Here is a 54262-nt window from a genome sequence, read left to right as displayed (position 1 = left end):
GAGACCGTCCGGGCGTTCGCCGAGGAGTACCGGCAGCTGCGCAAGACCCCCCGGCAGCCGGCGCGTACCGCCGAGCTGGACCAGTTGTTCGGCAGGATGGTGACTGTGCTGCCGCGCGTGCCGGGCTTCGACCCGGTGCAGGCCTTCGGCGACGACGAGGGCGGGATCCGCCTCGCCGGGCACGCCGCCCTCTACGGGGCTCCTCGACGCGCGCCGCTACGGCTGATCCCGTGCCGCCTTCGAACACGTCCTGCTGCCGCTGACCTTCGGCATGCGGCAGCCGGCCGCGCGGGAGCTCGCGCGGCTCACCCCCAGCTGGCAAGCCGTCTGCGCCGCGGCCGAGGTGGACGGGGCGCGGTACCGGTTGTGGGTCGGCCGGTCGCGTGAGCCGGAGCTGATCACGCTGTTCCGCGAGTGGAGCCGGGCGGGCGGCGGCGGGCGGATGTGGGCGCGGCTGCCGGCCGGGCACCCGGCCCACGTCGACCGGATCAAGCGGCTGCAGGATCGCGGCTTCCGGGCGGGAGAATTTTTCTGCGAAGGTGTGTCCAAGGGACCGGCCGCCGTTCGTAGTCGTGGCGTACGGCAACCGAGCCACGGAGGAACCATGAAGTACCTGATGCTGATCAACGCCGGCCTCGACGCCGAGGGCGAGGCCGCCGGCGGCTGCACGCCCGAGGACTGGCAGCTGTTCTACAAGGAGATCCAGGAGGCGGGCGTCTACTGCTCCGGGAGCCCGCTCGCCGACCTGACCACGGCCACCACGGTCCGGGTCGACGACCGCGGCGAGCGGATCGTCACCGACGGCCCGTTCGCCGAAACCCGCGAGGTGCTCGGCGGGTACTTCGTCGTCGACGTGCCGGACCTCGACGTCGCGCTCGGCTGGGCGGCGCGCTGCCCGGGTTCGCGGGACGGCGGGTCGATCGTGGTGCGGCCGCTCGCCGACGTCGAAGGCTGACCGCGGTGGCGGGGCGGGCGGCGGCCGGGCTGACCCTCGAGGCGGTGTTCCGGGAGGAGCGCGGGCTGCTGCTCGCCGCGCTCGTCCGCCGGTTCGGCGACCTCGACCTGGCCGAAGAGGTGACGTCGGAGGCGATCGAAGCCGCGCTGGTGCGCTGGCCCGCCGAGGGGGTGCCACCGAAGCCGGGTGCCTGGCTGATGACGACGGCCCGGCGCAAGGCCGTCGACCGGCTGCGCCGCGACCAGGCCTACGCGGCCCGGCTCGCGGTGCTGCAGGTCGAGGCCGAGCGCGCGGCGCCCGCCCCGGCCGCCGGCGGCGGCCTGCCGGACGAGCGGCTCCAGTTGTTCTTCACCTGCGCCCACCCGGCGCTGCCGGCGGAGGACCGCACGGCACTGACGTTGCGCTGCCTCGCCGGCCTGACGACGCCGGAAGTGGCGCGCGCGTTCCTGGTGCCGAGCGCGACGATGGGCAAGCGGATCGTCCGCGCGAAGAACCGGATCCGCACGCTGCGCATCCCGTTCCGGGTCCCGGACCCCGGCGAGCTGCCCGGGCGGCTGCCGGGCGTGCTCCAGGTCGTGTACTCGATCTTCACCGAGGGCTACGCGGCCAGTTCGGGCCCGGCCCTGCAGCGGCTCGACCTGGCGGAGGAGGCGATCCGGCTGGCCCGGATCCTGCGCCGGCTGCTGCCGGGCGAGCGTGAGGTGGCGGGCCTGCTGGCGCTGCTGTTGCTGATCCACGCCCGCCGGGAGGCCCGCACGGACCCCGGCGGCGGCCTGGTCCTGCTCGACGACCAGGACCGCACCCGCTGGGACCGCGCGATGATCGGAGAAGGTGCGGCCCTGGTGGTCGTGGCCCTGTCGGGCGGCCCACCGGGGCTGTACGGCGTCCAGGCGGCGATCGCGGCCCTGCACGACGAGGCCCCGGACGTGGCGGCCACGGACTGGCCCCAGATCGTGGCGCTGTACGACGTGCTCCGCGACCTGGCGCCCTCACCGGTGGTGGAGCTGAACCACGCGGTGGCGGTGGCCATGCGCGACGGCCCGGCGGCCGGGCTGTCCCTGTTGGACACCCTGGCGGACGAGCCGCGGTTGCGGGAGTACGGCCCGTTTTCGGCGGCCCGGGGCGACCTGCTCAGCCGGTTGGGCCGGCGCGCGGAAGCGGCGGCGGCTTACCGGGAGGCGCTGGGACTGGCGGGCACCGAGCCGGAACGGGCGCACCTGCGCGGCCGGCTGGCCGAGGTGAGCGAAGAACGGTGACGGCTCGCCGCTCGTCTGCGCCGCCGCTCCCGGGGTAGGCCGGCCGTTCGGCTGCGCCGCCACCTCGCCGAGTGCGGGACCGGCGCCGCCGCTCATCGGGCAGCCCGGCCGTCGCCTGCACCTCGCGGCGGCAGCACCCGGAACTGTCGGTGGCCCCCGGTAAGCTGGATACCGGGGGCCGGAGGCCTACCCCGCCCGCAGCGCCGCCACCGCGGGCGCGAACATCGTCGCCTTGATCGCCCCCAGCGTCCCGCGGTCCTTGCCCGCCAACGCCCGCACCCGTTCGCTGGCCACCTTCACCACGTCCCCCTCGGCCGCGGTCTCGTCCACCAGCCCGATCTCCAGCGCCTCGGACCCGCCGAACCGCCGTCCGGTCGTCATCGACGCCACCGCCGCCGACGGCGTCAGCTTCCCCTGGATCAACGCCGCCATCCCCGGCGTGAACGGGATGTTGATGTCCGCCTCCGGGAAGCAGAAGTACCCGCGATCCGCCCGCATCACGCGGAAGTCGTGCGCCATCGCGAGCATCGCGCCCGCGCCGAACGCGTGGCCGTTGACCGCCGCGACCGTCGGGACCGGCAACGTCAGCACCCGCGCCAGCAGCTCCTGCACCTCGGCGACGTAGGTCGAAGCCTGGTCGCCGTGGGCGGTCAGCCATTCGAGGTCGAGGCCGTTCGAATAGAACTTGCCGCCGCCGGTGGTCACCAGCGCGCCTTCGACACCGTCCAAAAAGGAATGGACGCGCTGCAGCCAGTCCGGCGAGAACCGGTTCTCGTCGTCGCCGAGGTCAAGCACGGAAACGGTCACGGTCGGTCCTTTTCTCGAGGGGGCACGGTCAGCACGGCCCGCACGGCGGCGGCCAGCCTCTTCCGCACCAGGGGATCGGTGATGTCACGCCGGAAGAACGCGGTCGGCAGGTCGACGACGCACGTCGTGATCACCTCGACGGCCAGGCCGTCACCGCGGTCCCACAACTGCCGGGCGAGCCGGACGAGCAGCGCGACCAAGCGTTTGTCCACCGCGTGCAGGGCGTCGGCCAGCTCGTCGGGCAGGTCCGGCCCGAACAGCCGGTCGCCCCGCACCTTCAGCAGCATCCGTGCCCCGTCGGGCCGGACGGCGGCGAACGCGGCGGGCGCGTCGGCCGCCGCGACGACCGCCTCCACCGGCGACCCGGCCTGGTCCACGAGGGACGTCTGCAGGTCGAGGAACGCCGTCGCGGCGCGCAGCCAGACGCGAGCCAGCACTGCGTTCAACGACCCGAAAGCGTGGTAGATCGTCCCGTTCGGGACGCCGGCTGCGGCCGCCAGGCCACGCACGGTGACGTCCGTCGAGGAGGCGACGAGCCGCTCGGCGACATCGAGCAGCGCGTCGAGGTCGTGGATGCGGGGTCGGGGCATGCTGCGACCGTAACAGAACACGTGCTCCAAAACCAGGGCGGTAAGCTGCCGCCGTGGAGATCTGGATCAACCCGGCGTGCTCGAAGTGCCGGTCCGCGGTGTCGATGCTGGACGAAGCGGGCGCGGAGTACACCGTCCGCCGCTACCTCGAGGACCCGCCGACGGCGGCGGAGCTCGAAGCCGTGCTGAAGCGCCTCGGCCTCGAGCCGTGGGACATCGCGCGCACCGCCGAGCCGGTCGCGAAGGACCTCGGCCTCAAGACGTGGGGCCGCACGCCGGACGACCGGTCCCGCTGGATCGACGCGCTGGCCGAGCACCCGAAGTTGATCCAGCGCCCGATCATCACGGCCGACGACGGCACGGCGGTCGTCGCCCGCGATCCCGAAACCGTGCGGTCGGTCCTCTAGGGAATCGCGTCGGTCTTCGCGAGCAGCGGGACGTCGAGGGGCACTGTCTCCGGGTACTTGATGTCGGCGCCGGTGTTGAGCACGACGACGTCTTCGTCGCCCTCGAGCCACCCGGACTCGCGAAGGTGCCTCCGCGCTCGGTCAGTTCCCTTTGCGCCGCAAGCAGTTCCTCGTCGGTGACGGCGACCGCGGTGCCGCCGGTCGCGTACACGGCGTCGAGCACGAGGAAATCGCCCAGCGCCTTGGGCACGGTGATGCCGAAGGCGACCGTCCGCGCGTCCGGGAACGGCTCGCTTTCCCGCGCCCCGCGCACGAACGCCGTAACGATCGGCGCGCAGCCGCCGGCCGCCTGCACCGCCACCAGCTGCGGCAGGGGCCCGGAAACCCAGCCCAGTTCGCGCATTTCGAGCAGTGCCTTGTAGATCCCGATGATGCCGGCACCGCCACCGGTCGGGTAGAGGATGACGTCCGGCAGCCGCCAGCCGAACTGCTCGGCGATCTCGTACCCCATCGTCTTGTTGCCCTCGATGCGGTACGGCTCCTTCAGCGTCGAGACGTCCTGGACGCCTTCACGCCGCTTCACCGCCGAAGCTACGAGCTTGCCCGGCCGCGCCCGCGTTGCCGTTCGTCGGCATCGCGATCCCGCGGACGCCGCGGCCGTAGCGCGGCAGGCGCAGCAACGGCGTCATGCCTTCGCCGAGGTTGACGACGTGCTCGGGCGAGCGCACCGGGAGCACCTCGTGGTACCGCCACAGCGTCGGCTCCCGGCCGGCGATCTCCTTCGGCGTCACGGCTTCGCGGACGCCGCCGAGGTCGTACCGCGCGAGCAGCGGCGCGCCCGCCGGGGACAACCCCTGGACGGCGTCGGCGGCCACGCGTTCGCCGGTTCGCGAGCACTCGAGGTGACTGAGGAAGGAATGCGGCACAGCACCGATCCTAGGTCCTAGAGTGAGGGCATGGACGCGCTGCGGGTCTGCCTGTACGTCTTCGCCGGGGTGACTCTCGGCACCTGGCTGGTGTCCGTGCTGACCAGGGAGTACTCCTGGGTGGACCGGATCTGGTCGATCGTCCCCGTGGCCTACGTGGGGATCTTCGCCGGGTTCGCCGGGTTCGCCGACGCGCGGCTCGACGTGCTGTTCGCGCTGGTCGCGTTGTGGGGCGTCCGGCTGACCTTCAACTTCGCCCGGAAGGGTGGTTACGCGCCCGGCGGCGAGGACTACCGGTGGGCCGTGCTGCGCGCGCGGATGGCGCCGTGGCAGTTCCAGCTGTTCAACTTCTTCTTCATCTCGCTGTACCAGAACGTGATCCTGCTGCTGATCACGCTCCCGGCGCTGACCGCGCTGGAGCACCCCGGCGGCTTCGGGGTCGCGGACGTCGTCGTCGCGCTGATCTTCGCGGCCTTCCTCGCCGGCGAGACGGTCGCCGACCAGCAGCAGTGGGCGTTCCACCGCGAGAAGCACGCGGGCCGGGCGGCGTCGCGGTTCCTGCAGACCGGGCTGTTCCGCTATTCGCGGCACCCGAACTTCTTCTTCGAGCAGGCGCAGTGGTGGGCGGTCGCCGCGTTCGGCGTGGTGGCCGGCGGTCTGCAGTGGACGGTCGTGGGCGCGGTCCTGCTCACGCTCCTGTTCGTCGGCTCGACGCGGTTCACCGAGAGCATCACGAAGTCCCGGTACCCGGAGTACGCGGACTACCAGCGGCGGACGTCGGCGGTGGTCCCGTGGCCGGTCCGCGGATGACCGCCGTCGCCGCGCTGCAGCTCGCGACGGGTGTGCCGCTCGAGCGGATCCTGGCGTTCGAGGACGAGATCCGGGGCAGCGCCGTGGTGGTGCTGCCGGAGGCGGTGCTCGGCGGCTACCCGGGCCGGACGCCGTTCGTCGAGTACTTCCACGCGGCCGTGCCGGTGCCGGGCCCGGAGACGGCGGCGCTGGCCGCCCTGGCGTCCCGGACCGGCGCGACACTGGTGGTGGGCGTGATCGAGCGCGACGGCTCGACGCTGTACAGCACGGTGGTGTTCCTCGACCCGGACCTCGGCCTGGTGGGCAAGCACCGCAAGCTGGTCCCGACGGCGCGCGAGCGCGTGTTCTGGGGCCGCGGCGACGGTTCGACGCTGCCGGCGATCCCGACGGCGGCGGGCCTGGCGGGCGCGGCGATCTGCTGGGAGAACCACATGCCCCTGCTGCGCGCGGCGATGTACGCGAAGGGCGTGCAGCTCTGGTGCGCCCCGACGGCGGACGACCGCGAGGTCTGGCAGGCATCGATGCGCCACATCGCGGACGAAGGCCGCTGTTTCGTGATCTCGGCGTGCCCGTACGAGGCCGGAGGCGACGACCGGTTCCGCGGCGGCAGCATGATCGTGGGCCCGACGGGCGACGTGGTGGCCGGCCCTCTCCTCGACGGCGAAGGGCTGATCACGGCGGAGATCGACCTGGACGAGATCGTGGCGGCGCGGAAGAGCCTGGACGTGTCGGGACATTACGCACGGCCGGACGTGTTTTCGTTGACGGTGGACGAGCGGCCGCGGGACGGCGTCACCTTCTTGAGGTGACGCCGTTCCGCGCGACGCTCACACCGCCGCGCGGCCGCCGTCCACCGGGAGGACCGCTCCCTGGACGAAGCTGGCTGCGTCCGTTACCAGGAACGTGATCGCCGCCGCGATTTCCTCCGGGGCGGCCACGCGGCCGGCCGGGCCTGCGGCCGCCAGGTCGTCCAGGCCGTCGCCGAAGGCTGCCGTTCCCTCTGTGCGGGTCGGGCCCGGGCTGACCGCGTTGACGCGGACTCCCGCGGGGCCGAACTCCGCCGCCCACGCCTTCGTCATCAGCTCCACCGCCGCCTTCGACGAGCCGTAGACCGCCATGCCCGTCATGCCGCGCAGGGCGACCATCGTCGACACGTTGACGATCGCGCCGTGGCCGCGGGCCGCCATCTCCGGTCCGAGGGCGGCGACGAGGTAGAAGGGGACCTTCACGTTCGTCGCGAACACCGCGTCGAAGTCCGCCTCCGGGAAGTCCGCGGTGGGGCCGGTCGGGAAGATGCCCGCGTTGTTGACCAGCACGTCGATCGGGCCGCCCACCTCACGCGCGCGGTCCGCGAGGGCGCGCGCCGACGCCGCGTCGGTCAGGTCCGCCGCCACGAAGTCGGCCTTGCCGCCCGCCGCGCGGATCATCTCGACGACCTCGGTGCCGCGCGCGGCGTCCCGGCCGGACAGCACCACGTGGGCGCCCCGCCCGGCCAGCGCCACCGCCGTCGCGCGGCCGATGCCGCTCGTCCCGCCGGTGACCAGCGCCGTCGACCCGGACAGTTCTGCACTCATCGCTCGAACTCCTTCGCACCCGGGTGTTTCCCGGTCGTAGGGTTCAAGCGCGCGCACCGGAACGGGCTTCCGGAACCGGGTTCGGCCTTCCTTATACCCCCGATCCGTTCCGCCGATGGTCTTCCAGGGCCGCGACGAACTCCGCGAGGTCACGCCGGTGGGACGCGGCGAGCCAGACCGCCCACGTCCGCCGGATGATCGGGTTCCCGGCCAGCGGCACCCACCGCACGGTGTCCGGCAGCGGGTACGGCCACTCCGGCGGGGCGAACGCGTACGCCCCGCCGGCGTTGACCGCCGGGATCTTGAGCTCGACGATCAGCCGCTGCTCCTCCGGGACCTCCGGGCCGACGTCGAGGCCGTGGCTGCGCAGGATCGCCGCCAGCTCGTCGTACCACGCCGGGCTGCCCGCGCGGGGGAAGGCGAACCACTCCAGCCCGGCCAGGTCCTCCAGCCGGACCGGCGAGCCGAGCTTCTCCGCCAGGTCCGCGGCCAGCAGGACACCCACGTCCTCGGTCACCACGAGCGCCGCGTCGAGGTCCGGGCCGGGCGGGCGTTCCCGGACCAGCCCGACGTCCAGCTCGTCCGCCCGCAGCGCGGCCACCTGGGCCACCGACGACAGGTGCCGCGCCTGCACCCGCGTGTCCGGGAACGCCGCCGAAAGCCGCGCGAGCGCCGACGGCAGCAGGTCCGGCGGCAGCTCCAGGGGCACGCCGACGCGCAGCACGCCGCCGCCGGTCGTCGTGTGCCGGGCCATGGCCGCGAGCGCCTGGTCGTGGCGGGCCAGCACGGCGCGGGCCTCGCCGAGCAGGGTCGTCCCGGCGTCGGTGACCCGGACGCCGGTGCTCGTGCGGACCAGCAGCGGGACGCCGAGCCGCCGTTCCAGCGCGGTGATCGTCTGCGACAGCGCCGGCTGGCTGACGTGCAGCTGCCGCGCCGCCTTCGACATCGCGCCGGCTTCGACGACCGCGACGAAGGCCCGCAGCTCGCGCAGTTCCATCAGCCGGCCCACCGGATCGGCAGCGACTTCAGGCCGTTCTGGAAGTTCGACCGCAGCCGCACCGGCTCGCCGGCGAGTTCCACGACGCCGAGCTGGTCGAGCACCGCGTCGAACATCGCCCGCAGCTGTACGCGGGCCAGGTGCGCGCCGAGGCAGAAGTGCGGGCCGTGGCCGAAGGTCAGGTGGTCGTTCGGCGTGCGGCCGATGTCGAAGGTGTCCGGCTCGCGGAACACCGACGGATCCCGGTTGGCCGAGGAGAACCAGACCACCACCTTGTCCCCGGCGGCGATGTCCACATCGGACAGCCGGACGTCGGATGTCGCGGTGCGCCGGAAGTGCATGACCGGCGTCCACCACCGCAACATCTCCTCGACCGCCGAGGGCAGCAGCGACCGGTCGGCCGGCAGCCGGCGGTGTTCCGCGGGGTGGGAGAGCAGCGCGAGCAGCCCGCCCGGCAGGCCGTTGCGCAGGGTTTCGTTGCCCGCCACGGAGAACAGCCAGAACAGGTTCTCGAACTCGGCCAGCGAGACGCGCCCGCCGTCGTCGCCGACGTGCTGCATGAGGTTGCTCATCACGTCGTCGCCCGGATGCTCTCGTTTGTACTCGCCCAAAGCGTTCGCGTACGCGTAGAGGTCCGGCATGCCCGCACGCGTGCGCGGGTCCGGCATCGACCCGTCCGGCCCCGGCGACGGGCGCACGGCGAGCGCGGCCCGCGCCAGCTCGCTCACCTCGGCAACGGCCACCGTCGAGCTCACCGCGTATTCGGGATCCTGGTACCCGATCACGCGGTTGCTCCAGTCGTACATCAGCCGCCGGTCCTGTTCCGGCACGCCGAACACCCCGGCCAGGGTGCGCAGCGGCAGGTCGGCGGCCACCTGCGCGAAGTCGCACTCCCCGCGCTCGGCGACGGCGAGAACGAGCTCCCGCGCCCAGCTCTCGATCTGCGATGTCAGCTTCGCGATCGCGCGCGGGGTGAACGCCTTTGTGAGCAGCCCGCGCAGCCGCCCGTGCTCCGGCGGGTCCATGTTCAGCATCATCCGGCGCACGTAGGCGAGGTCCGCCGCGTCGCGGATCTGCGTCCCGCCGAGCTGCGAGGAGAACACGCCCGGGTCGCGCAGCACCCGCCGCACCTCGGCGTGCCCGAGCACGGCCCAGAAGTCGTCGACGCGCACCACCGGGCCGGCGCGCCGCAGCCGCGCCAGCTCCTCGTACGGGACGCCTCGCACGTAGGTGTCCGGATCGGTGATCGTCACGGGCCCGACACTAGCCGCGCCCACCGACAGTTTGGGAGGCTGCGCGGATGGACACGCTCAACATGCGCACCGGCGGCAAGGGCGAACCGGCCGTCCTCCTCCTGCACGGACTCGGCGCGACCGGCGCCGTCTGGAACCATTTCGCCGTCCTGCTCGACCGGCGCGTCCTGGTGCCCGACCTGCCCGGTCACGGCCCGTCCGCCCCGCTGCCGCACTACAGCTTCGCGACGCTCGCCGAGGCGGTCGCCCGCGCGCTGCCGGACGGCGGGCCGCTGATCGTCGCCGGGCACTCACTCGGCGGGGTACTCGCCCTGGAACTGGCGTCCGGCCGCTACGGCGTCGAGGTCGCCGGCGTGCTGGCCGTCGGGGTGAAGGTCGAGTGGAGCCAGGACGACCTGAACCGCGCGGCGTCGTTCGCGGCCCGGCCACCGCGGGTGTTCGCGACGCAGGAAGACGCCGATCAGGCCTACCTGAAGGTGTCCGGGCTGCTCGGGATCGCGCCGACCGACCCGGCCGGGCTCCGCGAGACCGAGGGAGGTTGGCGCCTCGCGATGGATCCGGCCGCGTTCGGCCTCGGCGCGCCGGACATGCCGGCGCTGCTCGCCGGGGCGCACTGCCCGGTCGTGCTCGCCGCGGGCGAGAACGACCCGATGAGCCGTCCGGAGCAGCTGCGGGCGCTCGACCCCGACGCCGTCACGCTCGCCGGCCTCGGGCACAACGCCCACGTCGAAGACCCGCCCGCGGTGCGCGCGCTGCTGAAGCGCTTCGGCGTCTGAAGGTCCGGGTGCAGCCGTCGTACCCCACGCGACGGCTGCTCCTCGAACCCCTCGCCACCACCGGACACGGCACAGCCTAGGAAGGCGTGGTGGACGAGCGCCTGTACCGCGGACTCGCGCCGTCGTCACCCTCGGTACCTGCGGAAACGGTTATCTTCGCCGATCGGTGGTACATCCCGGGCGGCACGATCGTGATGCTGGAGAGGTACGTTCCGCTGGGGGGACGCCGGAGAGGACGCCTGTGGACGAAGGCCCGTCGTTCGCCGGATGGCTGCGCGACCGGCGTGTGCTCGCCGGCCTCACCCAGGCCCAGCTCGCCGAGCGCGCGGGACTGAGCCTGCGCGCGGTCCGCAACGCCGAGCTCGGCAGCGTCCGGCGGCCCCGGCCGGAGACCGAACGGCGGCTGCGGGAGGCGCTGGCCGAAGCCCCGCCGGAGCCGGTCCGGATCGGCGTCCTGGGTCCGTTGACGGTGACGCGCGGCACCGAGCCGGTCGAGATCGGCGCCGAGAAGCAGCGCCTGCTGCTGGCCCTGCTGGCTCTGCAGCCGAACCGGACCGTCCGGCGCGAGGACCTCGTCGACGTCGTCTGGGACGAGCCGCCGTCGTCGTGCCTGGAGCTGCTCCACACCTACGTCGCCCGGCTGCGGCGGGCGCTGCGGCCGGCCGACCTCATCGCCACGGACAAGGGCGGCTACCGGCTCGCCGCCGGGGAAACCGAGCTCGATCTGCTGGAGTTCGAAGCGCTCCTCGCCCGGGACGCCCACCGCGAGGCCCTCGGGCTCTGGCGCGGCCCGGCCCTTGCCGACGTCGGACGGCTCCGCCAGCACCCCGCCCGGCTGGCGATCGCGATGCGGCGGGCCAAGGCCGTGATGGCCTACGCCGGGACCGCCGACCCCGAGGACGCGGCGGTCCAGCTGCGGGTGCTGACCGCCGAGGAGCCGTTGAACGAGTCGGCGCACGCCAGGCTGATGGTGGTGCTCGCCGCGTCCGGGCGCCAGGCCGCCGCGCTCGACGTGTACGACGAGGTCCGCCGCCGGCTCGCCGGTGAGCTGGGCATCGAACCCGGCCCCGAGCTGCGCGCGGCCCACCGCCAGGTGCTGCGGCAGGACTTCGCGGCGCCGGAGCCGCCGGCCCGGGTGCCCGCCCAGCTGCCCGCGGACGTCCCCGGCTTCCGCGGCCGCGCGGCCCAGCTGGCCGAGCTGGACACGCTGCTGCGTCGCGACGAAGGCGACACCGGCGCGCGCATCGCCGTCCTGTCCGGCACCGGCGGGGTCGGCAAGACCGCGCTCGCGGTGCACTGGGCGCAGCGGTCGCCCGCGGAGTTCCCGGACGGGCAGCTCTACCTCGACCTGCACGGCTTCGGCACGGTCCGGCCGGTCGACCCCGGCGACGCGCTGTCCGGCTTCCTGCGTGCCCTCGGCGTCGACGGCGCGGACATCCCCGCCGAACCGGAGGAGCGCGCCGCGAAGTTCCGCACCGCGCTCACCGGCCGCCGCATGCTGCTGGTACTGGACAACGCGGGTTCGGTCGGCCAGGTGCGGCCGCTGCTGCCCGGCTCGCCGTCCTGCCTGGTGCTGGTGACCAGCCGGGACGCGCTGCCCGGCCTGGTCGCCCGGCACGGCGCCCGCCGGGTGCTCGTCGACCTGCTCACCGACGCCGAAGCCCACGACCTGCTCCGGGCCCTGCTCGGCCGGCGCGTCGACGCCGAACCCGACGCCGCGGCGGCGCTGATCGGGTACTCGGCCCGGCTGCCGCTCGCCCTGCGGCTCGTCGCGGAGCTGGCGCTGAGCCGGCCGGGGGAGCGGCTGGCGGCCCTGGCGGACGAACTGGCCGACGAACGGCGGCGCCTCGACCTGCTCGACGGCGGCGGCGACCCGCTGACCGCGGTCCGCGCGGTGTTCTCGTGGTCGTACCGCCACCTCGCCCCGGACGCGGCCCGCGTGTTCCGGCTCTGCGGCCTGCACCCGGGCCGCGACCTGACCCCGCCGGCGATCGCCGCGCTCGCCGGCGTCCCGCTGCCGGAGGCGGAACGGCTGACCGGCACCCTGGTGCGCGCCCACCTCGCGCAGCAGACCGGCGAAGACCGCGTCCAGCTGCACGACCTGCTGCGCGTCTACGCCGCCGAGCTCGCGGACGGCGACCCCGCCGAAAGCCGCGAGGCGCAGGAGCGGCTGTTCGACTTCTACGTCTCCTCGGCCGCGCAGGCCATGGACGTCGTCCTGCCGCAGGAACGCCACCTGCGGCCGCGGGTGCCGGAGCCCGACGTCAAGGTGCTCGACGCGCCGGCGTGGCTGGAGGCCGAGCGCCGCAACCTGCTGGCGGTGGCCGCGCACGCGACGCGGCACGGGTGGCCGGACCACCTGCGGCTGCTGTCCGGGATCCTGTGGCACTACCTCGACGTCGGCGGCTACCACGAGGAAGCCCTGGTGCTGCACACGCACGCGTCGGCGCTGGCCCACCACGCCGGTGACCGGGCGGCCGAAGCCGAGCCGCTCATCCTGATCGCGCTGGGACATTGGCGCGTCGGCCGGTCGCGGGATGCGTTGCGGTACCTGGAAGAGGCGCTCGTCCTCGCCCGCGAGACCGGCGACCGGCGCACCGAGATCCACGCGGTGAACACGCTCGGCCTGGTCTGCCGCGCGCTGGGCCGGTTCGCCGAGGGGATCCGGTATTCGACGGAAGCCTTGGCGCTGGCCCGGGAATCCGGCGACCGCACCAGTGAGGGCCTGGTCCTGGTGGTGCTCGGCTGCACCTGCCGCGGCATCGGCCGGTACGGCGAGGCGATCGGCCACCTGGAAGAGGCGCTCGCACTGGCCCGCGACATCGCCGACCGCACCGGCGAGGGGTACGCCCTGGTCAACCTGGCCGACTCGCTGTCGGCGCTGGGCCGTCACGACGAAGCGGCCCGCGTCCTGGAGGAAGGGCTGGAGCACCTTCGCGCGATGGGCGTCCGGGTCAGCGAGGGGTACGCCCTCGGCATCCTCGGCGACATCGAGCACGCCCGCGGCCGGTACGCGGAAGCCGCCGCGCACCTCGGACGGGCGCTGGAAATCGCGCAGGAGACCGGCAGCCCGACCAACCGCAGCGTGGCGTTGAAGCACCTGGGTGACGTCCGGCTGGCGCAGGGCCGCCACGCGGACGCGGCCCAGCACCTCGAAGAGGCGTTGAGCCTGGCGCGCGAATGCGGTGACCGGGGTGTCGAATCCCGCGTGCTCAACAGTCTCGGCCACCTCGCCGCCGCGCGCGGCGCCTCCGCGGACGCGCTCCGGTACCACCGCGAAGCCTTGGCCGTGGCCAAGGCAACGGGCTGTGGTCCGGAACAGGGCCGGGCCCACTGCGGGCTCGGTGAAGTCCACTGTGGACTCGGTGACCCGGAGGCCGCGCGCGAGCACTGGGAACGCGCGCTGGCCTGTTACGCCGAGGAAGGCGTGCCCGGCGCCATCCGGGTCCGGAACCACCTGACGGCCTTGGAACGCGTCGCCGGGTAGCGGGGTTCGAGGGCGGCGAGGTCGTTTCGGACCCGTTGGAGGTCCCGGTCGACGAAGTTGGTGCTGCCCGCCGGCCGCCGCCGGATGATCACGTGGTGCTCCCCGTGGCCTTGAAGAACGCGTAGTGGAAGGTCCCGCCCGGACCGGCGGTGCGGTGCAGGTCCGCGACTCCGCGCGCCCAGCCGTCCACGGTGGCGAGGCCGCGGGCGACGGCGGTTTCGCCGACGCCTTCGACCATCGCGGTGAAGGTGTCGCGGGTGAACCCGGTGACCAGCCCCGGCTGGGAGCTGTCGGCGTAGACGGTCCGCGGTTCGACGGTGACGTCGCCGAACCCGGCGCCGGTCAGCAGCGGGTGCAGGCGACGCCCGATGAGCGCGTCGCCGCCGGCCTCGGCCTGCAGGTGGACCAGGCAGTCGATCGCCGCTTGGGCGTGCTCGCTGCGCGGGTGGAAGAACGCCGACCCGTGGTCGCCCTCGATGACCGTGATCGTGCCGCCCGGCCGCAGCAGCGTCTTCAGGTGCGCGAGCGCTTTCTCCGGCTCCGGCAGGTGTTCCAGGACGAAGCAGACGAAGACGTGGTCGTACTCGCCGTCCAGGTCGAACAGGTCGGCTCGCCGGAACTCGACGCCCCCGACCCGGGCTTTCGCCTGCCGCAGCGACGCTTCGGAGACGTCGACCGCGGTCAGGTGCGCGCCGGGACTGCGGGCGACGAGGTGGACGGTCTGGGCGCCGACGCCGCAGCCGGCCTCCAGCACGCGGCTCCCGGCGGGGTAGGCCGTCCCGGCGTGCAGGAGTCCGGCGAGGGTGTCGGCCTGGTCGCCGAGGCGGCGGGTCTCGGGTTCGGCGTACCCGTGCACGTAACTGGTGTCCATGGGACCAGCGTGCTGCGACAATGGCCCGATGGACAGAGCCAAAACTCCGCTCGCGGAGGGGTCCATAGGTTCGGACTTCCTCCAGCTCGACGTCCGTGACGCCCCGCCGGGCGGCCTCGCGGACTGGCTCGCCGGGCAGCTGCGCGCCGCGGTCGCCGACGGCCGGCTGCCGGTCGGTGGCCGGCTGCCCGCGTCCCGGGTGCTGGCCGCGGAGCTGCGCGTGTCGCGCGGCGTGGTCACCGAGGCCTACCAGCGGCTGATCGACGACGGCCACGCGGCGGGCCGCGGCCGGGCGGGCACGGTCGTCGTCGCCGCGCCCGTGCTGCCGCCGGACCCTTCGCCGGACCGGCCGGCCGCCGAGGTGATCACCGCGTGGCCCGGGGTGGAGGTCTTCGACGCGGTCCGCGCGGCCCCGGCCCGGGTCGACCTGACGCCGGGCGTCCCCGATCTGACGGCCTTCCCGCGCGGGGCCTGGCTGCGTGCCGAGCGGGCGGTGCTGGACGAGCTGGAGCCGGCCCACTTCGGCTACGGCGACCCGCGCGGCGCGCCCTCGATGCGGCTGGCGGTGTCGCGCTGGCTGGCGCGCAACCGCGGGATCCGCGTCGACCCGGGCGAGATCATCGTGGTCGCGGGGGTCGCGCAGGGGTTGACCCTGCTGGGGGAGGTGCTGCGGGCGCACGGCGTGCCGGCGGTGGCCGTCGAGGACCCGGGTTCGCTGGGGGCCCGGCAGCACCTGCACCACTGCGGCCTGGAAACCCCGCCGATCCCGGTGGACGACGACGGGGTGCGCGTCTCCGCGTTGCGGGCGCCGGCGGTGCTGCTGACGCCGGCCCACCAGTTCCCGATGGGCGTGGTCCTGGGCGGTGAGCGCCGCCGGGAGCTGATGCGCTGGGCGGCCGGCGGCGGCATCGTCGTGGAGGACGACTACGACGCGGAGCACCGGTACGACCGGGCGCCGGTGCCCGCGGTCCGGTCGATGCTGCCGGAGGTCTGCTACCTCGGTAGCGTCTCGAAACTGCTGGCCCCGGCGTTGCGCGTGGGCTGGCTGCTGGCCCCGCCGCGGTTCTTCGCCGATCTGGTGGCGGCCAAGCGGTTCGCGGACCTGGGCAACGCGGTGCTGGCGCAGCTGGTGCTGGCCCGGTTGATGGAGACGGGCGAGCTGGAGCGGCAGCTGCGCGTGGTCCGGGCCCGGCACCGCCGCCGCAGGGACGCGATGATCCGCTCCCTGTCCGAGTCGTTGCCGTCGGCGGTGGTCCACGGCGCGGCGGCCGGGCTCCACCTGACGGTGACGTTCGACGAAGACGTGGACGACGTCGCGGTGGCGGCGGCCGCGCTGGCGGAGGGGGTGAAGGTCCAGCCGCTGTCGTGGCACCGGCAGCAGCCGGGGCGGCCGGGGCTGGTGCTGGGGTATGCGGCCCGGACGGCGACGGAGATCGCCGAGGGTATCGCGGTGCTGGGGCGGCTGGTTACTTCTTGAGGCCGCCGGTTGGGCCACTTCCCGCTCGACTCGTTCGAAGATCTCCGTGTCCGTCTGCTGCTGCCAATGCGCCGTCCGTTGCCTGGATGAAGGCTGCTACCTGGTCGTAAACGGCGGCGGCCCTTCGGCGTGCCCAGTCGGGCGTCTCATCCCACGGCGCGATGTAGCCGGGCTTGGGCTCGCCGGGATAGTGCTTCGTGACGGCCGCGATCCAAGCTTCGCGAAAGATGGGGGGACGCCGGAGCGGAGGTCCTCGCCCAGTGGCCCGGCTGGTAAAGACTCCACAAAGGACAGTCAAGCGACTGTGATCATGCTCTCCCATGCGTTCCGCCGGGTTGGTTGCCATACGCAAGCAAGTTGCTTAGCCTAGCTAAGGGACTTTGCGAGCAGAGAGGTTGCACAGTGGCGCAACGCCGGACGTATTCGATCGCGGAACTGGGGCCGCGGTACAAGTGGATCGCGCTGTCCAACACGACGCTGGGCATGCTGATCGCCACGATCAACTCCTCGATCGTGCTGATCGCGCTGCCCGACATCTTCAAGGGCATCGGCATCAACCCCCTGGAACCGGCCAACACGAGCTACCTGCTGTGGATGATCATGGGGTTCCTGGTGGTCACCGCGGTGCTGGTGGTGAGCTTCGGCAGGCTCGGCGACATGTACGGCCGCGCGAGGATGTACAACCTCGGCTTCGCCGTCTTCACCGTTTCTTCCATCATGCTGGCCGTCACCTGGTTCGACGGGGACGCCGCCGCGTTGTGGCTGATCGGCTGGCGGATCGTGCAGGGCGTCGGCGGGGCCTTCCTGATGGCGAACTCCTCGGCGATCCTCACCGACGCGTTCCCGGCCAACCAGCGCGGCCTCGCGCTCGGCATGAACGGCGTCGCGGCCATCGCCGGCTCGTTCCTCGGCCTGGTCGTCGGCGGCGTGCTGGCGCCGATCGACTGGAACCTGATCTTCCTGGTCTCGGTGCCGTTCGGCGTGATCGGCACGGTCTGGGCGTACCTCAAGCTGCACGACACCGGCGTCCGCAAGCACGCGCGGATGGACTGGTGGGGCAACATCACCTTCGCGGTCGGCCTGATCGCGGTGCTGGTCGGGATCACCTACGGCATCCAGCCCTACGGCTCGTCGCCGACCGGCTGGGGCAGCCCGTTCGTGCTGAGCTGCCTGATCGGCGGCGCCGCGGTGCTGGTCGCCTTCGTGATCATCGAAACGAAGGTCGACAACCCGCTGTTCCGCCTGTCGCTGTTCCGGATCCGGTCGTTCACCTGGGGCAACGTCGCGAACCTGACGGCGTCGCTCGGCCGCGGCGGGCTGCAGTTCATCCTGATCATCTGGCTGCAGGGCATCTGGCTGCCGCAGCACGGCTACACGTTCGAGCAGACGCCGCTGTGGGCGGGCATCTACATGCTGCCGATGACCGTCGGCTTCCTGCTGGCCGCGCCGACGTCGGGCATCCTCGCCGACCGGATCGGCAGCCGCCTGCTCGCTTCGAGCGGCCTGTTCATCACGGCCGTCACGTTCCTGCTGCTGATCATCCTGCCGGTGAACTTCGACTACTGGGCGTTCGCGGCGATCCTGCTGGTCAACGGCATCGGCATGGGCATGTTCTCCTCGCCCAACCGCGCCGAGGTGATGAACAGCCTGCCGGCGGACGCACGCGGCTCCGGCGCGGGCATGATGACGACGTTCCAGAACGCGGCGATGGTCCTGTCGATCGGTTTCTTCTTCAGCCTGATCATCTCCGGCCTGTCGAGCAGCCTCCCGTCGACGATGCACGACGGCCTGGTCGCGCACGGCGTCCCCGAGGCGGCGGCGGGCCAGGTGGCGAACCTGCCGGCGGTGGCGGTGCTGTTCGCGGCGTTCCTGGGCTACAACCCGATCCAGCAGCTGCTGGGCGGCCAGCTGTCGGCCCTGCCGCCGGACCAGGCGTCGTTCCTGACCGGCCGCAGCTTCTTCCCGAACCTGATTTCGGGCCCGTTCCAGTCGGGCCTGGCGGTGGCGTTCGGCTTCGCGATCGCCGTCTGCCTGGTCGGCGCGGTGGCGTCGCTGCTGACGAAGGACTCCCGCCCGGAGCGGACCGAGTCGGCCGGTGCGGAGCTGGCCGCGGTGGCCGGGGAGGCGGGCAGCGGGCCCAGCGAACTGGTGTCGCCGTCGAGCGAACGCTGAGGGGTAGCTTCGGAAGCCGGGTGCCGTCGGGGCACCCGGCTTTTCCGTGTGGGGGAACGGGTGGAGCGGAATCGGCTGGCCGAGCTGCTGGCGGGACGCGACGGTGTGTTCGCGCTCGCCCGCGCGGCGCTGGGCTCCGGGGCCGCGCTCATCGGCGGTGACCGGCCGGGGTCCGCCGAATCGTTCCGGCGGACCTTCCGCCGCCGCGAGCGGCACACGCACCGGACGGGCCAGGCGTCGGCGGGGTTCGCCGACGCCGTCGCCGACCTCGAAGCCTGCCCGGAACGCGAGCTGTGCCTGGTCTTCGTCGACGACCGCCCGGCCGGCGGCTACTGGTTCTCGGTGTTCCTGACCCCGGACCTGAGCCGCGTGGTCGCCTGCTTCGGCGTCGGTAAACCCTAGACCGTGGCGAGCGCGGGCTCGGTCACCTCGGGCGACGGCGTGATCTTCTTCGCCCGGCGGCGGGCGATGATCCGGCGGCCGACGTCGATCATCGGGACCTCGACCCAGCGGTACAGCAGGTCCGCCGCCAGCAGGCCGGCGATCGTCACCGCGACCGCGGTCAGCGTCCGGTGCGGCGCGAACTGCGGGATCGCCCCCGCCAGCGCCAGCGCGACGACGCCCTGCATGAGGTAGAGCGAGTACGACCGCTCGCCGACGAACCGCATCGGCCGCCGCGAGAGGATCCAGGCCAGCGGCCCGCGGCCGGCGACCAGCGACGGCACGAGCAGGGCCGCCAGGAGGATGTACCCGGTGCCGGTGATCGAGCCGCCGTCGTCGTGCAGGAAGGCGGCGATCTCGCCGAACTGGGTCTGCACCGCGATCAGCGCGGCGGCGACCACGAGCCCGGTGCCGGGGTGGGTGAACGCCCGCAGCGCGGCGAAGCCCTTGCGGTGGTGCAGCACGATCGCCAGCGTGCAGCCGATGAGGATCGGCGAGTACGCGCCCGCGTAGGGCATGAAGGGAATCAGGGCGAGCATGATCGCGACGAGGCCGACGGCCAGGCTCAGGCGCTTGACGAAGCCGAGCGCGCCGAAGCCGAACGCGAGCAGCGGCCACACGAGGTAGAACTTCTGCTCGACGCCGAGCGTCCACGCCTGGCCGAACAGCGCCATCTGGTGGTACTCGCCGACGAAGGCGACGTTCCACGGCAGCGCGGACACGATGCCGCTGTGCCGCAGGCCCAGGCCGCGGAAGTAGGCGAAGACGACGACCACGCCGATGACGACGTAGTAGACAGGCAGGATGCGGAACGCCCGGCGGATGTAGAACTCCGCCAGGGAGACGCGACCGGAGCGGTCCTCTTCGCGCAACGCGAGCGTCGTGATGAGGTAGCCGGAGAGCACGAAGAACAGGTGCACGCCGATCCAGCCGTTGGCTCGCTCCCAGTTGGGCCCGCCGTAGTGGAAGACCACCACCAGCACGGCGGCGACGGCGCGGACGCCGTCGAGGGCCGGGAATCTTCGGGTCGCCAGGTACTCGTCGTGCGTCATCATCGCGTGATCCCCCCACGAAGCTCAGCTGAGAACCGGCCCACTGTAATCGGGCGTTCCCGGCTTTACCTCGCGGGGGTGACGTTCGGGGCGAGGGTGACGGACCGGGCTACCTGCGCCAGGCGGTGCGGCACCTTCTCGGAGGGCGCAGCGGGAGTGCGCCGGGTGGGCAATGTGTCGCTGGGCAAAGCGCCTGGTCGCTTACGGTCGCCCTCAAGGATTACTGCGGGGCCGGGATTCGGCGGCTACCGCAACACTGGGATGCTCGCCACCGATGAAGAAACCAAGGATTTCGCCCGATCGAATTGACCGGAGGTACGGTGACACTGCTGGCGAGAGCCTTGACGACTGGGTGGTCGAGGTGTCAGCGCTGTCGCAACACTTCGTAAGCGGCTTCGAAGATCGGTTCGGTTATCCGCCGGACGAAAACGGCGTCAAGCCCGCAACGGTCGAGGTCGACGGCCTGCGTGTCAAGATGAGAGACGCTGGGTTCCCCCAGGAGCTGACCGATTTCTTCACCTCGGTCGAAGAGGTCTCACTTCCTGACGTGAACAACGGTTACTTCGTACACGGTCCCGAATTGGTTCTTGCCGGCGTCGGAGGCGAGCAACCGACGCAGGTCACAGGCACGGTTGTGGACGACATCGTGGTGTTCGGTTCGGATGGTGTGGCGCGTTGTTCGCGCTGAGCAGGAGCGGTCGAGGGGTCTACCGGATGACCGGAGGGTCGTTCACAGCGCGCGAGGCGGCATACGACGGCGGGGACGTCAAGGTGGTCGCCCCGGATCTGCAGCAGTTCCTGCATTACCTGCGTGACGAGCTGCGTTCTGCGATGGCCGGCTGACCCACCCACCGAAGAGGGCTCATCCGGATCTCGACCCCCGCGGAAGCGAGCCCGGATCGGCTGAGTGCCTGGATGCGGGCCTACCGGCCGAGGGGTGGCGCTCCGGATGTCACGCGCTTCGCTGGCGCCTCCTCCAGCGGCCCGTCAGGAGCAGCCCCGGCGCGGTCAAGACGACGGGCGGCAGGCGCACCATCGGCCGAGTCGCGGCCGGCGCGGAAAGGACCGCGACGCCCCAGCGCAGCCTGACGCCGGGGACGTCGGCGAAAACCGGCTACTTGCGCCAGGCGGTGCGCTGCTTCCGGATGTCGAGCACCAGCAGCAGGATCAGGAACAGCGAGAGGCCGACCAGCCAGACGTTCTCGGTGTTGTTCTCGTGGTTGCCCTTGATCATCACCAGCAGGATGATCGCGCTGACCCAGCCGGCGATGCGGGTGGCCTTCGGGAACGAGCCGTGCCAGCCCCAGGCCGCGGACGGCTCGTCGCGCGGGTCGACCTCGGGCCGCCTCTTCTCGACCGCCTTGCCTGCCACGATGAACTCCTCAAACCCCGTGAACCTCGGACCCGCCGATGATCCCACACCTCCGGGTGCGCCGCGGAGACGGCCCGCGCGACAATGACCGGCGATGACTACCTCGCGAAGCGTTCTCGTGCTCGGCTCGACCGGGTCCATCGGCGTGCAGGCCCTCGACGTCGCCGCGCGCAACCCGCACCTGTTCCGGGTGGCCGGGATCGCCGCGGGGGGTGCCGATCCGGCCGCGCTCGCCGCGCAGGCGATCGCCCACGGCGTCGAGGCCGTCGCCGTGACCAAGGCCACGGCCGCCGAAGACGTCCAGCTCGCGCTGTACGCCGAGGCGCAGAAGCGCGGGTACGCGCAGGGCGAGTTCAAGATCCCGAGGCTCTTCGCGGGCTCCGACGCCGTCACCGAGCTCATCGACGCCGTCCCCGTCGACACCGTCCTCAACGCCCTGCCGGGCTCCCGCGGCCTCGAGCCCACGCTCAAAGCGCTCGCCACCGGCGCCACGCTCGCCCTGGCCAACAAGGAGTCCCTCATCGCCGGCGGGCCGCTGGTGCTCGCCGCGGCCAAGCCCGGGCAGCTCGTGCCGGTCGACTCCGAGCACTCCGCCATCGCGCAGGCGCTGCGGGCCGGCCGGGAAAACGAGGTCGCGCGGCTCGTCCTGACCGCCTCCGGGGGCCCGTTCCGCGGCCGCAAGCGCGCCGAGCTGGCCGGCGTCACCGTCGAACAGGCGATGGCGCACCCGACCTGGTCCATGGGCCCGCTGATCACGATCAACTCCGCCACCCTGGTCAACAAGGGTCTGGAGCTGATCGAGGCGGCCCTGCTGTTCGGCATCGCGCCGGAGAAGATCGACGTCACCGTGCACCCGCAGTCGATCGTGCACTCGATGGTGACCTTCACCGACGGTTCGACGATCGCCCAGGCCAGCCCGCCCGACATGCGGCTGCCGATCGCGCTCGCCCTGCACTGGCCGGACCGCGTCCCCGGTGCCGCCCCGGCGTGCACCTGGGACAAGGCCGCGACCTGGACGTTCGAGCCGCTGGACGACGACGCCTTCCCGGCCGTCGAGCTGGCCCGGCACTGCGGCACCGCGGGCGGCTGCCTGCCCGCCGTCTACAACGCCGCGAACGAGGAGCTCGTGTCCGCCTTCCTCGCGCAGAACACCAGCTTCACGTCGATAGTGGACACTGTGTCCGAGGTGGTGGGAGCCGCCGACGAATGGCGTCGCGAGCCACGCGACGTCGAGGACGTACTCGCGGCCGAGCGCTGGGCTCGTGCGCGGGCCGGTTCGATCATCGAGGGGAAGTAGCGGGTGCTCGCCTACATCATCGGTGTGGTGCTCTTCGCGCTGGGGATCTGCGTCTCGGTCGCACTGCACGAGGCCGGTCACATGGTCACCGCGAAGGCCTTCGGCATGAAGGTCCGCCGGTACTTCGTGGGCTTCGGGCCGACGGTGTTCTCGTGGCGGCGCGGGGAGACCGAATACGGCCTGAAGTGGATCCCGCTCGGCGGGTTCTGCGACATCGCCGGCATGACCGCGCTCGACGAGGTCACCCCGGACGAGGCGCCGCGCGCGATGTGGCGGTTCAAGACCTGGAAGCGCACCGTCGTGATGTCGGCCGGGTCGATCACCCACTTCATCCTCGGTTTCGTGGTGCTCTACCTGATGGCCGTGACGATGGGCCTGCCGAGCCTGGCGGCCGCCGAGCCGGTCCAGCCGGTGCTGGAGTCGACCTCCTGCGCGGTCTCGACCACGTCGAAGGCGCAGGCCGAAGCCCAGGCCAAGAACCCGGCCTGCCCGCCCGGCGCGCTCACCCCGGCGAAGTCGGCCGGCCTGCTGCCCGGCGACAAGGTGCTCACGGTCGGCGGCAAGCCGGTCGCGACCTGGGAGGAAATGCTCACCGCCGTGCAGGCCACCAGCGGCCCGACGGCGTTCGAGGTGCAGCGCGGCACCGAGCGGCTCCGGCTCACCGTCGACGTGCCGAAGGTGCAGCGCTGGAACGGCTCCACGGTCAAGGAGGTCGGCATGATCGGCGCCTCGCCAAAGCTGCCGCCGCTGACCACGCAGTACGGCCCGGTCGCCGCGGTCGGGGCCACGTTCAGCTTCACCGGCACGATGTTCGCCCAGACGGCACAGCGGCTCGTCGAGTTCCCCCAGCGCATCCCGGCGGTGGTCACCGCGATCTTCGGCGGCGAACGCGACCCGAACACCCCGGTCAGCGTCGTCGGCGCGAGCCGGATCGGCGGCGAGGCCGTCGAGCAGGGCATCTGGGTGCTGTTCTTCTTCCTGCTGGCCAGCCTCAACTTCTTCATCGGCGTGTTCAACCTGCTGCCCCTGCTGCCGCTGGACGGCGGTCACATCGCGGTGGTCTGGTACGAGCGCGTCCGCGACTGGATCCGCGGCCTGCGGGGCAAGGCGGCCGGAGGTCCCGTCGACTACACGAGGCTGTCGGGGATCACGATGGTGCTGGTGCTGATCGGCGGCGCAGTGACGCTACTCACGGTGACGGCCGACATTGTCAACCCCATCCGGCTCACGCAGTAACCCACGGAGGAGTGGCGGCCCGCCGCGGGTCGCTCACTCTCGCCGTAATGTTGCTCACCGTGACGGTTGACATGGTGAAGCCCGCCCAGTAGGGGTAGGTACGCTGGAAACCGTGACCGTCGCACTCGGTATGCCCGCCCTGCCCCCGCCCGTTCTCTCCGAACGCCGCAAGACCCGCCAGCTGCACGTGGGTGCGGTCGGCGTCGGCAGCGACTTCCCGATCTCCGTCCAGTCGATGACGACGACGCTCACCTCCGACGTCAACGCGACCCTGCAGCAGATCGCCGAGCTCACCGCCGCGGGCTGCGACATCGTCCGCGTCGCCTGCCCCTCGGCCGATGACGCCGAAGCCCTGCCTGCGATCGCGCGCAAGTCGCAGATCCCGGTCATCGCCGACATCCACTTCCAGCCCAAGTACGTCTTCGCCGCCATCGAGGCCGGCTGCGCCGCGGTGCGCGTCAACCCGGGCAACATCCGCAAGTTCGACGACCAGGTCAAGGAAATCGCCCAGGCCGCCAAGGACCACGGCACCCCGATCCGGATCGGCGTCAACGCCGGCTCGCTCGACAAGCGGATCATGGACAAGTACGGCAAGGCCACCCCCGAAGCGCTGGCGGAGTCCGCGCTGTGGGAGGCGTCGCTGTTCGCCGAGCACGACTTCCACGACATCAAGATCTCGGTCAAGCACAACGACCCGGTCGTCATGGTCCGCGCCTACGAAATCCTCGCCGCGCAGTGCGACTACCCGCTGCACCTGGGCGTCACCGAGGCCGGGCCGGCGTTCCAGGGCACCATCAAGTCGGCCGTCGCGTTCGGCGCGCTGCTGCGCCAGGGCATCGGCGACACCATCCGCGTGTCGCTGTCCGCGCCGCCGGTCGAAGAGGTCAAGGTCGGCACCCAGATCCTGCAGTCGCTGAACCTGCGCCCGCGCAAGCTGGAGATCGTGTCCTGCCCCTCGTGCGGACGCGCGCAGGTGGACGTCTACACCCTCGCCGAGCAGGTCACCGCCGGGCTGGAGGGCATGGAGATCCCGCTGCGCGTGGCGGTCATGGGCTGCGTCGTCAACGGCCCCGGTGAGGCCCGCGAGGCCGACCTGGGTGTGGCGTCGGGCAACGGCAAGGGCCAGATCTTCGTCAAGGGCGAGGTCATCAAGACCGTCCCCGAGCACGCGATCGTCGAAACGCTCATCGAGGAGGCCATGCGCATCGCCGAAGAGGCGGGCGAGTCCCTCGGCGAGGGCGCGCCGGTCGTGACCGCCGGCTGACCTGCTCCCGGACGACGCCCTCGAGGCGTCGTCCGTGGTGGCCAACCGGGCGATGAGCCGCGAGCGCCGGCTGGCCGGTCGCGACGGTTATGCGCGCGTCCTCGGCTTCGACGTCCTGGGCCTGCCGCCGCGTGCGCGCTGGCTCGATCTCTGCTGCGGCAGCGGACGGGCGCTGCTCGACGCGGCCGGGGCCCGGCCGGACCTCGACATCACCGGCGTCGACCTGGCCGGGTACTTCGCGGCGCCCGGGCCCGTGCGGCTCGTCACGGCGTCGATCACGACGTGGGAGCCTGCCGGCCGGTTCGGCCTCGTGACCTGCGTGCACGGCCTTCACTACGTCGGCGACAAGCTGGGCGCGCTGCTGCGGGCGGCGTCCTGGCTGGGCGACGACGGCGTGTTCGTGGCGAACTTCGACATCGCGGGCGTCCAGGCGCCGGGCGGGCCGCGCCGGGTGCTGTGCGAAGCGGGCTTCACGTACGACGCGCGAGCGCACCGATCCGGCGTGACGGGCCCTTCGCGGGCACACTGCCGTTCCGCTACCTCGGCGCGGACGACCGGGCCAGCCGGCCGTCCGCTCGCACTATTCAGCCCTGTAGGTGGTGCTGGGCGGCGTCGCGGATCTGCAGGCGGACGTTCTCGAGCGCGGCCGCGACCTCGTCGATCTGCTGCGACGCGAGCTGGATGGCGCCCTGGATCGCGGTCGCGGTGGACGTCTCCCCGAGCAGGCCGAGCACCTGGGCCTGCAGGTCTTCGAGATCGCTCTTCGTGGCGAGCGCGATGCCGGTCGGCACCTGGTCGGCGAGCAGCTCCAGCTGCTGCGCCTGCTCCTGGATCGTCATTCGGGGTTCCTTCCGCGGTGGGGACGCACCCTCCGTGTTAGCAGACCCGAGGAATGTCGGTGGTGACGATTACAGTGGCATTCATGACCGTGACCTGGGCTGTTCGCGAGCCGCACCCCGTGGTGCGGCCCCTGGTCACGCGCTATGTCGGGTACGCGCAGGACGACGTGACGCTGGCCGTCCACCGCGGCCTGCCGTCCCGGCATGTGACGCTCGTCATCAGCCTCGCCGGGCCTGTGCGGATGGCCGGGCGGAGCCTGCAGGCGCTGGTCGGCGGCCTGCACATGCGCGCGGTGCTGATCCGGCAGGACCGCATCCAGGAGGGGCTGCAGCTGGAGCTCGACCCGCTGGGCGTCCGGACGCTGTTCGGCGTCACGGCGGCGGAGCTGAGCGGTGAGGTGGCCGGCCTCGCCGACTTCGGCCTCGGCTCGCTGCCGGAGCGGCTGCGCTCGCTGCCGACGTGGGCCGAACGGTTCGCGCTGCTCGACGCCGTCCTGGCCGCCCGGGCCGTCGACCCGGTGGCCCCGCCGGCCGAGCTGGGGGAGGCGTGGCGCCGGCTGCGCGGCGCGGACGGGCGGGTGCGCGTCGCCGACCTGGCGGACGAGGTGGGCTGGAGCCGGCGGCACCTGGGCGAGCGGTTCCGCACGGAGTTCGGGCTGCCGCCGAAGCAGGTGGCGCGGGTGCTGCGGTTCGAGCGCGCCGGGCGGCAGCTGCGCCGGGGGCACACGGACCTGGCGGCGCTGGCGGTCGAGTGCGGCTTCTACGACCAGGCGCACCTGACGAACGAGTGGCGCGCGCTGGCGGGCTGCACGCCGGGCACGTGGATCGCGGAGGAGCTCCCGTTCCTCCAAGACCAGGAGGTGGAGGTGGCGCGAAGCTGACAGCATGACACCTGAACCGAACGTGTGGCCCGCCCTGCGCTACGACGACGCCCCGGCGGCGATCCGCTTCCTCGTCGACGTCCTCGGCTTCACCGAAGCGCTGGTCGTGCCCGAGGGCGACCTGGTGGCCCACGCCGAGCTGCGCTGGCCCGAGGGCGGCGCGGTGATGCTGGGCAGCGTCCGCCCGCCGGACGGCGTCCACGACGCGATGAAGCCGGGCACGGCGGCGGTGTACGTGGTGTCGGACCACGTGGACGACGTCTACGGGCGCGTGCAGGCGGCCGGAGCGGAGATCACGGCCGAGCTGACGGACACCGAGTACGGCTCGCACACGTTCAGCCTCCGCGACCCGGAGGGCAACGCGTGGACGGTCGGCACCTACCGGGGTGCCGCCTGACCAGGGCGCGCCCGGCTGGTGACCGCCCGCGGCGGCCTACTGCACGGGCCGCTCGAAGGTCACCAGCAGGCCGTCGACCCCGCCGGGGCCGACGCGGCCCTTCACCTCCGTGGCCGTGATCGCCTTCAGCTGCCACCCGTCCTCGGCGTGGTCGTTGAGCAGCTTCTCGAGCTTCCCACCCGACATCTTGCCGCCGAGCAGCTTCTCGCGGACCTCGACGACCTTGTACGTGTACCGCTGCATGCCTCCATCCTGCCCCGAACCGGCGAAAGCCGCGAAAGCCCCGACCTGGGCCCTTCATCTGTGCGTGTCGACCGCCTCGCGTTCCGTTTACCGGCCGGATCTGGCACCCTGGAGCCCGTGTTGCGGCTTGCAGGTGCACGGCTGCTCGATGATCGGGACTATCCGGCGGTCCGTGCCGCTCTGGCCGCGGACCCCGTGGGCAGCTGCATGGTCAGCGCCCGGGTCGAGGCGGCCGGTCTCGACCCGTGGCGGCTCGGTGGTGAACTCTGGGCCGCCGACAGCCGTCCGGTGCGCGCCGGACGGCTCCAAGGTCTGTGCTTTTCCGGGCCGAACCTGATCCCGCTGAAGGGCAACGCTCCCGCTCTGCGCTCCTTCGCCGACCGCGCCCTCCGGCGGCAACGCACCTGCTCCTCCCTCGTCGGCCCGGCCGAACAGGTCCTCGGCCTGTGGGACGAACTCGAAGACGAGTGGGGCCCGGCCCGCGAGGTCCGCGACGACCAGCCGCTGATGGCGCTGGACAGCACCCCGCTCGTGGCCGCCGACCCGCTGGTCCGGCCGGTCCGGCCGGACGAGCTCGAGCGGTACCTGCCCGCCGCCGTCGCGATGTTCATCGAGGAGGTCGGCGTCGATCCGCGCAGCGGTGACGGCGGTGCCAGCTACCGCGCCCGCGTCACCGAGCTCATCGGCGCCGGGCGCGCGTTCGCCCGCTTCGAGAACGGCGAGGTCGTCTTCAAGGCCGAGATCGGGGCCATGTCCGCGACCGTCGGGCAGATCCAGGGCGTCTGGGTGCACCCCGACCGCCGGGGCGACGGGCTCGGCACCGCCGGCACCGCCGCGGTGGTGAACCGGCTCGTCCGCGGCCTGGGCCGCACCGCCAGCCTGTACGTCAACGCCTTCAACACCCCGGCCCTCGCGGCCTACCGCAAGATCGGCTTCAAGCAGGTCGGCCAGTACGCGACAGTGCTGTTCTAACCACTCTTCCGTGGCGGTGTTTCGAGGCCGCCGCAGGGCTCTGACCAGGCATCATCCGGCCATGAGTGCACGTCGAGGCCGCAGTGCGCTTGCGGTGCTGCTGCTCGCCGCCGCGACCACGGCCGGGTGCTCGGGCGACAGCCCCGAGGACGCCCTCTCCGCCTTCCTGGACGCCGTCGCGTCCGGGGACGTCGCCGCCGCCGCGGCGAACACCGACTCGCCCGACGCCGCGAAGACCGTCCTGAGCCAGGTCCGCGGCCTGCTCGATCCCGAATCGCTCGACGTCGGCGACGAAGAGGTGAAACAGCCCGACGGGGACGTCGTGACCGCCGGCTACCGGCTCACCTGGCACCTGCCGCACGGCCGCACCTGGTCCTACCGCGCCGACGCCCAGCTGCGGGCGGCCGAAACCGGCTGGCAGGTGCACTGGCAGCCGACGGTCGTGCACCCGCAGCTGGCCGTCGGCCAGACCCTCGGCATGCTGCCGCAGCTGCCGGAGACGGCACCGGTGCTCGACCGCGACGGCGTGCCGCTGATGCGCCCGCAGACCGTGATCGGCGTGGTCGTCGACCCGCAGAAGACCGGCAACGCGAGCGTCGTCGCCGGCTCGCTGGCCAAGGCGCTGCACCGCTACGAGCCGACGGTGACCGGCCGGTCGGTGCTGGACGGGATGAGCAGGACCAAGCCCGGCGACGCCTACCCGGTGATCACCCTGCGCGCCGGCGACTACCAGCGCGTCAAGCCGGTGATCTACGACCTGCCCGGCGTCCGGTTCGCCAGCCAGGAGCGGCTGCTGCCGGTCACGCGCGGGTCCGGGCAGCAGGTGCTGCCGGGCATCCGCGCGCTGGTCGAGCAGCAGCTGGCCGGCGCGGCGGGCTGGCGGATCGTCACCCGGGACGTCACCGGGGGCGAGGTCTCCGAGCTGAAGGCCGAGCCGCCGCGGGTCTCGCCCGCCGTCACGAGCACGCTGAGCACAAAGGTCCAGGCCGCCGCCGAGAAGGCCCTGGAAACCGAGCGGTACTCCGCCGCGCTGGTCGCGATCCAGCCGTCGAGCGGGGACATCCTCGCCGTGGCGCAGAACGCCGCCGCCGACGAGGAGGGCTCGCTGGCCCTGTCCGGGCGTTACCCGCCAGGCTCGACGTTCAAGATCGTCACGGCGGCGGCCGCGCTGACCACCGGCGACGTCGACGCGGGCAGCCCCGTCGACTGCCCCGGGAGCACGACGATCGAGAACCGGGTGGTGCCGAACGAAGGCCGCTTCGACCTGGGCCGGGTGCCGCTGAAGACGGCGTTCGCGCGCTCCTGCAACACGACCTTCGCCCGGCTCGCCGCCGGCCTCCCGGGGCCGGCGCTCACCGGCACCGCCCGCTCGTTCGGGATCGGCGCCGACTTCGTGGTCCCCGGCCTGACCACGGTCACCGGCGACGTCCCGGCCAGCGACTCGGCCGTCCAGCGCGCGGAAAACGGCTTCGGCCAGGGCCGGGTGGTGGTCAGCCCGTTCGGCATGGCCCTGGTCGCGGCCACCGTGCAGGCAGGGAAGGTGCCGACGCCGTCGATCGTCAAGGGGATGCCGGCGAGCACGCAGAACACCGGCGACGCGCCTTCGGGGGAGGTGCTCGACGCGCTGCGCGGGATGATGCGCGAGGTCGTCACGGCGGGCACCGCGACCGGGCTGCGGGACATCCCCGACGTCGCGGGCAAGACCGGCACCGCCCAGTTCGGCGACGGCTCGCACTCGCACGGCTGGTTCGTCGGCTACCGCGGCGACCTGGCGTTCGCCGTGCTCCTGACCGACGCCGGGTCGTCCAGGCCGGCGGTGCAGGCCGCACACCGGTTCCTGGCGGGGATCGGCTGAGCGGGCCGTCGTAAGGTGGAGGCATGTCCGTTCGTGCCCCGCTCGTTCCCGGCGTCCAGACGCCGCGCCGCGCCGTCCCCACCTCCATCGCCCGTCCCGAGTACGTGGACAAGCCGGCGCCGAAGCGGGACACCGGCAACGGCGTGCGCACGCCCGAGGTGATCGAGGCGATGCGGGTCGCGAGCCGCATCGCGGCCCAGGCCCTGGAGGAGGGCGGCAAGGCCGTCAAGCCGGGCGCCACCACGGACGACATCGACCAGGTGGTGCACGAGTTCCTGCTCGACCACCACGCCTACCCCTCGACGCTGGGCTACCGCCGCTTCCCGAAGTCGTGCTGCACCTCGCTCAACGAGGTCATCTGCCACGGCATCCCGGACTCGACGGTGATCGAGGACGGCGACATCTGCAACATCGACGTGACGGCCTACATCGGCGGCGTCCACGGCGACACGAACGCGACGTTCCTGGCCGGCGACGTCTCCGAGGAGGCCCGCCTGCTGGTGGAGCGCACCCGCGAGGCGACCATGCGGGCGATCAAGGCGGTCCGCCCGGGCCGCCAGCTGAACGTGATCGGCCGGGTCATCGAGGCCTACGCTAAGCGCTTCGGCTACGGCGTGGTCCGCGACTTCACCGGCCACGGCGTCGGTCCCGCGTTCCACACGCCGCCGACGATCCTGCACTACGAAGAGCCCTCCGTCGACACGATCATCGAGGAGGGCATGACCTTCACGATCGAGCCGATGATCACCCTGGGCACCATCGACTACGACATCTGGGCCGACGACTGGACCGTCACCACGAAGGACAAGAAGTGGACGGCCCAGTTCGAGCACACCCTCGTGGTGACGGCCGACGGCAGCGAGATCCTCACGCTGCCCTGAGCGTCAGTGGCTGGTGGCCTTCTTGTAGCAGCGCACCGAAAGCGGCACGAAGACCACCAGCAGCAGCGCGATCCACAGCACCGAGGCCAGGAGCGCGTGCTGCATCGGCCAGACGTCCCGCGGCGGCAGCGCGGCGCTCGTGTTGCCGAACAGCTCGCGGGCGGCCTGGGTGACCGCCGAGACCGGGTTCCAGTCCGCGATCGCCCGCAGCGGGCCGGGCAGCCGGCCGCTGTCGACGAACGTGTTGGCCAGGAACGTCAGCGGGAAGACGACCACCATCGAGACGTTGTTGAACACCTCGGGCTTGCGCACGGCCAGGCCCAGCGCGCCCATCACCCAGGACAGCGCGTAGGAGAACGCCAGCAGCAGGACGATTCCGCCCAGCGCCTCGAGCACGCCGGTGTGGATGCGCCAGCCGACCAGCAGGCCGACCAGGCCCATGATCAGCAGGCTCGCCGTGCTGAGGATGAGGTCGGCGGTGGTCCGCCCGATCAGCACCGCGGCCGGGGACATCGGCAGCGAGCGGAACCGGTCGATGATGCCCTTCTGCAGGTCGTCGGTCAGCCCGTAGCCGGTGACGATGCCGCCCATCGCCACCGCCAGGGTGAAGATCCCCGGCAGCATGAACTCGCGGTAGGACAGCCCCGGGATGTCGATCACGCTGCCGAACACGTACCCGAAGAGCAGCACGAACATCACCGGCGTGAAGACGAGGGACCCCAGCAGGTCCAGCGACCGGAAGATCTTGATCGAGTTGCGCTTGGCGACCGTCACGCCGTCGGTCACGGCCATCTGCACCGCGTTCATCACACGGCCTCCTTCGCGGGTTCGGCCGTCTCGTGGCCGGTGAGGGTGAGGAAAACGTCGTCGAGGGTGGGACGGCGGACCCCGACGTCACGGACGTCGACGCCGTCCGCGGCGAGCAGGGCCAGCGCTTCGGTAAGCGCTTTCGCGCCGTGGGTCACGGGCACGGTGAGCCGGAGCGCCCCGGCCTGCGGCTCGCCGCTGGCCAGCCGGGCCAGCGCCCGCCGGGCCACCAGGACGTCGTCGTGGGTGCCGACGGTCAGCTCGATCCGCTCGCCGCCGACCAGGTCCTTGAGCTCGTCGGCCGTGCCGCGGGCGATCACGCGGCCGTGGTCGACGACGGCGATGCTGTCGGCGAGCCGGTCGGCCTCCTCCAGGTACTGCGTGGTGAGCAGCAGCGTCGTGCCGCACGCGACCAGCTCCGTGATGACGTCCCACAGCTCGACGCGGGCCCGCGGGTCCAGGCCGGTCGTGGGCTCGTCGAGGAACAGCACCGGCGGGTTCGCCACCAGCGCGCCGGCGAGGTCGAGCCGGCGGCGCATGCCCCCGGAGTAACCCCGCACCGGGCGGTCGGCGGCCTCGTCGAGGCTGAACCGGGCCAGCAGCTCCCGGCCGCGGGCCTTGGCCCGCTTGGTGCCCAGGTGGTAGAGCCGGCCGACCATTTCCAGGTTCTCGGCCCCGGTCAGCTCCGGGTCGACGGCGGCGTACTGGCCGGACGCGCCGATGTGCGAACGCAGCCGGTGCGCGTCCCGCACGACGTCGAACCCGGCGACCGTCGCCCGGCCGGCGTCCGGCTTCTGCAGCGTCGTGAGGATCTGGACGGTGGTGGTCTTCCCGGCGCCGTTCGGCCCGAGCACGCCGAGCACGGTGCCCTCGGGCACGCGCAGCGACATCCCGTCGAGCGCGGTGACGTTCCCGTACTTCTTGACCAGTCCCTCGGCCACGATGGCGTCTGGCATGGATTTCCCCTGTCCGTGTGGAGTTTCAGGCCCGGCGGATGACGATGTCGCCGGTGTAGGTGTGGGCTTTGACCTCGACCGTCTCGGTGGTGCCGGCCGGCCCGTCGGACGGCGTGAGCGTGTTGCGGACCGACCCGGTCAGGGAGTTGAGCTCGAGCCAGGCAGCGCTGCCCTCGCGGATGCCCACCTCGATTTCGCCGACGGCGGTTTCGAGGACGACCCGGTCGCGGATGACCTCGCCGATCCGGATGTCGCCGGCGGCGGTCTTGGCGTTGACGCCGGCGTGGGCGACGTCGACGTGGATGTCGCCGTTGGCGGTGCCGACGCGCAGGTCGCCGGTCACCTCGCCGACGCGGGTCTCGCCGTTGGAGTTCTTCAGCACCGCGGTGCCGTCGATTTCCCGCACGCGCAGCTCGCCGGAGCCGGTGTGGACCTCGGCGTGGCCGGTGGCGCGGTCGACGAAGACGTCGCCGGTCGCGGTGCTCGCTTCGAGCCGCGCGATCTCGCCGAGGCGGATGTCGCCGACGGACGTCTTGACGCGGCTGTCGCCGAGGCGCCCGTCGATCCGGTAGTCGCCCATCGCCGACGTGCCCCGGATCCGCGAACCGGCCGGGAGCTCGATCGTGACGCGCAGCGAACCCGCCTTGCCGAACAGCTTCGTCGTGTACTTCGGGCCCTTGACCAGCAGCTCGCCGCCGGCGAACTCGACGCGGGTCCTGGCGGCGGCCTTGACGTCCTCGGTGTCGCCCGGGTCGGCCGGCTCGACCTCGACGGTGGTTTCGGCGCGGTCGCCGGCGATGATCCGGACGTCGGCGACGCTGACGTCGATGGTGGCCGTGATCGGCTCGGGGGTGGCGAAAACAGGCATGGCTGCGCCCTCCTGGGGTGCTTGAAGTGGGTTTTCGCAGATCAGAGCGGCAGGGGTTTACTGAACCCAGCCGGTGTACTTCTCGCCGAACACGGACCGGCGGTGGGTGGTGGCCCGGCCGGCGCCGGGGCCGAGGGCGGCGGACGCGGCCCGGACGAGCCAGGCGTTGATCGAGAGCCGTTCCTGGCTCGCCGCCTCTTCGACCCGCTGCTTGAGCTGTTCGGGCAGGCGCAGGTTGATCCGGGAGACGGCGCCGTCCTCGACTTCGGGCGGGGGCGGCGGGGTCTCCTCGGCCGCCGGTTCCGGCGCGGTGGGCAGCGAAACGGCGAACTCGGCTTCCCGGCGGCGCAGGCGCACCTCGACGGAGCCGGGCGCGAGGTCGCGGGTGATCTCGTCGGCCGCGGTCGAAAGGGCGTCGAGCAGGGTCAGCCGGATCGCCGACTCGAGCGGCGCGGTGAGCCGCTCGGCGAGGGCGACGGCGTCCTCACCCGCCGCCTCGGCGGCGACCGCGAGCTCGCGGCGGAGTTCGTCCACGAAGGGCGTCAGGTCCATGGCACAACTATGGTGCCACGATGGCACCACGGCAACCCTGAATTGGCACCCTTAGGGGTCGGCGGTGGTGGCATCCGGGTGGAAAACGCAGCTCAGAACGGTTCGACGCGGGCCAGCAGCTCGTCCAGGAAGCCGCACGCCTCGGCGGCGGCGCGGTCCGGATCGCGGTCGGCGATGGCCTGGGCGAGACCTTCGTGGCCGATCTCGGGCGCGTGGTCGGCGCCCGGCGTGATGCTGGACGTCGCCGCGACGCTGGCCGTGATGACCTCCGTGAGCCCGCGGTAGAGCTCGGTCAGCAGTGTGTTGTGTCCGGCGCGGACGACGGCGCAGTGGAACTCGGCGTCGGTGCGCGCGAAGTCCTCCCAATGCCCTTCGCGCAGCTCGCCTTCACGGCGGTTGAGGAGAGCCCAGAGCTGCGCGACCTCCTCCTCGGTCCGCTCGACGGCGGCGAGCCGGGCGCCTTCGACCTCCAGGGTGCGCCGGACCTGCAGGACCTCGCGCAGCTCCGTGCCGCAGAGCCGGCGAATGGCGCCGGACACCTCGCTGGTGGCGCGGACGTAGGTGCCGTCGCCCTGCCGGACCTCCAGGAGCCCGGTGTGCGCGAGCGCGCGGACGGCTTCGCGGACGGTGTTGCGGCCGACGCCGAGCTGCTCGACCAGCTCGGTCTCGGTGGGGATGCGTTCGCCGATCGGCCATTCGCCCTGCGTGACCGCGGTCCGCAGCTGCTCGATGACCTGGTCGACGAGGCCGGCCCGGCGCGTGGTGGCCAGAGGCACAGGATTATCCCTTCATCCAATCATCCTACGTATGCGATAGTAGCGGGCATGCGCGTCGAACACCGTGAAACCGAACTGGACGGCGCCGTGGAGGTCCGGACGCCGGGTGTGGTCACCGCCGGGGCGCTGCTCGCGGTCGCCGTGGTGCTCACCGCCCTCAACCTGCGCCCGGCCATCACCGGCGTCGGGCCCATGCTCGCCGAAATGCGCGCGGACCTGGGCACCTCCGTCGTCTGGGCCGGTCTGCTCACGACGTTGCCGACGCTCTGCTTCGCCGGAGCCGGGCTCGCCGCGCCGCTGCTCGCCCGCCGGGCCGGGGTCGGCGCGGCCATCGCGATCGCGCTGGCCGCTCTCGCCGCCGGGCTGGTGCTGCGCGTGCTCGACGGCCCGGCCGTGGTGCTCGGCGGCACCCTCGTCGCGACCGCCGGGATCGCCCTGATCAACGTGCTCATCCCGGTCGTCATCAAGGACTCCTTCCCGGCGCGCATCGGCGTGCTGACCGGCGTCTACACCGCGGCCCTGCAGGGCGGCGGCGCCCTCGGGTCGGCGGTGACCCCGCGCCTCGGCGACGCGCTCGGCGGCTGGCGCCCGGCCCTGGGCGGCTGGGCGGTGCTGGCCGTCGTCGCGTTGCTGGCCTGGATTCTCGCGTCCCGCGGCACCGGCCGCGCACCGCGCCCCGCCGACGGCGCCGAAGGCGGCCGGTCGCTGCTGCGCAACCGGCTGGCCTGGATCGTGACGGGCTTCTTCGGCCTGCAGGCGTTCTACGCGTACGCGGCGATGGGCTGGTTCCCGCAGGTGCTGATGGACTCGGGCATCCCGCGCGACGACGCCGGCCTGCTGTTCGGCCTGGTTTCCCTGATCGCCGTGCCGATCAGCCTCGTCGTGGCACCGATGGCGGCCCGCCGGCGCGGCCAGAGCCCGTGGATCGTCGGCCTGAGCGTGTTCGGCATCGCCGGGACCGCCGGGCTGATGCTGGCGCCGTCGTGGTCGCCGCTGCTCTGGAGCATCCTCGTCGGGCTCGGGATGAGCGTGTTCTCCCTCGGCCTGACGGTGATCGCTCTGCGCGCGCGGACCGGCGCGGACACCGCCCGGCTGTCGGGCATGGCGCAGGGTTTCGGCTACCTGTTCGCTGCGCTCGGGCCGTTCCTGTTCGGGCTGCTGCACGACCTCGCGCACGGCTGGAGCGTGCCGCTCGGCATGCTGCTCGCCCTGCTCGGCGTCCAGATGGTGTTCGGCGCCCTCGCCGGCCGCCACCGCTTCGTCTGAGGCGCCGGGTCAGTCCAGGGGCAGGTTCAGCAGCGCGTTCTCGATCAGCTCCGGCATCGCCGGGTGGATCCAGTACTGCCCGCGCGCCATGCTGCGCGCGTCGAGGCCGAAGCTCATCGCCTGGATCAGCGGCTGGATCACCGACGACGCCTGCGGGCCGATGATGTGCGCGCCGAGCAGCTGCCCGGTCGCCGGGTCGGCCAGGAGCTTCGCGAAGCCCGTCGTGTCCTCCATCGCCCAGCCGTACGCGATCCCGGCGTAGTCCTGCTTCGAGACCACATAGGACACGCCCAGTTCGCGGGCCTTCTGCTCGGTGAGCCCGACCGACGCGACCTGCGGGTGGGTGAAGACGGCGTGCGGCACGAACCGGTGGTCGGCGGTGATCCGCTCGTCCGGGTGCAGGAGGTTGTGCTGCACCACGCGGCCTTCGTGGTTCGCGACGTGCTTGAGCTCGTGCGGCGACGACAGGTCGCCCAGCGCGTAGATGCCTTCGACGGCGGTCTCCTGGTACTCGTCGACCACCACGTGCCCACTGTCCATTGTGGTCACGCCGGTGGCGGCGACGTCCAGGAGGTCGGAGTTCGGCCTGCGGCCGGTGGCGATCAGCAGGACGTCGCCCTCGACGGTTTCCGCGCCCTGCGGTCCTTCCAGGTCCAGCGCGACACCGCGCTCGGTCTTGCGCGCCCGGACCGTCTTGCGGTCCAGGCGGACGTCGAACCGCTCGGTGGCCAGCTCGGTGAAGCGGGCGCTGACGTCCTCGTCCTCCGAGCGCAGCAGCCGCCCGGAGCGGTTGACCAGCGTCACCTGGACGCCGAAGGAGGCGAAGACGTGCGCGAACTCGGCCGCGATGTACCCGCCGCCGAGGATGACGATCCGCCCGGGCAGCTCGTCGAGCCGCATCACGGTGTCGGAGGTGTGGTACTCGACCGCGTCCAGGCCGGGGATGTCCGGGATGACCGGGCGCCCGCCCGCGGCGAGCACGAACCTGTCCGCGGTCAGGACCTCGTCGGGACGGCCGTCGGCGAAGCTGACGCGCAGCTCCTTGTACCCGGTGAAGCGGCCGGCGCCCTCGTAGACGTCGACGTTCGCGTTGTCCTCGTGGCCGCGGCGGTATTCCGCGCCGCCCTCGGCGATCGGGTCGATCCGGCCGAAGATCCGGTCGCGGATGTCGCGCCAGCGGACGCCCTTCAGCTCTTCGTCGACGCCGTACTTGGCGCTGTGCGAAGGCGTGTACGCGACGTCGGCGGCGTACACGAACATCTTCGTCGGGATGCAGCCGACGTTCAGGCAGGTGCCGCCGAAGGTGCCCTTCTCCACGATCGCCGTCTTCTTGCCGGCGAAGCCGGGGCCGAGGATCGAGTTCCCCGATCCCGTCCCGACGATCACCAGGTCGTAGTGGGGCACTGCATCCTCCGCGGGGTCCGGTTCCGGTCGGTTCACCCTAGCCAACCGTGCTGCGGGGGCGGGTGTTCCCGGTTGTGCTTGACGTCGTATTACGTGGTCAGTGACCGGTCGCGGTGAAGTGCATCCGGTCGGTCGGGCTGCGCCAGTTCCCGCCCCAGCTCCACCCGGCGGCCGCGAACGCGCGGACGGTCGCGTCGCCGGCCAGGACCATGCCGGGCCGCCGTCGCGAGCGGTCGACGTACGCCGACGCCAGCTCGGGGAGCACGAGGTCGCCCTGGGTGTAGGGGTTGCAGAACGGGTTGACGTCCACGGCGAGCCCGTAGGCGTGCGCCGACCAGTTCGTCTGCCCGCGAGCCGGGCGGCAGACGAACGCGCTGGTCGAGTTGCCGTCCCCGGTCGGCGGCGCGGTGAGCTCGGCCGGGCTGGTCACGCGCAGTTCTTCGAACGGGAAGTGCGCGGCGAACAACTGCCCGAAAACCCGGGTGATGCCGGCCGCGCCGGACGCGTTCACCAGCATTTCGCCGGTGTGCGCGCGGCCGTCGAAACCCCAGAACGACATCGTCAGGTAGCGCAGGTCGGCCGCCTTCACCGGGCAGGCGGCCTGCCAGGTGCTGCGGGCGAGGACGTCGGACGGCACGGCGCTGATCGTCGAGGCGTACGCGTTCCCGGCGGGGGGCGGAAACAGGTCTTTTGTCGGAAGTGCCCGGTTCACCAGTTCGGGTGGCGTCGGCTCGACCTCGCCGAAGCCGTCGGCCCGGCGGGGGAGTGGCCGCGCACCGACCTGCCAGGGGACGGCGGGGGCGGGGGACGTCGTCGGCGGCGTGGCCCGGGTGGTCGCCGTGACCGTCGTCGGCGCAGGTGCCGGCGGTGGGACCGCCGGGGAGCAGGCGGTTGCGGCGCAGAGCAGGACCAGGCCCGCCGCCGTCGCTCTCCGCCGCATCCGGCCAGCTTGACAGAAACGTGCGTTCGGCGCGGAGTCCACCCGTTCCAGTGACACCGTTTTGGGCCCCCTCGGATTAGGGTATTGAGCGCACGTCGTTCACGCACCGGAGTTGTCCGGGTGCCGAGTGCTTTGCTCCGTGCTGTGCCGAAGAGGAGAACGTCCCATGGCCGTGAAGTCCCGCCGATCCCTGCTGTTCGCGAGCGGCGCACTCCTCGCGGTCGTCGCGGTCGCCGTTCCGGTCGTGGTGGGCACGGCGGCGGCGGACCCGGGCGCCGGCACCCAGGCGCGGATCGTCGGCGGCAACCAGGCGTCGATCGCCGACCACCCGTACGCGGTGTACCTGACCGACGCGGGCGGCAACCAGTTCTGCGGCGCGGTGATCGTCAGCTCCACAGCGGTGGCGACGGCGGCGCACTGCGCCAAGGCGGTGGCGAAGCAGGACGTCCGCGTGGTGGCCGGCCGCGAGGACAAGCGCACCAGCGAGGGTCAGGTCCTGGGCGTCTCGAAGGTCTGGGTCAGCCAGAGCTACACCGACCCGACGCAGGGCGCCGACATCGCGGTGCTGACCGTCCGCGGCCAGCTCGACTACCGGCCGGCGAAGCTGCCGGAGAGCACGGACACGCAGGTGTATGCGACGGGCACCCAGGCGACCGTGCTCGGCTGGGGCCGCATCGCCGACGGCGGCGCCCGCTCCGACTTCCTGCGCAGCGCCCAGGTGCCGCTGGTCTCGGACAGCGAGTGCCGCACCGACTACGACGTCTACGACCAGCGGAGCATGGTCTGCGCGGGCTACGCCGAGGGCGGCGTCGACGCCTGCCAGGGCGACTCCGGCGGCCCCCTCGTGGTCGGCGACACGCTGATCGGCATCGTCTCCTTCGGCGACGGTTGCGCGAAGGCGGGCAAGCCGGGTGTCTACACGCGAGTCTCGGCGTACGCCGAGGACGTCAAGGCCCAGTCCAAGTTCCGTCTCCTCGGCTGAGCGTGCTAAGCAGGGGTATGCCGACCCTGCACGACGCGACCGGTCCGGAGCTGACCGCCGCCCAGCTGCACGACATCCTGCGCCTGCGCGTCGACGTGTTCGTCGTGGAGCAGAAGGCCGCGTACCCGGAACTCGACGGCCGTGACCTGCTGCCGGACACCCGCCACCTGTGGTTCGAGGAGTCCGGCGCGGTCCTGGCGTACCTCCGCGTCCTGCAGGACCCGGGCGAAGTCCGCCGCATCGGCCGCGTGGCGACGGCGGCCCACGCCCGCGGCACCGGCCTGGCGGCCCGCTTGATGGACGCAGCCCTGACGATCCCGGGCGAGTACGTCCTCGACGCCCAGACCTACGTCCAAGCCTTCTACGCCCGCTACGGCTTCACGCCCGAAGGCCAGGAGTACAAGGACGACGACGGAATCCCCCATATCCGCATGCGCCGCCTCCCCTAAAACCCCCCGCCAATACGCGAGTTGCGCGTCCAATCACGCGAGTTCCGCGTCCAATCACGCGAATCCCGCCCCTGATCACGCGAGTCGTCCGCCTGGGTACACGAACCGACGCTCCAGGTACGTGAACCGACCGTCCGGGTACGGCTCAGCCGATCGCACCCCGCGGCGCGGTCGCGGTGATCACCTTCACCGCACGGTCCACATCGGACTCCGTGAGGTCGGCCCGCGCGGTCAGCCGCAGCCGCGAAATCCCGTCCGGCACCGACGGCGGCCGGAAGCACCCGACCCGGATGCCCTGCTCCGCACAAGCCGCTGCCCACGCGACGGCCGTCTCCGCCGACGGCGCCTGCACCGAGATCACCGCGGCGTCCGGCAGGCTCGCCTTCAACCCGGCCGCCTTCAACGACATCGCCAGTTTGCCCGCGTTCTCGACCACCTTCCCCGCCAGCCCCGGCTCCTCCTTCAACGCGTGCAACGCCGCCAACGCGGCAGCCGCGCTCGCGGGCGCCAAGGCGGTGTCGAAGATGAAGCTGCGAGCCGTGTCCACGAGGTGCTTGATCACCCGCCGCGGCCCCACGACAGCGCCGCCCTGAGCGCCGAGGGCCTTCGACAGCGTCAACGTCGTGACGACGTCGGGCGCGCCCGACAGCCCGGCCGCGTGCACCGCACCGCGCCCACCGTCACCCAGGACGCCGAAGCCGTGCGCGTCGTCCACGAGCATCGCCGCGCCGTGCGCACGGCAGATCCCGGCCAGCTCCTCGAGCGGCGCGAGGTCGCCGTCGACCGAGAACACCGAGTCCGTCACCACCAGCGCCCGCGGCTTCCGCCGGGTCGCCAGCGCGTGCTTGATCGCCGACGGCGTCGAGTGCGCGACCGCGGCGACGTCGGCCCGCGACAGCCGGCAGCCCTCGATCAGCGACGCGTGGATGTACTTGTCGGTGACGATCGCCGACTCGGACCCGGACAGCGCCGTCACCGCGCCGAGGTTCGCGGCGAAGCCGGAGGAGAACACGAGCGCCGCCTGAGCGCCGCAGAACCGGGCGAGCTCCAGCTCCAGCTCGGTGTGCAGCTCAGTCGATCCGGTGACCAGCCGGGACCCGGTCGACCCGGCGCCCCAGCGCAGCGCGGCGGCCGCGGACGCTCCGGCGACGCGCTTGTCGCGGGCCAGCCCGAGGTAGTCGTTGCCGGCCAGGTCCAGCTCGTCGGCCCGGGCGGGACGCGGCCGCAGCTGCCGCACGAGCCCCGCGTTCGCCCGCTTCTCCGCCTCCGCGTCGAGCCAGTCGAAAACCTCGTCGGGCGGGAGCGTCGGCGGCGTAGTCACGTCCCGCAGTCTCCCACCCGGCCCTCGCGACACCGCGCAGCGGGCCCGCAAACGCCGGAAGCCCCGGACCGCGTGGTCCGGGGCTTCCGAAGGAGAAACTCAGCTGTCGTAGCCGCGACGCGGGCCACGGCTCGGGCGGCCGTAGCCACCGCCGTTGCCCGAGCGGGGCTGGCGGCCACGGCCGCCGAAGCCACCGGGACGGCCTTCGCGGTCGCCGCCGCGGTAACCACCACGGTCGCCGCCGCGCTCGCCACCACGGTCACGGTCGCCGCCGGTGTGGCTGCGCTCGCCGCGGTACGAACCGCCGCGCTCGCCGCCCCGGTTGCCGCCGAAGCCGCGGTCACCGCGGAAGCCACCGCCGCCACCGCCGCGACGCGGGCTCTCGCGCCGACGCTCGACGACCGGCTCGCCGCTGGGCTCCTTGGCGCCGGTGATGCGGGACAGCTCGGCGTCGCCCGGGCGGACCGTCGTCGACTCCGCGCGCACGCCGGCGCGGTCGGTCAGCCGGCGGACCATCCGGCGCTGGTCGTGCGTCGCCACCGTGACGACCACGCCGGACGCCCCGGCGCGCGCCGTGCGGCCCGCGCGGTGCAGGTAGTCCTTGTGGTCGGCCGCCGGGTCGACGTGCAGCACCAGCGAGATGTCGTCGACGTGGATGCCGCGGGCGGCGACGTCCGTGGCGACGAGGACCGGGGTGTAGCCCTCCTTGAAGTCGGCGAGGACGCGGTTGCGCTGACCCTGCGTCTTGCCGCCGTGCAGGGCCGCCGCGTTCACGCCCTGCTCGCGCAGGCGCTCGGCGAGGCGGTCGACGTGGTGCTTGGTCCGCACGAACATGATCGTGCGGCCATCGCGGGCGCCGATCTGCGTGATGACGTCCTGCTTGTCCTGGTGCGAGACCTGGAGCACGTGATGGTCCATGGTCGTCACGCTGGCGGTCGACGGCGCGACCGAGTGCGTCACCGGGTCGGTCAGGTACTGCTTGACCAGGCGGTTGACGTCACCGTCGAGGGTCGCGGAGAACAGCAGCCGCTGGCCACCCGGCGGGGTGAGGTCCATGATCTCGCGGACCTGCGGCATGAAGCCCATGTCCGCCATCTGGTCGGCCTCGTCGAGGGCGATGAAGTTGCAGTCACCCAGGTGCGCGGTGCCCTGGCGGACGTGGTCCGACAGCCGGCCCGGGGTGGCGATCAGCAGGTCGACGCCGCGGGACAGCGCGTCCGCCTGGCGGGCGAAGGCCATGCCGCCGACGGCCGTGCGGCACCACAGGCCGAGCGACTTGGCCAGCGGGGTCAGCGAGTCGGCGACCTGCATGGCCAGCTCGCGGGTCGGGACGAGGATCAGCGCGCGGGGGCGCTTCGGGCGGGCCTTGCCGTCGGCGAGCCGGGCCAGCATGGCCAGGCCGAAGGCGAGGGTCTTGCCGGAGCCGGTCTGGGCGCGGCCCAGCACGTCGCGGCCGGCCAGCGCGTCCGGGATGGTCGCGGACTGGATCGGGAAGGGGCTGTTGATGCCCGCGTCGGCCAGGGCACGGAGCAGCGGCTCCGGCAGGCCCAGTTCGGCGAAGGTCTTGGTGGCCACGAGCTCGACCGCGTCGTCGCGCAGCATGTCGCCGCCGGCCGGGCGGGTGCGCGGCTTGCGGTCGGGACGGCCCGCGTTCGCGGACGTCGAGGAAGGGCCGGAGTTGAACGTGACGGTCACAAATGCCTCTCGGACGTGGTTCGTCGCAAGGGAGGCCCGGGCAGCCCGCGCGCAGGCAGGGCAAGATGGTGTGCGATGGGCGTTCACAGGGACGGACCCGGCACACCGTGTCATCGCTTGCCGACACTGCGCGCCGCTTGGCTTACTTCGGATCACCGCGAGTCATTCGGTGGCTGTGCCTTTAACGACTCTGGAGGCGACGGACACCAACTCATCCACGCCGCCGGTTGCGGTCTGTGTTCACTGTACCCGAGGTGGAGCCGGGACTACGCATCGAGGTCACCGGTTGTGGGCGGCGTCGCAGGCGTGTTCCACACCACAGCCGCGACGCCGCCCCGGAATCACCCGAGCCCGGCCGCCGAAACGAGCTCGGCCAGCAGTTCTCCGGTCCTCGTGACGTCTTCGCCCAGGCCGCGGCCGTGGAACCAGCCGGCCAGGTTGCGCAGGTCCCGGGCCAGGAACTCGACGCCGCCGGGGTTGGCCACGACGTCGACGACCTGGGGCAGGTCGATCACCATCAGCCGCCCCCGGTGCACGAGCAGGTTGTACGCCGAGAGGTCGCCGTGCGCGAGCCCCTCGGAGGCGAGCAGGTCGAGCGCCGCGACCGCCTGGAACCACAGGTCCCGCAGCTCGTCCGGCTCCGGGCGGACCTGGGCCAGGCGGGGTGCCGCGGTGCCGTCGTCCTCGCCGAGGAACTCGAGCAGTAGTTCCGTTCCGTTGCGCTGAACGGGGTACGGCACCGGCGCACCGAGCGTCCACAGGCGACTCAGCGCGGCGAACTCCGCGACCGCCCACTGCTCGGCGATGAGGTTGCGGCCGAACGCACTGCGCTGCGCCATCGCCCGGTTCTCGCGGGACCGGCGCATCCGCCGGCCTTCGAGGTAGCCCGCGTCGCGGTGGAACAGCTTGTGTTCGTCGCTGCGGTACCGCTTCGCGGCGAGCAGCGTGCCGGGGGTGCCGGGCAGGCCCCGCCGCAGCAGGTGGACGTCCGCCTCCTTGCCGGTTTTGAGGACGCCGAGGTCGGTGTCGACCGCGGCGAGCTCGGTGACGACCCAGTCCGGCCGGGGGAGCGGGCCGTGTTCGGCGTCGTCCCAGGTGGACCAGCGGTCGGCGCCGTCAGGCAGCTGGCGTTCGGTGTAGGCGTCGTCGCGGAGTTTCGCGAGCCGGACGCGTTCGCCTTCGGTCAGCCGTCCGCGGCGCGTGGGTTCGGGTTCTTCGAACCGCCCGCGTCGCCTCGAACGCGCTTCGTGGCGCCGGGACGGGTGGTCGTCGAACAGGTCGGAGTCTTCGAAGTCGTGCTGGCGCACTGGTGGGTTTCTCCTCGATCAGGGATGCCCCACCGGGCGCGTCGTCAGCCTCGGGGGGCGGGTGGGTGAGGGCGCGGAAAGGCCCGGACAGTCATCACGTCAGGCACCTCCCGTTCTCACCGCACCGGCTCCCTGCCGGGTCCGCTCAGGATGCCGGAGCGGTCCGCGGCCGCGCAACCGGATTTCGCGCCAGGGCCGCGAACGGAGCATTTGTGACGTTTCCTTGAATTCGGCCCGGCGGCGTGGTCACGATGAAAGGGCAGGCCGAACCAGGAGAGGACGGCAGATGGACAGGTACGACGTGGTGATCGTCGGCGGCGGGCACAACGGCCTGGTGGCGGCCGCGTACCTGGCGCGGGCGGGCCGGTCGGTGCTCGTGCTCGAACGGCGGGGAGAGACCGGTGGCGCCGCCGTCTCGTTCCGCGCGTTCGAGGGCGTGGACGTCCGGCTTTCGCGCTACTCGTACCTGGTCAGCCTGCTGCCGAAGAAGATCGTGGCCGACCTCGGCCTCGACGTGGAGCTGCGCCGGCGCCGGATGTCGTCCTACACCCCGTCGGGCGGCACCGGTCTCCTTGTCGACACGGGCGACGAAGGTCGCACAGCGGCGTCGTTCCGCGCGGTCACCGGGTCCACTTCGGACTTCTCGGCCTGGCAGCGGTTCTACGAGCTGACCGGGCGCGTCGCCGGGCGCGCGTTCGGGACGCTCACCGAGCCACTGCTGTCCGAAGTGGACTTCCGCGCGCGGATCGGCGACGCCGAGGCGTGGTCCCTGCTGTTCGAACGGCCGATCGGCGAAGCGCTCACGTCGTGGTTCGGCCACGACACGGTGCGCGGCGTGGTGCTCACCGACGCGCTGATCGGCACGTTCGCCCCGGCGGACGGCGAGGACCTGCGCCAGAACCGGTGTCTCCTCTACCACGTGATCGGCAACGGCACCGGCGACTGGGACGTCCCGGTCGGCGGGATGGGGTCGGTCACCGGTTCGCTCGCGGCGGTGGCCACCGCCGCGGGCGCGCGCCTGGTCACCGGCGCGGAGGTGCTCTCGGTCGACCCGGACGGCGAGGTGCGCTACCGGCGGGACGACGCCGAACTCGTCGTCCGGGGCGGCCACGTCCTCGCCAACGTCGCGCCGGCCACGCTGGCGCGGCTGCTGGGCGAGGCGCCTTCCGGCCGGCCGGAAGGCGCGCAGCTGAAGGTGAACATGGTGCTGACGCGGCTGCCGAGGCTGCGCGACCCCGGCGTCGATCCGGCCGACGCGTTCGGGGGCACCTTCCACGTCAACGAAACCTTCACCCAGCTGGAGGCGGCGTACCGCGAGGCGGCGGCGGGCAGGATCCCCACGCTGCCGCCGTGCGAAATCTACTGCCACTCGTTGACGGATCCGTCGATCCTCGGCCCGGCCGAACGCGCGGCCGGCACGCACACGCTCACCCTGTTCGGCCTGCACATGCCGGCCCGCCTCTTCGAGGGGCGCAACGAAGAGGCACGCGAAGCGGCGTTGCGCGCGACGCTGGCTTCGCTGAACAGCGTGCTGGCCGAGCCGATCGAGGACTGCCTGCTGGCCGGGCCGGACGGAAAACCCTGTGTGGAAGCCAAAACCCCGCTGGACCTGGAGGCCGAGCTGGGTCTGCCGGCGGGGCACATCTTCCACCGGGACCTCTCCTGGCCCTTCGCGGAAGATCCGGCGCAGGCCGGCCGCTGGGGCGTGGAGACACCGCACGAGCGCATCCTGCTCTGTGGTGCGGGAGCGGCGAGAGGGGGTGGTGTCAGCGGCATTCCCGGCCACAACGCGGCGATGGCGGTCCTCGGCGCGGGGTGATCACGGCCGGGCGTCGTGTTCGGTGCACAGACACGCGACGCCCGGCTCGATCCACTCCCGCCCGGCCCATTCCGGGTGGCGCTCGACGAGCAGCGAACGGACCTCGGCGGTGATTTCGTCCACGCCCATCGCCGAGTCCCGCCGGTGCCAGGTCTCGTCGCGCAGTTCCCGCAGGTAGGCACGGACGTCGGTGAGCACCGCCCCGGCACCGACCTCTCCGTGCCCGGGGACCACCACCCGGTGCCCGGCGGCGGCCAGCCGGTCGAGGACCGCCAGCCAGCCCACGCCCGAGACGTCCACGTCGTGCGGCGGGAACCACGGGAAGATCGCGAACTGCCCGGTCTCGGCCAGGTCGCCGGTGAACAGGACGCCGGCGTCCGGCACCTCGACGACCTGGTCGCCCTTCGTGTGGCCGCGCCCGGTGGGGCGCAGCCGGACGGTCCGGCCGCCGAGGTCGAGGTCGTACCCGTCGTCGTAGACGAGGTCGGGTGCGGGCAGCTGCACGCCGTCGAGGCGGCGCGCGACCACCTCGCCGAGGCCCCGGAACAGCTCGAGGTAACCCGGGCCCTTGGTGACCAGGTCTTCGGCCTGGGCGCGGTTGACCAGGTACGTGGCTTCGCCGGCGAACACCTGCGCGCCGAACGCGTGCTCGGGGTGGAAGTGCGTCGTGGTCAGGTACAGGCGGCGGCCCTTCGCGACTTCGCGCGCGAAGGCCAGCACCTGCTCCGCGTTTGCGGTGCCGATACCGGTGTCGACGACGAGGACGGCTTCGGTACCGCCCACGACGCCGATGTTGGGTACCAGGTCGACGTGGTCGTTCGGGATCACCAGCAGGTCGGCGGCGATCTCCCGGGCGCCGGTGACGCGCACGGCGGGGTCGGTCAGCTCGGTCATGCCCCGATTCCACCGCCGGGCGGCCGCGGTCGTCCAAGACCGGTTCGGTGCTGCCGATACCGGGCGAATATCGTCGCCGGTCATGGAGCTGCGCACGCTGCGGTACTTCGTCGCGGTCGCCGAAGAACGGCACTTCGGCCGGGCGGCCGCGCGGCTGCACATGAGCCAGCCGCCGCTGAGCCGCGCGATCAAGCAGCTGGAGACCGACGTCGGTGCGGTGCTCCTGCTGCGCTCCGCGGCGGGCGTCACGCTCACGCCGGCGGGCGCAGCTCTGCTGGCCGAGGCGCGGGTGCTGCTCGACCAGGCCGACCGGGCCCGCGTGCGCGTGGCCACGGCGGCGGGCGTGCCCACCCTCACCGTCGGCCTCCTCGGCGACGGCGCCGACCCGGGAGCGACCCGGCTCGCCGACGCGTACCGGCGCCGGCACCCGGGCGTCGAAGTGCGCGTGCGCGACGCCGACCTGACCGATCCGACGTGCGGGCTGCGCGCCGGCCTGGTCGACGTCGCCCTGACCCGCGGGCCGTTCGACGAGACCGGCCTGACGGTGCACCGGCTGCGCGCCGACCCGGTGGGCGCGGTCCTGCGCGCCGACGACCCGCTGGCTGGCCGCGAGCAGCTGGCGCCGGCGGACCTGGCCGGCCGGCGCTGGTTCCGGTTCCCGGACGGGACCGACGCGCGCTGGCAGGCGTACTGGCACGGCGGCGAACCCCGCGAAGGGCCGGTGGTGCAGGCGGTGCAGGAGTGCCTGCAGGCCGTGCTGTGGAACGGGACCGTCGGGCTGATGCCGCTCGGGCACCGGCCGCCGGGGGAGCTGGTGGTGGTGCCGTTGACCGGCCTGGACCCGAGCCCGGTCGTGGTCGCCTGGCGCGACGGGGACGCCAACCCGCTGATCAGCTCGTTCGCCCGGATCGCGACGGCCGCCTACCGCGCCTGAGCGGCGCCCCGGCCGGCGTGGACGTCCACCGGTAGAAAAACGAATGTTCATTCACTGTACTGGCCGCATGCGTACCGCCAGCCGGACCGCCGAGCACGCGCTCTCTTTCGCGCCCTGGAAACCCGGCGTCGCGACCGGCTCTTCGCCGACGACCTCGCTATCCGCTTCCTGCCGGCCGGTTACCGCTGGCTCGTGCGGGCCGCGGCGCTCCCGCCGCTCGGTCACGGCATCGCGCGGGTGATCGACCACCGGTACCCGGGCGGCCCCCGCACGTCCGCCGTCGCCCGCACCCGGCTGATCGACGACCTGCTCACCGAGGCCGAGCCGGAACAGGTGCTGCTGCTCGGGGCCGGCTACGACAGCCGGGCCCACCGCATTCCCGGTATGCCGCTCACCTACGAGGTGGACCACCCCCTGACCCAGCAGGCCAAACGGCAGCGCGTCGCCGACCGGCCGCACGTCCGCTACGTGCCCGTGGACCTCGGCTCGGACCGGCTCGCCGTGGCCCTCGACGGCTTTCCCCCGAAGCGGACGGCGGTCATCTGGGAGGGCGTCACCAACTACCTCACCGAGCGGGCCGTCGACGCGACCCTCCGCGACCTGGCCGCGATCACCGCGTCGGGGAGCACGATCATCTTCACCTACGTCGACCGCGCGGCGCTCGGCGACGACACCCCCTGGCACCGGAAGGTCGCGGACGTCGGCGAGCCGTGGACGTTCGGCTTCCGGCCCGCCGACGTGCCCGGTTACCTGGCCGGACGCGGCCTGGACCTGCAGGGCGACCTGTCGGCCGAGGAAGCCGCCGCCCGCTACCACCGGGACGAGCCCGCCGCCGGGTTCTACCGGATCGCGTGGGCGGTGGTCCGGTAGATGCCCAGGGTCAGCGAGGAGCACCTGGCGAACCGCCGCCGTCAGATTCTCGAAGCCGCGGCCGGCTGCTTCGCCCGCAACGGGTTCCATCGCACGTCGATGCAGGACATCGTCAAGGAGTCCGGTCTGTCCGCCGGGCTGATCTACCGCTACTTCAGCGGCAAGGACGAGATGATCCTGGCGATCGTCGGCGAATGGCACACGTCGCGGGCGGCCGGCCTGAAGGCCGGCGACGATCCCCTCGCCGCCTATCTCGGCCTCCTGCGGGACATCGCCGCCCCGGACGCGGCGTTGCGGCGGAACCTCGGCCTGCAGGCGTGGGCCGAGACCGTCCGCGAACCACGGATCCGTGCGCTCGCCCGCCAGGGCGTCGACGACCAGCGGGAGGCGTTCGGCGACGTCGTGCCGGACGCGATGGTCCGCGTGCTCGTCGCCCTCTACCAGGGGCTGCTGCTGCAGGCGTCGTGGGACGACGACCTGGACGCCGAGGCGTTCGTCGCCGCGGTGCGCGGGCTCGTCCGGCGCGGCCTGCCCGCGGACTAGACCACCGGGGGACGGCGGACGTCGTAGAGGTCCCAGTCCAGCTGCCAGAACGCGTCGATGCCGTGCTCGCGTATGTACTTCCGCTCGGTGTCGTGCACCGGGTAGCAGCCGGCGATGCTGACCGGCGCGCCGCCGATGTCGATCAGCGTGTACTGGTGCGCGTCGAGTCCCGCGGGGGCCGAGACCGCGAACGCCGTCATCGCCGACTCCGGGGCGATCGGCTGACCGAAGTCGATGGTGTCGCCGTAGACGAACGGGCATCTGCCGCGCAGCTGTTCGGCGAGGTAGCCGATGGCCAGCGCCCAGACCGGGTCGTCGGACCGGACGCTGATCCACAGCTCCGGCTTCACGCCGTGCCAGTCGGGGTGGTCGGCCAGGGACAGGCCGTAGGTCGCGCCGGTCAGGTAGCGCGGTTCGGGTTCGTCGGCGTAGACGAACGCGATGACGTCGTCGAGCCCGGACTGGGTCGACGGAATGGGCTGCAGCCGGGGCTGGGCAGACCCGGTCAGGGTGTCGAGATGGGCGACATACCGCTCGGCACGGCTCGGCATGGCGCGCAGCATACGACCGGCCGGGCTCGGGCGCGGCCAAGCCCGTCGGCCCGGGCGCGGCAGGATCGGGCAGGGTGGGGAGCATGCGAGTGCTCGTGATCGGCAGCGGAATCGGCGGCGCGGCGACAGCCTGGCACCTGGCGGGCCGTGGCGCGGAGGTGGTCGTGGCGGACGCGGCGCGGCCCGGGACGGCGACCGAGGCCGGCGCCGGGATCGTCAGCCCCTGGACTTCGCGCCGGGACGACGCGTTGTACCCGCTCGCCGCGGCCGCCGGCCGGTACTACCGGGAGTTCGCCGCGGAGCTCGAAGGTTCGTCGTTCGAGGTGGTCGGCGGCATGGTCGTGTCGGCCGACGACGCCGAGCTGGCCGAAGCGCACGAGCGGCTGACGTCCCGGACGGCGGACGCGCCCGAAATCGGCGAGGTGCGGCGGCTCGACCCCGCGCAGGCCCGCGAGCTGTTCCTGGCGCTGGCACCCGGACTGGGCGCGGTGCACCTGGCCGGCGCGGGCCGCGTCGACGGGCACCTGCTGCGCCGCGCCCTGCTGTCGGCCGCCGAGCGCCGGGGCGCGAGGTTCGTCGAAGGCGAGGTCGCGTTCCGCGCGGACGGCACGGTGGCCGCCCCGGACGGCCCGCTGGAAGCGGACAGCGTCGTCGTCGCGGCCGGCGCGTGGAGCCGCGAACTGCTGGCCCCGCTGGGCATCGACCTGCCGGTGACGCCGCACCGCGGCCAGATCAGCCACTTCGACCTGCCGGGCACGGACACGGCGGCGTGGCCGGTCGTCCTGCCGCGCACCAGCCACTACCTGCTCGCGTTCGGCGGCGGCCGGGTCGTCGCGGGCGCGACACGCGAGGCGGAGTCGGGGTTCGACTACCGCGTCACGGCCGCCGGCCAGCGCGAAGTGCTGGAGAACGCGCTGGCGGTGGCGCCCGGTCTCGCGGACGCGACGCTGGCGGAGACGCGCGTCGGCTTCCGCCCCGGCACCCCGGACGATCTCCCCGTGCTGGGCCTGCTGCGGCCGGGGCTGGCGGTGGCGACGGGCTTCGGCGCGGGCGGGCTGACGAACGCGCCGTTCGCGGGGAAGCTCGTCGCGGCGCTCGCGCTGGGCGAGGACCCGGGCTTCGACCTGAGCCCGTTCGCCCCGGACCGGTTCGCGGGCCTCAGCCCTCGGTGACGAGCTCCAGCGCGTGCTCGCCGGCCCGCTCGACGACCAGGCCGGCCTTGGCGATCACCTTGACCAGCTGGTCCACAGTGGACGGTTCGGCCCGGGTGGCCGCCAGCACGTGCGCCAGGCGGCCCTTGTACGCCTTGTTGAAGTGGCTGACCGTCACGCGCTCGCCGCGGGCGTTTTCGGTGACGACCCGGACCGTCACCGCGTCCGGCCGCAGCTTCGCGAACGCCGAGTAGGTGCCCGAGCGCAGGTCGACGACCAGGCCCTCGACCGCCTGCAGCACCGGCTCGAGGACCGGCTTCCACAACCCGCGGACGGTGCCGAGCGAAGGCAGCGAGTTGCCGCCGGAGAGCCGGTACGCCGGGATCGGGTCGGTCGCCGAGACCACGCCGAACAGCGAGGACGTGACCGCCAGCCGCCGGTGCGCCTTCTCCAGCCCGGCCCTCGTGAAGCTCTTGACGTCGAGCGCGTCGTAGAGGACGCCGGTGTAGCGACGCAGCGCCGGCATCGTCGGCGACGTCCACAGCTGCGCGTTGCGCTCGACCTCCCCGGCCTGGCGCTCGGTGAGGCCGAGGGTGGCGATGCTGGCGGGGACGTCGGCGGCCAGCTCGACCAGCGCGTCGGCGAGCTTCGCGCGCGTCGAGTTCAGCTCGGGGAAGGACAGGGCGCCGAGGTCGAGCGCGCCACCGCGGCCGCCGTCGGCCTTGGTCTCGGAAGGGGGGAGCAGCACCAGCACGCCCCGAGCGTAAATCGGGGTGCGCGGGCCGCGGCGTCCGGCCTAGCCTCCGGGCATGGACCTGACCTGGCGCCCGTTGACCCTCGGCGACGCTGCCGCCCTCGCCAAGCTGTACGCCGCGGCCGAAGAGGTCGATCGGACGGGTGAGCACTTCAGCGCCGAAGACCTCCGGGAAGAGCTGGAAGGCCCCAACATCGACCTGCCCCGCGCCACCGTGGGGGCATGGGCGGGCGACCGGCTGGTCGGCTACGGCCTGGCCCGCCGCCGCGACGCGGCCGACCCGGTGCACATGATCCGGCTCCAGTCGGTGGTGCACCCGGAGCACCGGACCGACGCCGTCGGCACTCACCTGGTCGAGTGGTTCGCCCGCGCGAGCCGCGAGGTCCACGAGCGCACGTTCCCGGGCGCGCCGCTCGAGCTGCACCACGGCAGCCACGAGAACGAGCGCTGGATCGCGGGCGTCCTCGCCGGCGCGGGCTACCGGCACGCCCGGACGATGGTGAACATGCGCGCCGGCCTCGCGGACCTGCCGCCGCAGCCCCCGCTCCCGGACGGCTACGAAGCGGTGCCGTTCGCCTTCGAGCACGACCTCGCGGTGCTCGACGCCCGCAACGACACGTTCGCCGACCACTGGGGCAGCACGGTGTACGAGCCGGACGCCTGGCGCCACCTGGTCACGGGGTCCAAGGACTTCCGCCCGGACCTGTCGTTCCTGATCATGGACGACGACAAGGTGCTGGCGTTCGTGCTGAGCCACTTCTACGCGTCGGAAGCCGAAGCGACGGGCATCCGCGAGCACTACGCCACCTGGGTGGGAACGCGCGAGGCGCTGAGGGGCCGCGGCGTCGCGTCGGGCCTGCTGGGGCACACGTTGAAGGCGGCGAAGGACGCGGGGTTCGACCGGTCGGCCCTGAACGTCGACGTCGACAACGCGCACCGGGCCCTCGGTGTCTACGAGCGGTGCGGATACCGCGTCGACGACGAATGGCACGTGTACGTGCGGTCCTGAATCCGTCAGCGCTCGACGAGGTTGAGCAGCTCCTCACCGTGCACGTACCGGCGCAACTGCTCCGCGGCGAGCTTCTTCGCCCGCGGGTAGAACGACGCGGACCCACCCGCGATGTGCGGGGTGATGACCACCCCGGGAACCGTCCACAGTGGATGATCGGCGGGCAGCGGTTCCGGATCGACGACGTCGAGCCCGGCGCGCAACCGCCCGGTCCGCGTCTCGGCGAGAAGGGCATCGGTGTCGACGGCGGTGCCGCGGCCGACGTTGACGAGCAGGGCACCGTCGGGCAGGGCGGCCAGCTGTTCGGCGCCGATGAGGCCACGCGTGCCAGGGGTGTCGGGCAGGACCAGCACGACGATGTCGGCTTCGGGGAGAAGAGCGGCCAGCTCGCTGACACCGTGGACGCGTTCATCCGGCCGGGGACGGCTCGCCACCCGCGTGACCACGGCCTCGGCGGCGACGAGCTGCCGTTCGATGGCCTGCCCGATGGACCCGTACCCGACGAGCAGCACCCGGCTGTCGGCGAGCGACCGGGTGTGCTCGCGCACCCAGGCGCCGCGAGCCTGCTGCGCGAACCACCGGGGCAGGTCCCGCTGAGCTGCGTGGATGAGCGCGAGGGCGTGCTCGGCGACGCTCAGATCGTGCAGCCCCCGCCCGTTGGCGAGCCGGACACCGTCGGGCAGCAGCGGCACGAGTGTTTCGACCCCGGCGGACAGCGACTGGACAACCCGCAGCGACGGAAGCTCCGGAATGAGTTTCGGCGGCTCCGGCCCCCGGTCGTAGGGCAGCACGTAGAACTCGACGTCCCCGAGCTCCCGGGGAGCGGAGCCACCCCCGTCGTAGTAGGCGGCCTCGACGCCCTCGGGCACCTCGATATCGGTCCAGGGCAGAAGCACGCGAGCACTCATGCCGCCTTTCTACCCGCTGCGGCGGGCGGAAGCCGCGCAGGCGGCGGGGTGGGACGCGCCGGGCGCCGTACCCGGTCCGGCTGCGGACGCCAAGTGCCGACGCTGGGGCCGCTTGCCCAGGCCGCAGGTGACTTTCAGGCAGGCGGTCGCGCCGGCACGGCCCGGCGTCGGCGGGCAGCCGGCCGGGCGGCGCACCCCAGCGGCTAGCTTGCCGCCGGCCGGGCGGCGCACCCCAGCGGCTAGCTTGCCGCCGCCGGTCGGCGCACCCCAGCGGCTAGCTTGCCGCCGCCGGTCGGCGGTCGGCCCGCACTCCGGCCGCACTGCCCGGCGATCGCCGGTCGGCGCGAAGGCGCGGTTGGCCCTGAGCCGCTGCCCGGCTCGCCCCAGCCGCTGCCCGCGCTCACCCCCTGGGGCCCTC

Annotated in this window: 55 protein-coding genes and 2 pseudogenes (1 of these 57 cut by a window edge); 31 read left to right on the top strand and 26 right to left on the bottom strand. The window is 72.7% G+C overall.

Annotated elements, in window-relative coordinates:
• The 3 genes from C2L59_RS49440 to C2L59_RS34260 form a co-directional block, all read left to right on the top strand.
• A protein-coding gene (locus C2L59_RS49440; RefSeq protein ID WP_233223832.1) for a hypothetical protein crosses the window boundary here: on the top strand, positions 1–387 show its 3' portion. The gene continues 303 nt to the left of window position 1, outside the view; only the last 387 of its 690 coding nucleotides appear in the window; its start codon lies beyond the left edge, outside the window; it ends in the stop codon at positions 385–387.
• Positions 388–604: 217 nt separating this feature from the next.
• On the top strand, positions 605–955 hold the full coding sequence (locus C2L59_RS34265; protein WP_103353724.1) for a YciI family protein: 351 nt from the start codon (positions 605–607) through the stop codon (positions 953–955).
• 5 nt (positions 956–960) lie between these two features.
• Positions 961–2211, top strand: coding sequence for an RNA polymerase sigma factor (locus C2L59_RS34260; protein ID WP_103353700.1), 1251 nt, complete (start codon positions 961–963; stop codon positions 2209–2211).
• Positions 2212–2397: 186 nt separating this feature from the next.
• Here C2L59_RS34260 and C2L59_RS34255 read toward each other — a convergent pair whose 3' ends face one another.
• Both C2L59_RS34255 and C2L59_RS34250 read right to left on the bottom strand, forming a co-directional pair.
• Entirely contained in the window at positions 2398–3018 is a 621-nt protein-coding gene (locus C2L59_RS34255; RefSeq protein ID WP_103353699.1) for an enoyl-CoA hydratase/isomerase family protein, read from the bottom strand.
• Positions 3015–3608 (bottom strand): TetR/AcrR family transcriptional regulator, encoded by a 594-nt coding sequence (locus tag C2L59_RS34250; RefSeq protein ID WP_199199390.1) that lies wholly within the window; start codon positions 3606–3608, stop codon positions 3015–3017. The genes C2L59_RS34255 and C2L59_RS34250 overlap by 4 nt, the downstream gene beginning before the upstream one ends.
• A gap of 53 nt (positions 3609–3661) precedes the next feature.
• Between C2L59_RS34250 and C2L59_RS34245 the strand changes: the two genes are divergently transcribed.
• The gene (locus C2L59_RS34245; RefSeq protein WP_103353697.1) at positions 3662–4015 is read left to right on the top strand and encodes an arsenate reductase family protein; all 354 of its coding nucleotides are present in this window, start codon (positions 3662–3664) and stop codon (positions 4013–4015) included.
• On the opposite strand, the pseudogene C2L59_RS49435 reads toward C2L59_RS34245, so the two are convergent.
• Together C2L59_RS49435 and C2L59_RS49430 are read right to left on the bottom strand one after the other, a co-directional pair.
• Positions 3951–4604: pseudogene (locus C2L59_RS49435) on the bottom strand (pyridoxal-phosphate dependent enzyme); the annotation flags it as partial. The gene C2L59_RS34245 and the pseudogene C2L59_RS49435 sit on opposite strands and share 65 nt — an antisense overlap.
• Positions 4585–4941, bottom strand: coding sequence for a hypothetical protein (locus C2L59_RS49430; protein ID WP_233223831.1), 357 nt, complete (start codon positions 4939–4941; stop codon positions 4585–4587). The gene C2L59_RS49430 and the pseudogene C2L59_RS49435, both read right to left, overlap by 20 nt.
• A 30-nt stretch (positions 4942–4971) precedes the next feature.
• Here C2L59_RS49430 and C2L59_RS34235 point away from each other — a divergent pair, with 30 nt between their 5' ends.
• Positions 4972–5751 carry a DUF1295 domain-containing protein gene (locus C2L59_RS34235; protein WP_103353696.1) on the top strand — a complete coding sequence of 260 codons (780 nt, stop codon included), beginning with the start codon at positions 4972–4974 and terminating at the stop codon, positions 5749–5751.
• A complete protein-coding gene (locus C2L59_RS34230; protein WP_233223830.1) occupies positions 5748–6560 on the top strand; it encodes a carbon-nitrogen hydrolase family protein in 813 nt (270 codons plus the stop codon). Before C2L59_RS34235 ends, C2L59_RS34230 begins: the two co-directional genes overlap by 4 nt.
• Positions 6561–6578: 18 nt before the next feature.
• Here C2L59_RS34230 and C2L59_RS34225 read toward each other — a convergent pair whose 3' ends face one another.
• The 3 genes from C2L59_RS34225 to C2L59_RS34215 form a co-directional block, all read right to left on the bottom strand.
• Positions 6579–7325, bottom strand: coding sequence for an SDR family NAD(P)-dependent oxidoreductase (locus C2L59_RS34225; protein ID WP_103353694.1), 747 nt, complete (start codon positions 7323–7325; stop codon positions 6579–6581).
• Between the two features lie 91 nt (positions 7326–7416).
• On the bottom strand, positions 7417–8322 hold the full coding sequence (locus tag C2L59_RS34220) for a LysR family transcriptional regulator (RefSeq protein WP_233223829.1): 906 nt from the start codon (positions 8320–8322) through the stop codon (positions 7417–7419).
• Positions 8322–9575, bottom strand: coding sequence for a cytochrome P450 (locus C2L59_RS34215; protein WP_103353692.1), 1254 nt, complete (start codon positions 9573–9575; stop codon positions 8322–8324). Before C2L59_RS34215 ends, C2L59_RS34220 begins: the two co-directional genes overlap by 1 nt.
• Before the next feature lie 47 nt (positions 9576–9622).
• On the opposite strand from C2L59_RS34215, the gene C2L59_RS34210 reads away from it, so the two are divergent.
• A complete protein-coding gene (locus C2L59_RS34210) occupies positions 9623–10351 on the top strand; it encodes an alpha/beta fold hydrolase (RefSeq protein ID WP_103353691.1) in 729 nt (242 codons plus the stop codon).
• Positions 10352–10592: 241 nt separating this feature from the next.
• Complete coding sequence (locus C2L59_RS34205) at positions 10593–13838, top strand: tetratricopeptide repeat protein (RefSeq protein WP_103353690.1); 3246 nt, start codon at positions 10593–10595, stop codon at positions 13836–13838.
• Positions 13839–13926: 88 nt separating this feature from the next.
• Here C2L59_RS34205 and C2L59_RS34200 read toward each other — a convergent pair whose 3' ends face one another.
• A complete protein-coding gene (locus C2L59_RS34200; protein WP_103353689.1) occupies positions 13927–14709 on the bottom strand; it encodes a methyltransferase in 783 nt (260 codons plus the stop codon).
• 28 nt (positions 14710–14737) lie between these two features.
• Between C2L59_RS34200 and C2L59_RS34195 the strand changes: the two genes are divergently transcribed.
• The 3 genes from C2L59_RS34195 (at position 14738) to C2L59_RS34180 (ending at position 18760) form a co-directional block, all read left to right on the top strand.
• A complete protein-coding gene (locus C2L59_RS34195) occupies positions 14738–16186 on the top strand; it encodes a PLP-dependent aminotransferase family protein (RefSeq protein WP_103353688.1) in 1449 nt (482 codons plus the stop codon).
• A 402-nt stretch (positions 16187–16588) separates the two neighbouring features.
• Positions 16589–18358, top strand: a complete 1770-nt coding sequence (locus tag C2L59_RS34185; protein ID WP_103353687.1) for an MFS transporter — start codon at positions 16589–16591, stop codon at positions 18356–18358.
• A 60-nt stretch (positions 18359–18418) separates the two neighbouring features.
• Complete coding sequence (locus C2L59_RS34180; protein ID WP_103353686.1) at positions 18419–18760, top strand: hypothetical protein; 342 nt, start codon at positions 18419–18421, stop codon at positions 18758–18760.
• Here C2L59_RS34180 and C2L59_RS34175 read toward each other — a convergent pair.
• Positions 18757–19854, bottom strand: coding sequence for an acyltransferase (locus C2L59_RS34175; RefSeq protein WP_103353685.1), 1098 nt, complete (start codon positions 19852–19854; stop codon positions 18757–18759). The genes C2L59_RS34180 and C2L59_RS34175 overlap by 4 nt on opposite strands.
• 271 nt (positions 19855–20125) lie before the next feature.
• Between C2L59_RS34175 and C2L59_RS34170 the strand changes: the two genes are divergently transcribed.
• Both C2L59_RS34170 and C2L59_RS49945 read left to right on the top strand, forming a co-directional pair.
• The gene (locus C2L59_RS34170; protein WP_146060474.1) at positions 20126–20539 is read left to right on the top strand and encodes a hypothetical protein; all 414 of its coding nucleotides are present in this window, start codon (positions 20126–20128) and stop codon (positions 20537–20539) included.
• Positions 20540–20565: 26 nt separating this feature from the next.
• The gene (locus C2L59_RS49945) at positions 20566–20694 is read left to right on the top strand and encodes a hypothetical protein (protein WP_255410327.1); all 129 of its coding nucleotides are present in this window, start codon (positions 20566–20568) and stop codon (positions 20692–20694) included.
• A gap of 271 nt (positions 20695–20965) precedes the next feature.
• Here the strand turns inward: C2L59_RS49945 and C2L59_RS34165 are convergent, their stop codons facing one another.
• Positions 20966–21223 carry a DUF2631 domain-containing protein gene (locus C2L59_RS34165; protein ID WP_003057577.1) on the bottom strand — a complete coding sequence of 86 codons (258 nt, stop codon included), beginning with the start codon at positions 21221–21223 and terminating at the stop codon, positions 20966–20968.
• 94 nt (positions 21224–21317) lie between these two features.
• Between C2L59_RS34165 and dxr the strand changes: the two genes are divergently transcribed.
• The 4 genes and pseudogenes from dxr to C2L59_RS49420 form a co-directional block, all read left to right on the top strand.
• On the top strand, positions 21318–22520 hold the full coding sequence (gene dxr / locus C2L59_RS34160; protein ID WP_103353683.1) for a 1-deoxy-D-xylulose-5-phosphate reductoisomerase: 1203 nt from the start codon (positions 21318–21320) through the stop codon (positions 22518–22520).
• A gap of 3 nt (positions 22521–22523) precedes the next feature.
• Positions 22524–23756, top strand: a complete 1233-nt coding sequence (locus C2L59_RS34155; protein WP_103353682.1) for an RIP metalloprotease — start codon at positions 22524–22526, stop codon at positions 23754–23756.
• A gap of 130 nt (positions 23757–23886) precedes the next feature.
• A complete protein-coding gene (gene ispG / locus C2L59_RS34150) occupies positions 23887–25020 on the top strand; it encodes a flavodoxin-dependent (E)-4-hydroxy-3-methylbut-2-enyl-diphosphate synthase (RefSeq protein ID WP_103353681.1) in 1134 nt (377 codons plus the stop codon).
• Positions 25021–25072: 52 nt separating this feature from the next.
• Positions 25073–25363: pseudogene (locus C2L59_RS49420) on the top strand (trans-aconitate 2-methyltransferase); the annotation flags it as partial.
• Positions 25364–25604: 241 nt separating this feature from the next.
• On the opposite strand, the gene C2L59_RS34140 reads toward C2L59_RS49420, so the two are convergent.
• A complete protein-coding gene (locus C2L59_RS34140) occupies positions 25605–25859 on the bottom strand; it encodes a hypothetical protein (RefSeq protein ID WP_003057586.1) in 255 nt (84 codons plus the stop codon).
• Between the two features lie 83 nt (positions 25860–25942).
• Here C2L59_RS34140 and C2L59_RS34135 point away from each other — a divergent pair, with 83 nt between their 5' ends.
• Together C2L59_RS34135 and C2L59_RS34130 are read left to right on the top strand one after the other, a co-directional pair.
• Entirely contained in the window at positions 25943–26740 is a 798-nt protein-coding gene (locus C2L59_RS34135) for an AraC family transcriptional regulator (protein ID WP_199199389.1), read from the top strand.
• Between the two features lie 4 nt (positions 26741–26744).
• Positions 26745–27137 (top strand): VOC family protein, encoded by a 393-nt coding sequence (locus C2L59_RS34130; protein WP_103353679.1) that lies wholly within the window; start codon positions 26745–26747, stop codon positions 27135–27137.
• A 36-nt stretch (positions 27138–27173) separates the two neighbouring features.
• Here C2L59_RS34130 and C2L59_RS34125 read toward each other — a convergent pair whose 3' ends face one another.
• The gene (locus C2L59_RS34125) at positions 27174–27380 is read right to left on the bottom strand and encodes a DUF4177 domain-containing protein (RefSeq protein ID WP_103353678.1); all 207 of its coding nucleotides are present in this window, start codon (positions 27378–27380) and stop codon (positions 27174–27176) included.
• Positions 27381–27497: 117 nt separating this feature from the next.
• Between C2L59_RS34125 and C2L59_RS34120 the strand changes: the two genes are divergently transcribed.
• From C2L59_RS34120 to map, 3 genes are all read left to right on the top strand, one after another.
• The gene (locus tag C2L59_RS34120) at positions 27498–28352 is read left to right on the top strand and encodes a GNAT family N-acetyltransferase (protein WP_033261790.1); all 855 of its coding nucleotides are present in this window, start codon (positions 27498–27500) and stop codon (positions 28350–28352) included.
• Between the two features lie 61 nt (positions 28353–28413).
• A complete protein-coding gene (locus tag C2L59_RS34115; protein WP_199199388.1) occupies positions 28414–30207 on the top strand; it encodes a penicillin-binding transpeptidase domain-containing protein in 1794 nt (597 codons plus the stop codon).
• A gap of 23 nt (positions 30208–30230) precedes the next feature.
• On the top strand, positions 30231–31088 hold the full coding sequence (map, locus tag C2L59_RS34110) for a type I methionyl aminopeptidase (protein WP_103353676.1): 858 nt from the start codon (positions 30231–30233) through the stop codon (positions 31086–31088).
• 3 nt (positions 31089–31091) lie between these two features.
• Here map and C2L59_RS34105 read toward each other — a convergent pair whose 3' ends face one another.
• The 5 genes from C2L59_RS34105 to C2L59_RS34085 form a co-directional block, all read right to left on the bottom strand.
• Positions 31092–31895, bottom strand: a complete 804-nt coding sequence (locus tag C2L59_RS34105) for an ABC transporter permease (protein WP_199199387.1) — start codon at positions 31893–31895, stop codon at positions 31092–31094.
• The gene (locus tag C2L59_RS34100) at positions 31895–32851 is read right to left on the bottom strand and encodes an ATP-binding cassette domain-containing protein (RefSeq protein WP_103353674.1); all 957 of its coding nucleotides are present in this window, start codon (positions 32849–32851) and stop codon (positions 31895–31897) included. The genes C2L59_RS34105 and C2L59_RS34100 overlap by 1 nt, the downstream gene beginning before the upstream one ends.
• Positions 32852–32876: 25 nt before the next feature.
• Positions 32877–33719 (bottom strand): DUF4097 family beta strand repeat-containing protein, encoded by an 843-nt coding sequence (locus tag C2L59_RS34095; protein WP_103353673.1) that lies wholly within the window; start codon positions 33717–33719, stop codon positions 32877–32879.
• Between the two features lie 57 nt (positions 33720–33776).
• Positions 33777–34271: a toxin-antitoxin system HicB family antitoxin gene (locus C2L59_RS34090; protein WP_103353672.1), complete on the bottom strand. Its 495-nt coding sequence runs from the start codon at positions 34269–34271 to the stop codon at positions 33777–33779.
• Between the two features lie 92 nt (positions 34272–34363).
• Positions 34364–35047 (bottom strand): FadR/GntR family transcriptional regulator, encoded by a 684-nt coding sequence (locus tag C2L59_RS34085; RefSeq protein ID WP_103353671.1) that lies wholly within the window; start codon positions 35045–35047, stop codon positions 34364–34366.
• Between the two features lie 48 nt (positions 35048–35095).
• On the opposite strand from C2L59_RS34085, the gene C2L59_RS34080 reads away from it, so the two are divergent.
• Positions 35096–36313, top strand: a complete 1218-nt coding sequence (locus C2L59_RS34080; protein WP_103353670.1) for an MFS transporter — start codon at positions 35096–35098, stop codon at positions 36311–36313.
• A 9-nt stretch (positions 36314–36322) separates the two neighbouring features.
• Here C2L59_RS34080 and C2L59_RS34075 read toward each other — a convergent pair whose 3' ends face one another.
• Together C2L59_RS34075 and C2L59_RS34070 are read right to left on the bottom strand one after the other, a co-directional pair.
• Entirely contained in the window at positions 36323–37717 is a 1395-nt protein-coding gene (locus C2L59_RS34075; RefSeq protein ID WP_103353669.1) for a mycothione reductase, read from the bottom strand.
• A gap of 97 nt (positions 37718–37814) precedes the next feature.
• Positions 37815–38657 (bottom strand): M15 family metallopeptidase, encoded by an 843-nt coding sequence (locus C2L59_RS34070; protein ID WP_233223828.1) that lies wholly within the window; start codon positions 38655–38657, stop codon positions 37815–37817.
• Between the two features lie 166 nt (positions 38658–38823).
• On the opposite strand from C2L59_RS34070, the gene C2L59_RS34065 reads away from it, so the two are divergent.
• Positions 38824–39639 (top strand): serine protease, encoded by an 816-nt coding sequence (locus C2L59_RS34065; protein ID WP_103353667.1) that lies wholly within the window; start codon positions 38824–38826, stop codon positions 39637–39639.
• A 17-nt stretch (positions 39640–39656) separates the two neighbouring features.
• Entirely contained in the window at positions 39657–40088 is a 432-nt protein-coding gene (locus C2L59_RS34060) for a GNAT family N-acetyltransferase (protein ID WP_103353666.1), read from the top strand.
• A 145-nt stretch (positions 40089–40233) separates the two neighbouring features.
• On the opposite strand, the gene C2L59_RS34055 is transcribed toward C2L59_RS34060, so the two are convergent.
• The 3 genes from C2L59_RS34055 to C2L59_RS34045 form a co-directional block, all read right to left on the bottom strand.
• Positions 40234–41409, bottom strand: coding sequence for an 8-amino-7-oxononanoate synthase (locus C2L59_RS34055; RefSeq protein WP_103353665.1), 1176 nt, complete (start codon positions 41407–41409; stop codon positions 40234–40236).
• 99 nt (positions 41410–41508) lie between these two features.
• Positions 41509–43104 carry a DEAD/DEAH box helicase gene (locus tag C2L59_RS34050; RefSeq protein WP_103353664.1) on the bottom strand — a complete coding sequence of 532 codons (1596 nt, stop codon included), beginning with the start codon at positions 43102–43104 and terminating at the stop codon, positions 41509–41511.
• A gap of 341 nt (positions 43105–43445) precedes the next feature.
• The gene (locus C2L59_RS34045) at positions 43446–44411 is read right to left on the bottom strand and encodes a serine protein kinase RIO (RefSeq protein ID WP_103353663.1); all 966 of its coding nucleotides are present in this window, start codon (positions 44409–44411) and stop codon (positions 43446–43448) included.
• Positions 44412–44697: 286 nt separating this feature from the next.
• Here C2L59_RS34045 and C2L59_RS34040 point away from each other — a divergent pair, with 286 nt between their 5' ends.
• Complete coding sequence (locus C2L59_RS34040; protein ID WP_103353662.1) at positions 44698–46230, top strand: NAD(P)/FAD-dependent oxidoreductase; 1533 nt, start codon at positions 44698–44700, stop codon at positions 46228–46230.
• Here the strand turns inward: C2L59_RS34040 and C2L59_RS34035 are convergent, their stop codons facing one another.
• Entirely contained in the window at positions 46231–47124 is an 894-nt protein-coding gene (locus C2L59_RS34035; RefSeq protein ID WP_103353661.1) for an MBL fold metallo-hydrolase, read from the bottom strand.
• 82 nt (positions 47125–47206) lie between these two features.
• On the opposite strand from C2L59_RS34035, the gene C2L59_RS34030 reads away from it, so the two are divergent.
• From C2L59_RS34030 to C2L59_RS34020, 3 genes are read left to right on the top strand one after another with little or no spacing between them, the layout of a single operon-like run.
• A complete protein-coding gene (locus tag C2L59_RS34030) occupies positions 47207–48058 on the top strand; it encodes a LysR family transcriptional regulator (RefSeq protein WP_103353660.1) in 852 nt (283 codons plus the stop codon).
• A 54-nt stretch (positions 48059–48112) separates the two neighbouring features.
• A complete protein-coding gene (locus tag C2L59_RS34025) occupies positions 48113–48928 on the top strand; it encodes an SAM-dependent methyltransferase (protein ID WP_103353659.1) in 816 nt (271 codons plus the stop codon).
• Positions 48929–49471 carry a TetR/AcrR family transcriptional regulator gene (locus C2L59_RS34020; protein ID WP_103353658.1) on the top strand — a complete coding sequence of 181 codons (543 nt, stop codon included), beginning with the start codon at positions 48929–48931 and terminating at the stop codon, positions 49469–49471.
• Here C2L59_RS34020 and C2L59_RS34015 read toward each other — a convergent pair.
• Positions 49468–50022 (bottom strand): suppressor of fused domain protein, encoded by a 555-nt coding sequence (locus tag C2L59_RS34015; protein ID WP_233223827.1) that lies wholly within the window; start codon positions 50020–50022, stop codon positions 49468–49470. The two genes, C2L59_RS34020 and C2L59_RS34015, sit on opposite strands and share 4 nt — an antisense overlap.
• Positions 50023–50105: 83 nt before the next feature.
• Between C2L59_RS34015 and C2L59_RS34010 the strand changes: the two genes are divergently transcribed.
• Positions 50106–51194, top strand: a complete 1089-nt coding sequence (locus C2L59_RS34010; RefSeq protein ID WP_199199386.1) for an FAD-binding oxidoreductase — start codon at positions 50106–50108, stop codon at positions 51192–51194.
• Here the strand turns inward: C2L59_RS34010 and yaaA are convergent.
• A complete protein-coding gene (gene yaaA / locus C2L59_RS34005) occupies positions 51181–51927 on the bottom strand; it encodes a peroxide stress protein YaaA (protein WP_103353655.1) in 747 nt (248 codons plus the stop codon). The genes C2L59_RS34010 and yaaA overlap by 14 nt on opposite strands.
• A gap of 55 nt (positions 51928–51982) precedes the next feature.
• Here yaaA and C2L59_RS34000 point away from each other — a divergent pair, with 55 nt between their 5' ends.
• Positions 51983–52936 (top strand): GNAT family N-acetyltransferase, encoded by a 954-nt coding sequence (locus C2L59_RS34000; RefSeq protein ID WP_103353654.1) that lies wholly within the window; start codon positions 51983–51985, stop codon positions 52934–52936.
• A 5-nt stretch (positions 52937–52941) separates the two neighbouring features.
• Here the strand turns inward: C2L59_RS34000 and C2L59_RS33995 are convergent, their stop codons facing one another.
• On the bottom strand, positions 52942–53844 hold the full coding sequence (locus C2L59_RS33995; protein WP_103353653.1) for a 2-hydroxyacid dehydrogenase: 903 nt from the start codon (positions 53842–53844) through the stop codon (positions 52942–52944).
• Positions 53845–54262 lie beyond the last annotated feature (418 nt).

Origin of the sequence: Amycolatopsis sp. CA-128772, from assembly GCF_002904295.1 — a bacterium.
GTDB lineage: Bacteria > Actinomycetota > Actinomycetes > Mycobacteriales > Pseudonocardiaceae > Amycolatopsis.
The sequence above is the reverse complement of the archived record's forward strand: the minus strand, read 5'-3'. Positions and strand labels throughout refer to the sequence as shown.

What these genes read in the sequence shown, in the direction of transcription:
- C2L59_RS34265 (WP_103353724.1), top strand. Translation starts at nt 605, where the DNA reads ATGAAGTACCTGATGCTGATCAACGCCGGCCTCGACGCCGAGGGCGAG.
- C2L59_RS34250 (WP_199199390.1), bottom strand. Translation starts at nt 3,608, where the DNA reads ATGCCCCGACCCCGCATCCACGACCTCGACGCGCTGCTCGATGTCGCC.
- C2L59_RS34235 (WP_103353696.1), top strand. Translation starts at nt 4,972, where the DNA reads ATGGACGCGCTGCGGGTCTGCCTGTACGTCTTCGCCGGGGTGACTCTC.
- C2L59_RS34230 (WP_233223830.1), top strand. Translation starts at nt 5,748, where the DNA reads ATGACCGCCGTCGCCGCGCTGCAGCTCGCGACGGGTGTGCCGCTCGAG.
- C2L59_RS34225 (WP_103353694.1), bottom strand. Translation starts at nt 7,325, where the DNA reads ATGAGTGCAGAACTGTCCGGGTCGACGGCGCTGGTCACCGGCGGGACG.
- C2L59_RS34220 (WP_233223829.1), bottom strand. Translation starts at nt 8,322, where the DNA reads ATGGAACTGCGCGAGCTGCGGGCCTTCGTCGCGGTCGTCGAAGCCGGC.
- C2L59_RS34210 (WP_103353691.1), top strand. Translation starts at nt 9,623, where the DNA reads ATGGACACGCTCAACATGCGCACCGGCGGCAAGGGCGAACCGGCCGTC.
- C2L59_RS34200 (WP_103353689.1), bottom strand. Translation starts at nt 14,709, where the DNA reads ATGGACACCAGTTACGTGCACGGGTACGCCGAACCCGAGACCCGCCGC.
- C2L59_RS34195 (WP_103353688.1), top strand. Translation starts at nt 14,738, where the DNA reads ATGGACAGAGCCAAAACTCCGCTCGCGGAGGGGTCCATAGGTTCGGAC.
- C2L59_RS34175 (WP_103353685.1), bottom strand. Translation starts at nt 19,854, where the DNA reads ATGATGACGCACGACGAGTACCTGGCGACCCGAAGATTCCCGGCCCTC.
- C2L59_RS34170 (WP_146060474.1), top strand. Translation starts at nt 20,126, where the DNA reads ATGAAGAAACCAAGGATTTCGCCCGATCGAATTGACCGGAGGTACGGT.
- C2L59_RS49945 (WP_255410327.1), top strand. Translation starts at nt 20,566, where the DNA reads ATGACCGGAGGGTCGTTCACAGCGCGCGAGGCGGCATACGACGGCGGG.
- dxr (WP_103353683.1), top strand. Translation starts at nt 21,318, where the DNA reads ATGACTACCTCGCGAAGCGTTCTCGTGCTCGGCTCGACCGGGTCCATC.
- ispG (WP_103353681.1), top strand. Translation starts at nt 23,887, where the DNA reads ATGCCCGCCCTGCCCCCGCCCGTTCTCTCCGAACGCCGCAAGACCCGC.
- C2L59_RS34140 (WP_003057586.1), bottom strand. Translation starts at nt 25,859, where the DNA reads ATGACGATCCAGGAGCAGGCGCAGCAGCTGGAGCTGCTCGCCGACCAG.
- C2L59_RS34135 (WP_199199389.1), top strand. Translation starts at nt 25,943, where the DNA reads ATGACCGTGACCTGGGCTGTTCGCGAGCCGCACCCCGTGGTGCGGCCC.
- C2L59_RS34130 (WP_103353679.1), top strand. Translation starts at nt 26,745, where the DNA reads ATGACACCTGAACCGAACGTGTGGCCCGCCCTGCGCTACGACGACGCC.
- C2L59_RS34125 (WP_103353678.1), bottom strand. Translation starts at nt 27,380, where the DNA reads ATGCAGCGGTACACGTACAAGGTCGTCGAGGTCCGCGAGAAGCTGCTC.
- C2L59_RS34115 (WP_199199388.1), top strand. Translation starts at nt 28,414, where the DNA reads ATGAGTGCACGTCGAGGCCGCAGTGCGCTTGCGGTGCTGCTGCTCGCC.
- map (WP_103353676.1), top strand. Translation starts at nt 30,231, where the DNA reads ATGTCCGTTCGTGCCCCGCTCGTTCCCGGCGTCCAGACGCCGCGCCGC.
- C2L59_RS34105 (WP_199199387.1), bottom strand. Translation starts at nt 31,895, where the DNA reads ATGAACGCGGTGCAGATGGCCGTGACCGACGGCGTGACGGTCGCCAAG.
- C2L59_RS34100 (WP_103353674.1), bottom strand. Translation starts at nt 32,851, where the DNA reads ATGCCAGACGCCATCGTGGCCGAGGGACTGGTCAAGAAGTACGGGAAC.
- C2L59_RS34095 (WP_103353673.1), bottom strand. Translation starts at nt 33,719, where the DNA reads ATGCCTGTTTTCGCCACCCCCGAGCCGATCACGGCCACCATCGACGTC.
- C2L59_RS34090 (WP_103353672.1), bottom strand. Translation starts at nt 34,271, where the DNA reads ATGGACCTGACGCCCTTCGTGGACGAACTCCGCCGCGAGCTCGCGGTC.
- C2L59_RS34080 (WP_103353670.1), top strand. Translation starts at nt 35,096, where the DNA reads ATGCGCGTCGAACACCGTGAAACCGAACTGGACGGCGCCGTGGAGGTC.
- C2L59_RS34070 (WP_233223828.1), bottom strand. Translation starts at nt 38,657, where the DNA reads ATGCGGCGGAGAGCGACGGCGGCGGGCCTGGTCCTGCTCTGCGCCGCA.
- C2L59_RS34065 (WP_103353667.1), top strand. Translation starts at nt 38,824, where the DNA reads ATGGCCGTGAAGTCCCGCCGATCCCTGCTGTTCGCGAGCGGCGCACTC.
- C2L59_RS34060 (WP_103353666.1), top strand. Translation starts at nt 39,657, where the DNA reads ATGCCGACCCTGCACGACGCGACCGGTCCGGAGCTGACCGCCGCCCAG.
- C2L59_RS34040 (WP_103353662.1), top strand. Translation starts at nt 44,698, where the DNA reads ATGGACAGGTACGACGTGGTGATCGTCGGCGGCGGGCACAACGGCCTG.
- C2L59_RS34035 (WP_103353661.1), bottom strand. Translation starts at nt 47,124, where the DNA reads ATGACCGAGCTGACCGACCCCGCCGTGCGCGTCACCGGCGCCCGGGAG.
- C2L59_RS34030 (WP_103353660.1), top strand. Translation starts at nt 47,207, where the DNA reads ATGGAGCTGCGCACGCTGCGGTACTTCGTCGCGGTCGCCGAAGAACGG.
- C2L59_RS34020 (WP_103353658.1), top strand. Translation starts at nt 48,929, where the DNA reads ATGCCCAGGGTCAGCGAGGAGCACCTGGCGAACCGCCGCCGTCAGATT.
- C2L59_RS34015 (WP_233223827.1), bottom strand. Translation starts at nt 50,022, where the DNA reads ATGCCGAGCCGTGCCGAGCGGTATGTCGCCCATCTCGACACCCTGACC.
- C2L59_RS34010 (WP_199199386.1), top strand. Translation starts at nt 50,106, where the DNA reads ATGCGAGTGCTCGTGATCGGCAGCGGAATCGGCGGCGCGGCGACAGCC.
- C2L59_RS34000 (WP_103353654.1), top strand. Translation starts at nt 51,983, where the DNA reads ATGGACCTGACCTGGCGCCCGTTGACCCTCGGCGACGCTGCCGCCCTC.
- C2L59_RS33995 (WP_103353653.1), bottom strand. Translation starts at nt 53,844, where the DNA reads ATGAGTGCTCGCGTGCTTCTGCCCTGGACCGATATCGAGGTGCCCGAG.